Consider the following 57,384-nt stretch of genomic DNA (forward strand, 5'->3'; position numbering starts at 1 on the left):
CCCCGGGCTGGACACCCCGCCCCGGCTGGCCTCGGACACTCCCGCCGCCGCCCTGGTGCGCGGCCTGCGCCCCTTCATCAACCACCTGGAGAAGCCGGAGTCACCGCTCGCCCTCACCCGGCCCTTGTCCCAGGTGCTGGCGGCGCCCTCCTACTTCACCGGCGGCCACGACGGCCTGCGCGAGATGCTCACCCGGCGGCTGGCGGAGCTGGGCGGCGACGTGCTCGGGCGCGACAGCCCCACGGGCTTCATCGTCGAGGAGCTGTCCTTCGATGGAAGCAAGTTCGCGGGCGTGAAGCTGGTGCGCTCGGACACGCTCTACCGCGCGGCGTGCATGGTGGCCGCCACCGACTCCGGCGCGCTGCGGCGGCTGGTGACGGACAAGAAGCACCACCGGGGCCTGCTGGAGCACCTGGACCAGTCCAACACCAAGTCCATCCTCTTCACCGTCAACTGGGTGGTGCCGGAGGCGGCGCTCCCTCGGGGCCTGGGCGAGCTGACGCTCGTGGACACGCAGGACGCGGAGCTGGGCGCCATGCTGCTCCAGATCCACCCCGCGCGACCCTCGGCCACCAGTGGCAAGGAGCCCAAGGACGCGGAGGGCCTGCGCGTCGTGTGCGCCGGCGTCTTCATCCCCGCCTCCGCCCGGGAGCTGGGCGAGGAGCACCTGCAGGCCCTGGCCACGCGCATCGACGCGCAGTTGGACGCGGTGATGCCCTTCACCGCGCAGCACCGGCTCCTGCGCTCGGTGCCCTATCTCGACGCCAGCGGCTCGCGCGGCACGCGGCTGATGCCGCACCCGCTCTACAGCTTCGAGTCGGAGGCCGTGCTGGGCGTCACCGGTTTGAGTCAGCGAACCCCGGTGAAGAACCTGCTGCTCGCGGGCCGCGAGGTGCTTCCCGGCCTCGGATTGGAGGGCGAGCTGCTCGCCGGAGTGCGCGCCGCACGCCTGGTTCAAGACATGTTGAAGAAGAAGGATCCGCTGAAGGGCTGATCCAAACGGCTGAAAGGCTGGATTTCCAAGCGGCTTTCTGGCAGGTTCCGCCGCTCTTTATCGGCAGGCGTCCAACGCCCCAGTTTTCAAGGAGTTAGAGGTCATGGCGTGGAAGTGTGACATCTGTGGCAAGCGTCCGCTCGTCGGCAACAACGTCAGCCACGCGAACAACAAGACCAAGAAGCGAACCCTCCCGAACCTGCAGAAGGTCCGGGCCAGCGTCGAGGGCCGCACGGAGCGCGTTCTCGCCTGCACCCGCTGCATCAAAGCGGGCAAGGTGACGAAGGCGGCTTGAAGTAATGCGCTCGGGGGCGGGGTCCTCACGCGCTTCATCAACGAAACTCCCTCCCACCGAGCGGCTTCACCCCCGCGCGGACGACCTTGATCTACGCTCCATCGGGTCGGTCGTCCGCCAGTTACATGACGAGGACGTCGTCGCCGTCCGTGCGGTTCGCTCCGCGTTGCCCGCTGTCACCCAGGCAGCGACGGCCGTGGCGAACGCGTTGCGGGCGGGCGGCAGGTTTCTCTACATCGGTGCCGGCACCAGTGGACGCTTGGGCGTGCTCGACGCCAGCGAGTGTCCTCCTACGTTCGGCAGCTCCCCTTCCCAGGTCCAGGCTCGCATCGCCGGTGGACGCCGGGCGCTGACGCACGCCGTGGAAGGCGCCGAGGACGACGCCGACGCCGGCGCCTCCGACGTGCGCGCCTTCGACGCGGGGCCTCTCGACGTCGTGTGCGGCATCTCCGCCAGCGCCTCCACGCCCTACGTCCGGGGCGCGCTGCGCGAGGCGAAGCGGCGGGGCGCTCATACGGTGCTGGTGTGCTGCAACCGGCCCGGGACTCGCGCGGACGTGGACACACTGGTGCTGGCGCGCACGGGGCCGGAGCTGGTGGCCGGATCCACACGGCTGAAGGCCGGCACTGCGACGAAGCTGATCCTCAACGCCATCACCACCGCGGCCTTCGTGGCACTGGGCAAGGTGTACCGGGGCCGCATGGTGGACGTGCGTCCCGTCAACGCGAAGCTGCGGGCCCGCGCCGCGCGCATGGTGGCTGAACTGACGGAGCTGCCCGCCTCGGAGGCCTCGCTCCTCCTGGAAGCGGCCGGTGGTGAGGTGAAGGTCGCCGTGGCCATGCACTTCACGGGGCTGACGGCTCGGGACGCCCGGAAGCGTCTTCAGGAGAACGGCTTGCGCGCGCTTGGCGCCTCGGGACGTAAGGGTCCGCACGCACGGAGCCCTCGCTCGACCGGCCGCTGACGGCGGAGTGTGGGGGGCGAGCCTTAAACTAGGAGGCATGCGCCTCCAACCTCCCCTCTCCGACTCCCAGCGCCCGCGACTGTGCGTCGGGCTGCTGTCCGGCACCAGCGCGGACGCGGTGGAGGCCGCCCTCTGCGAGGTGACGGGCACCGGCGGCGGCGCCCGCCTGCGCTTGCTGTCCCATGTCTCCACGCCCTTCCCTCCGGAGCTGGTGATCCGGATGCTCGGGCCCCAGGACGCCCGCTCGCTGAGCCAGCTCGACTTCGAGCTCGCGGAGCACTTCGCCCGCGCCGCCCTCCAGGCGATTGAGCGGGCGGGGCTCACGCCTTCGGACGTGGCAGCCATCGGCTCGCACGGGCAGACGATGGCGCACCTGCCTCCCGGCACCACGGACTTCCCCTCCACCCTCCAGATTGGAGAGCCCTCCGTCATCGCCGAGCGCACGGGCCTGCCCGTCGTCAGCGACTTCCGCACCCGGGACATGGCCGCTGGAGGCCATGGCGCGCCGCTGGTTCCCTACTTCGACTGGGTGGCCTTCCGGAGCGCCGACGCGCCTCGCGCCCTGCAGAACATTGGCGGCATCGCCAACGTGTCCGTCGTCAGCTCCCGCCTGGATGACACCCTCGCCTTCGACACCGGGCCCGGCAACATGGTGTTGGATGGGCTGGCGCGTCGCGTCACCCAGGGCCGCCTCGCTTGTGACTGGGAGGGGAGCTTGTCGCGACAGGGGGAGGTGATTCCCGCGTTGCTGACGGAGCTGCTCGCGGACACGTTCCTCGCACAGCCTCCGCCGAAGAGCACCGGGCGCGAGCGCTATGGCGACGTCCTGGTGGACCGGCTGTGGGCCGGCTACTCGGCGCGCCCCCATGACTTGATGGCCACCGCGCTGGAGTTCACCGTGGAGAGCACGGCACGAGCGTACGAGACGTGGGTCCTGCCACGCACTCCAGGTCTGGAGGCGATGTACGCCTCGGGGGGCGGCACCCGGAATCCCCGGTTGATGGAGCGGCTGGAGGCGAGGCTGGCCCCCCTTCCCGTCCGCCGGCTTGATACCCTGGGATTCCCGGAAGGGGCGAAGGAAGCGGCCCTGTTCGCGTTGCTGGCGGCCGAATACCTCGTGGGAACCCCAGCGAATGTCCCGTCCGCAACTGGCGCGAAGCGTCGAGTCGTTCTAGGAAAGCTGACACCGTGAGCAGCGTGAACCTGATGGCCCGCGAGGTGGCCGCCAAAATCGTCTTTTACGGACCAGGCTTGTCCGGAAAGACGACCTCGCTGCGGAAGATCTACGAAACCGTCCGGCCCGCGCACCGGGGCGAGATGATGTCCATCGCCACCGAAGGCGACCGGACGCTCTTCTTCGACTTCCTCCCCGTGAAGGTGGAGCGCGTTGGCGACTGCTCGGTGCGGCTGGCGCTGTACACCGTGCCGGGCCAGGTCTTCTACAACGCGACGCGGAAGCTGGTGCTCCAGGGCGCCGACGGCGTCGTCTTCGTGGCGGACTCGCAGCCGGACGCCATGGACGCCAACCGCGAGTCGCTGGCGAACCTGGAGGAGAACCTCTACGAGCACGGCATCCGCCTGGACCGCTTCCCACTGGTGATGCAGTGGAACAAGAGGGACTTGGAGAACGTGCTGCCCGTGGAGCAGCTGCGCCAGGAGCTCAACCCGCGCCTCGTGCCGGACTTCGAGACCGCGGCCACCAATGGGCGCGGGGTGCTCGACACGCTCAAGGCCATCACCCGGCTGGTCATCAAGGACCTGCGCGCCAAGCGCATCGTCCCGCCGCCGCGTCCGGTGGCCCCCGTCGGTGGCACGCAGCCCGCGGGCCTGGAGGCGCAGCTCGCCCAGCATCTCCAGCACCGTCAGCCGCCTTCGCAGCATGTGGCCGCGCCCTCGGGCCATGGCCCCGCCGTGGCGATGATGCCGACGCCAGTGCCTCACCGTCCTTCGGGCTCGTTCCCCGCGATCGCTCCCCCGCCTCGGGTGGAACCCGTCGTGGCTGCACCGCCTCCGCCCATCGCCCCTGTCTCGCAGGCAGCGTCCACCAAGCTGCTGGGCGCGGTGAGCGCGCTGGCGCCGGGAGACATGTTCGACCACGCGCGCGCCGCCGAAGCCGCGTTCATGGCGGGCAACTACTCCACCTGCGTCACCGCCTGCACCGACGCCATCCGGCGCTCGCTGGCCTTCGCGGGTGAGGGCACGCTGGCGCAGCAGGCGTTCCTGCTCCGCGTGGATGGGGCGGATCTGCTGCGCATCCAGGGCCTGGCCACCCAGCAACACCTGCGCGTGGATGACGCGGCCTTCGCCCTCTACGTGCTGATGCAGACCTTCGTCCGCCTCAACGCGGTGGGCCTGCCCGCCTCGGAGTAGGCCGGCCACAGAGGGCACCGTGACCCTCTCACGGGCGCGCTGCAATAGCGGGCATGCCCCTAGCATGAACGATGAGGACTTCGGGTGCCTTTGGCCTCGTCAAGTTCCCTCTGACCAGCGCAGGGAGCATCGACCAATCAAGACTGCGACACCGAACTAGCCTGCGTCAGTACGCAAGGCATCTCACCGCCAATAAAGCATCAATAGCCACAAACCATATTGGACGTGCCTCCCACAACCACCTGCGACCACTCCAACAATTCCACCCAGACGGGTATTTGAACGATACCATTATGGCCGAACAGCTTCGTAGACACGGAGAGGGTCCATGAGTGTTGAGGCTCAGAAGCGCAGAGTCCTCGCTAAATGCGATGCACTTCAACGGGCAGGGCTTTGGCCAGAAGCAACCCGCGTCCGCCCTCGAGCATGGATGAGCAACTTTAGCGGAGACACAGAGGTCGCCATTGCGACCGCACTGCTTGACCGGTTCGTTGTCTTTTCCGATCGAGCGGTCAATTCGCTATTAAAGGGAGCCTTTAGGAACCTCGTCGAAGGGTATCGGCCATTCGCCTTCAACAGAGCACAAAACACACACACAACAAGCACAACCACATCCACACTTTACTTCACGCGACTCGAAGGCGAACGACCCAATCCAACAGACTCTGGGAATCTGTTCTGCCGGAAAGCCCGCCAAGAGATTGGCATCCCAGAAGATCGAATCGTGGAGCCACACGTAGCACTAGACTTGGCAATTGCGGGATACCCAGTAGTTCTACTCGATGATTTCCTTGGCTCCGGGCAGCAACTACTTAAAACCTGGGACAGAGCATATCGACGAACCGCTCCTCTGACCTTCAGAGACGCTCACAAGGCCAATCCGACCACAGTCTTCTATCTCTGTCTTACGGCAACAGCTCAGGGCCTCTCGACCGTATCTGCGATTCCCATCAAAACGTACCACTGTCACGAAATAACAAACAAACACTCAATCTCCAGCATTGGCTCCATTCCCGGACTCCCCCAGGGACATGACGCACAGGCTGAACTCACTAAGTTTCTGCAAGACCATGCTTCGCACCTGATTCTCAAGCCATACATGAAGCAATCCACGTTTGATTCTTTGGGGTTCTACAATCTAGGCCACACCATCGCCTTCGAACACTCAGTTCCCGATGCCTCGCTTCCCATTCTCTGGGCAAAATCGAACAGAACCAATTGGATTCCGCTAATGGAGCGAACCTAGTGAGCACCCCGAACGACATTCTCCTAGATCTTTTCGGCGACTATCGAGCCGAATGGCGAAGCAACCTGTTTGGGTCTCTTTTCATCCAACCACCCTACTTCTCGGAACTTGAGTCGATTCGGCCTTGCGTACTCTTTGGCGGAAGAGGGACAGGAAAAACAACGGCCCTACGTTCATTGCGTTTCGATGCAGCATACGAGCGAATGGTCCGTACGGGAACACATGGGAAAATCCCATATCTCGGCATCTACGTTCGCATCAACAAAAACAGAGTAAATGGCTTCAAGGATTCCCACCAACCTCCAGATGTCTGGTCAAAAGTATTCGCACACTACATCAACCTTCTTATCGCCCTTGAATTCGCACGCCTAATCGAATGGCTCGAAACAGGAGAACAATGGATAGCATTCACCTCTGAGGAACTCAGCGAGACCTCCAGAAGCCTCGGCTTGGCTGCTCCTAAAAATATCAAAACCCTCAAGCAGCTAATTTCCCAGGCGATCATCGATCTTGAGATGTTTATCAACAACCCTCACCGCACAGACATCCCACTACTCTCCATGGCAGAGGCGCCAATACGTCACTTCGCGACCGCCATCGCCTCACGACCCGAATGCGATCATAGGAACATCTTCTGCTGCATTGACGAGTACGAAAATCTATCACCCGATCAGCAGGCCATAGTAAATACATACATAAAGCACTCAGAACCGCCGTTATCCTATAAGATCGGGGTGCGCAGGAATGGCCTAAAGACACGCCAAACCATCGACCAGCATGATCTCCTTCGCGCCCCCGATGATTACAATGAAATCGACATTTCCGCAGAACTTGCGCGACACTTTGCCATTGAAGTAGTTGAGCAACGCCTCCGCCTCGCCGCGCAAAAAGATGCAACCATCCCCACATCGATGGCCGAACTTCTGCCAGAGCTGTCCAGAAAGGAAGAGGCTAAACGACTGGGCGCTGGGGCGATAGCTGCTTCAGTCGTCTCCGAACTTGAGCATCAGAACCCATCCCTAGGTAAGTGGGCACGCAATCTCGGAGTAGACGCATACTTCATTCGATATTGCGCCGAAATGGACGACGAGACGGCCATCGACGTCGCTCACAAATGGATTAACGACCCAACCTACGGCGAGAACCGTCTCAACAACTACGGATACTCAAGCCTATTCTGGCTTTCAAAGGGGCGCAAAGGGGCTCGCATACGGAAGTACTACTGCGGCTCAGATACCTTCATCACGCTAGCATCAGGCAACATTCGCTACCTTCTCCACCTGATCGACGAAAGCGTATCCACCCACTTCGCCTCGGCAGGAACAAAGGCGGCCAAACGAGTCACTCTCGATCCAATCAACCAAACAGAGGCAGCCAAGGCAGTCGGAAAGAAGCGTCTCGACCAGCTAGAGGGACTTACAGAGAAAGGCATCGAACTCAAGAGACTCGTTCTAGCAATCGGAAAAGTATTCTTCGAATATGCCCGCTCCCCCATTGGCCATGCACCGGAAATCGCCAGTTTTGTACTTACCGGCACCCCAGATGCCCGGGCCAGCATGTCACAACTTCTCAACGATGGCGTCGCGCACTTGGCGTTTGAGGTAAGTCCTCGCACAAAAGCAACAACAGAAAGCGAGATGAAGGATGATGAGTATCGACTCCACCCTATTTTCTCGCCATTCTTCGAATTCAGCCATCGGAGAAAGCGGCGAGCAACCTTCTCCGCCGACACACTTCTTTCGATTCAAACCAAGCCACAATGGGCAATCCAGCAACTAATGGCAGGGCGCAGCCAAGTTGCCCCCGACGAACTACCTGAACAACTCGCATTGTTTGAGCAGTTTTTCTCGGGGGGTCACAATGAAATCTGAACTACTTCAGGCATTCTCACAATCATCCACTTTCGCTACATTCGATGACCGCTCGTTACCCGACGACATCACTGTAATCTTCGCCTCGACCGGCCTCGACGATCGCGGCGTTCTCCCAGCCTGGGAACAACGCAGACAGCGATTGCCCGAGCAATGCGTATCGCTCTCAAAGGACCCCACCAATCCGACAATGGCGCACGCATCAATCTCAAGCCGCTCACAGACAATCAGCCTTCATGAGCCACAACAACTCTGGAGCTTTGCAAATCACCCCACCTCGGTCTGCATCGACATCACCAGCTTAACGCCCGACGTATGGGCCCCTCTCATCGAAAGCGCACTGACTTACGTCCCGCAACTCATAGCAACCTACGTCGAACCTAAAGACTATCGTCTCCATCCAAACCCAACCGAAGCAACCATGTTTGACTTGAGCAGCAGCTTTCATGGAATCGCCCCATTGCCGGGCTTCGCCAAGCTTCTCGGCCCCGAAGACGAATTCGACACCGTGTTCGTTGCTTTTCTCGGCTTCGAAGGCTCGCGTGCGCGCGTGTTGGCTAACTCTCTCGACCCGCTTCCACCAACCACGGCTGTAATTGGTATTCCAGGCATGCGTCCCGAGTACCCTGCTCTCGCCGTAAGCAGCAACCGCGACTTTTTAGATGAATGCAGGCCTCACCTGTCTGTTCGCTTTGCCGCAGCCAGTTGTCCATTCGAAGCAGAACAGGTACTAACAGAAATCTCCCTTGAGTATCCGACGTCATACATGTATGTCGCACCCATCGGCACTACCCCCCATTCGCTCGGAGCAGTCCTATTTGCGGCGAAACACAAGCGGCGCGTCGAATTAATGTACGACCATCCAATACACAGCCCTAGTCGAACTTCTGGAATCGGCCCCACGCACGTTTTCGTACTTAAATAGCATGCCCTCCCCGGTGTCACATTTAGACAAATACTATACTCCCCCCGCAACGGCACTTGAACTCGTGCGTGCATTCGAGAGCCACACAATCCATTCGGTGGCGGATGGGGCATGCGGAGATGGGAGTCTCCTGCTCGCAGCAGAGTCGCACTTTACCAATATCACCTGCAGGGGTGTCGACATCGACATCTCGACGGTAAGGCAATTGCGAAACAAGCATCCGCACTGGCTTGTATCTACTGCGGACATGCTGAATCCACGATCGCGGAACGCCATCCCTGCATCCAAGTTGACACATGATGCAGTCTTACTCAATCCGCCGTTCAGCCTGCACACAAGAAAATTCGTCACCGAAACATTAAATCACGAACCCATCAAATGCAGCATCGCAATGGCTCATATATTGGCCAACATTTCAACCTTCAAGCCACGCCATGGACTCTCGGCCATCGTTCCTGAGTCTTTAATGTACTCAGAGACAGACCATGCAGCTAGGCAAGCGCTGTCACATAGCCACACGATTAGAATTACCAAGGAACTACGAAACACAACCTTCAGCGGTGCGCGTGCGAACTCCCTCATCCTACATGTAACCCCGAAATCTGAACTACATCCTCCAGAACCCCATCTCCCCCTAATTTGGCCAAACATGCCAACCTGCATAGTAACGCGCGGTGGGCTACCACTACACGAGGCTCAATATTCCAGGGGAGGCATCCCATTAATCCACAGTACAGACATATCCCTTCTTGGCCTTGGTCGACTTCCTAAGCGAAATGTCCGCCCCATACGACGGGGACAAGTAACAGGAATCGTCGTCTTACTACCGCGAGTTGGTCTGCCAACGGATTCGGCGATTCGAGTTCATTGTTTATCGCGCAACGCACAGCTTTCTGACTGCGTAATTGCCCTGGCATTCAGCTCAAAGCAAGCCGCTAGCACACTTGTGCGGGCACTCAGGACGGACCACAAGATTCTCCAGCGCCTCTACCGAGGAACAGGCGCTCGATATGTTACGATCTCTCGTTTAGTGCAAACTCTCGTCGAATTGGGCGCACGCCCCCAAGTTGACGATGCCTCGTCATAGGTATTGGCCGTAACCGACCGACGGCGGGCGTCCTGAACTGGGGTGGACCTGCCGGTTCACTCTGGCATGCGACGACCCAATCCGGATGAGTGGAAGCAGTTGGTGGAAGAGTTCAAGGCGAGCGGGCTGACGCAGAAGGAGTTCGCGGACAGGCACGAGGTCTCGCTCAGCGCCTTCCAGTACAAGCTGTACAAGAAGTCGAGGTCCACGCTGGGACAGAGGTCCGAATCGACAGAGAGGTCACGGGCGAGATTCCTTCCCGTGGAGGTGGTCGCGTCCCCCGTGCCGCGGACGCGAGAAGGGCTGATGCTCGAGGTGGCGCTGCCGCGAGGAGTGCTCCTGCGTTTCCCGGAGGGCACGCAGGCGGAGTACCTCGCGCACCTCGTGGCGGTGCTCGGCTGATGCTGCTGTTGCCCCGAGCAGTGCGAATCCTTCTGGCACGTGAGCCGGTGGACATGCGTAACAGCATCGATGGGTTGGCGGCGATAGTGCGCGCGGAGTGGAAGGAGAGTCTCTACGCCGGCCACCTCTTCGTCTTCGTCTCGCGGCGCGGGGACAAGGTGAAGATTCTCTCCTGGGACGCGGGAGGCTTTGTCCTCACCTACAAGCGCTTGGAGCAGGGCCGCTTTCGCCTGCCTGCCTTCGGCGAGGACGCCTTGGGAGCGCAGCTGGATGCCACGCAGCTGTCCATGCTGCTCGACGGAATCGACGTCACGCACGTCCGCAGACCAGGCAAGTGGGCACCGCCCCCAGTCGCCGAGGCAATGCCCGCCAGCGGCGGGTTGGTTTTCCCAGAGAGATGGCAGCGTTCGATGCGACGCACCAGTGCGAGTGGCGTGAGCGAGCCGAAGGGCTCGAGCGGGAGAACCTCACCCTCAAAGAGCGCGTGGGCAGCATCGAATCCCAGCTCGCGCTCCTCCAGCGGACTGTCTTCGGAAAGAAGAGCGAGAAGCTCCCCCGTGTCGAGGACGAGCTGCGCAAAGCCGCGGGCGACATGCCCAGGCCGCGCGAAGCGACGCTGAAGGAGCGGCGGCTGAAGCGCGAGGCGCGCGCGACGTTGCCCGAGCGGCTGATTCAACACCGCGTTCCCGAGGAAGCGCGGAGGTGTCCGTCCTGCGGCGGCACGGCGTTGAAGCCGCTGGGCCCCGGCAAGCGCACGGACCTCATCGAGTATGTGCCCGCACACGTGGAGCGGCAGGTCCATCTGCGGGAGACGCTCGTCTGCCCCTGCGGCGCGGGCATCGTCACCGCTCCCGCGCCCAAGGCCATTGAGCAAGGCCAGTATGGCCCAGGCTTCCTGGCCCACGTGGTGACGGCGAAATGCTGCGACTCGATTCCGCTGTATCGCCAGGCCAAGGCCCTCGCCCGCGCGGGCATGCCCGTCGCGCGCACCACGCTCTGCGACGTCTTCCACGAGGTGGGCCGGGCCACGGCGCCACTCGCCGCGCGACTGCTGGCCCTGGTGCGTGAAGCCGCCCTGGTGCACGCCGACGAGACACCCCAACGCGTGTTGGACGAGGGCAAGACGCGCCGGGCCTACGTCTGGACATTCCGCACCGATGAGCTCATCGCCTACGTCCACAGCGCCAGTCGCTCCGGCGTGACGCCCCTAGAAGTGCTCGGGGGAACCCAGGGCTTCCTACTGGTGGATGGCTACACGGGCTACAACCGCGTGACGCTGCCGGAGGGGCGCGTGCGAGTGGGGTGCTGGGCCCACGTACGCCGCAAATTCTTCGACGCCCTCACCACCGCGCCCGAGTCCAGGACGGCGCTCGACCTCATCCTCGCGTTGTACAGCGTCGAGCGTGCCGCCCAAGACTCCGGGACGCTCGGCTCTCCGGAACACCTCCGCGCTCGCAGCACCACCAGTGCACGCATCCTCGAGCGTCTGGCCGCGTGGGGGGATGAACAGCTTCCGCTCCATCCTCCCAAGAGTCCCCTGGGCATGGCCCTTCGCTACACGAAGGGACAATGGAGTGCACTGACGCGCTTCTTGGAGGACCCCTCGCTGCCCCTCGACAACAACGCCGCGGAGCGTGCGTTGCGCGCCATGGCTCTGGGCAGGAAGAACTATCTCTTCGTCGGCAATGACGAGGCAGGTCGGAATCTGGCGGGGCTGAGTTCCCTGGTCGCCACGTGCGAGGCGAACGGCGTCAATCCCGAGGCCTACCTCGCCGACGTGCTGATGCGACTTGGCAGCCACCCCGCATCACGTCTGGACGAGTTGCTACCGCACCGCTGGCAACCGTCCTCCGCCTCCGCGCCTGACTCCTCCTGAAGCCACCCAAGCCTTGGCGACCAGGACCTCCGTGCGCGGCTACCATGCGGCGCGAGCGGAAGGGTGCATCCGGCGGACGCCACCCGTCGGTCGGTTACTATTGGCCTCCTTCACCGTCCACATCCCAGGTAAATGGAAGAGGCAAGCCCCTCAAGCTTTAGGTGGTCCAAAAATTTCAGGGCACATCAGTGGAACGAACGCTGACCAGGGGAAATCATCTGCGGCGACGTTGAGTCCGCGATGAACTGGGAGACGACGTCCACGCCGGCGCCCTCGCCAACCACGTTATGCCCCAATGTAGTCCCCATTCTGACAGTCGTGACGGTCAGCGCGGCGCGGTCAACTGTAACAACCCCATGCGGTGCAGCTTCGCGAGCGTCTTGAGCGTCTCCAACTCGCGCGCGGGACTCGCCAGGACGATGGTGGACACGTCCCACGTCCCGCTCACGAGGCCCGCGATCTGCCGCTCCTCCGGCTTGAGCAGCGACATCCCCTGCGGGTCGTGAATCACGAGCGGAATCAGCAACGGCGGCATGTCCGAATAGAGCGCCGCGACGTGCTCACGCTGTACCAGTCGGGCGAATTCGCGCACGCGTCGGTCCGCGGGGTCGCTCGCCAGCAGGGACGCGCAGACGATGCCCGCCGCGTCGAACTGGCCCTCGCGCATCAGCACCGCGCCCTTCTCCAGCATCTCCGCCACCGGGTCCGCCTCCACCTGCGGCGCGCCCTCCACCTCCACCAGCTTCGCCCGGAGCAGCTCGTACACCCGCCGCGTCACCGACGAGCGGGACACGCCCATCGACAGCCGCAGACGTCCCAGGTTCTGCGGCGTCGCGCACAACCCCAGGATGATCCGGTGCATCAGCGGCTGGCTCGGGCTGGGCGGCGACAACGCGCGGACACTGAGCGCGTCGATGGGCAGCGCCTTCTCCACGTCCGGCTGCTCATCCACCCAGCGCAGCGACTCGAACAGCAGCTCGCGGATGCTCATGTCGGACGGCACCCAGTCCTCGCCCGAGCGGTCCGCGTCCTCCGTCCAGTGGAACGTGCCTCGCTCGGCAATCGTCAGGTCCGTCATCGCCGCGAACAGCTCCTCGCGGCCCAAATCCCGAATCCACCGCGACTGGAGCCCGTGCACATCGAAGGCGGCATCGACATCCGGCGTGCGGGACAGCTCGTCGAAGGCGGCGAGCACCTTGGCCCCCGAGGCGAGCTTCGCCAGCGCCAGGAGCCGGGCCACCCTCCCGCGCAGGCCCTCGGAGGCCGTGGCCCCGACCTGGCCGGAGAGGAGGAAGAGCTTCCGCTCCCCGGCCTCCCAGGAGAGCTGGAGCGTCCCCGTCTTGCGGGAGCTGTCCAGCCATTGAAGGAACTCGGGAAGCGGATAGCTGAAGAGGTCGCCGTGGAGGGCCATGCGTTCTGTTTCGAGGATACAGTCGCGAGCCGTGCGCGTCGCGCTCCTCTTCATCGATGGTGTGGGGATTGGCCGGAAGGACCCGGCCATCAACCCGCTCGCCCATCGAGAACACCTGCTTTCCTTCTTCCAGGACGCCCCAGGCCCCACCCTGCCGGACGGAGGACGCTGTATCCCCGTGGACACGACGTTCGGCGTGTCCGGAAGGCCCCAGTCCGCATCGAACCAGACGGCCATCCTCACCGGAGACCCGGCCCCCGCCCTCATCGGCCAGCACGTGCTGGGCTACCCCAACGCCCCCTTGCGCGAGTTGCTCGCGAACCGCTCCATCGTCAAGCGCCTCCTCGAGGCCGGCCGCACCGCCACCTTCGCCAACGCCTACCCCGCGCCCTACCTGGACGCGCTCGGCGTCCCCCGGCGCCCCACCACCCTGCCCCCGGAGTTCACCCCGACGCCCGAGGCCCGGCGCCGCATGAAGCCCTCCGCGTCCAAGCTGGCCTTCGCCGCGGGCCCCGTCCCCCTGCGCACGCTGGAGGACGCCCGGGCGGGAGACGGCCTCACCCCGGACATCACCGGCTCCAACGCGCGCGCCTACGGCCTGCCCGCCCCCGAGCGCACGCCCGAGGAGGCCGCCAATATCTTCTGGCGCGTGGCCTCCGGCTCGGACTTCACCTTCTTCGAGCACTACCTCGCGGACGAGGCCGGACACGCGCAGGACTTCGCCGCGGCCCACGCCGCGCTGGACACCTTCGACGCCTTCCTGCGCGCCGTGGTGGCCCTCCGTCCCGCCGACGCCCGCGTGCTGGTGTGCAGCGACCACGGCAATGTCGAGGACCTGTCCACGCGAGGACACACCCTGCACCCCGTCCCCGTGCTCTACTTCGGTCCACCCGCGCCGGACGTCGACGGCTTCACCACCGTCGCGGACGTGGGGCGCGCGGTGGTGCGTTGGCTCGGGGTGGAGTGAGGCTCGTGACGAAGGGATGGATGCGAAGTCAGGGGAGCCTCGGCCACGCCCTGGTCCTGCTGCTGCTGGGGTTCTTGGCCGGCTGCTCCGCGCCGCGACGGACCACCCTGGCCGTCCCCACCGAGGGCATGCAGAAGCCCGGCACGCCCACCGCCAGCGGAGCGCGAATCACCTTGGAGTTCCAGGCCCGGGACTCCGACTCCGCGACGCAGGTCCGCCTCGCCGTCGAGCGCGCCCTGCCGCGCATGGCCCGCTGGGGCACCTTCGATGACTCCGTCGCCATCATCATCCACCCCAACCACGCCGCCCTGGAGCGCGCCGCCAACCGCCCGGACCATGACTTCCTGCGCGCCTGGGCCCGCTACGAGCAGATTGAGCTCCAGAGCCCCCGCACGTGGACGCTCCTGGGCGCAGGCCAGGCCCAGGTAGACGAGCTGCTGCTGCACGAGCTCACCCACAGCTTGATGTACCAGGTGGCCTCGGACCGACTGGGCTGGACGCGCAAGGGCATCCCCCTCTGGTTCCGCGAGGGCATGGCCTCGTACACCGCCGAGCAGGGCTACCGCGTCTCGTCCCTGGAGGACCTGGCCCGCTACTGGAGCACCCATCCCCGCGCGGACCCATTGGCGCAGGCCGACGCGCTCTACCGACGCGAGAGCGACATCGTCTATGGCGCCGCCCACCACGCCTTCACCTTCCTGGCCCGGCGCTACGGCGAGCCCGTGGTGCGGGGCATCCTCCACGCCATGAGCCAGGGGCCAGACTTCGCCCAGGCCTTCACCCAGGCCGTGGGCCTCTCTCCCGACGTCTTCCTCCAGGACTTCCGCCGCTACATCCAGTGGCGCGGCTTCAAGGGCGGCCGGCAACTTCGCCTCGCGCCCCCTCCTGAGTCCCTGGACACTCATCCCCCCACTTCACCCTGAGTCATCGCCACCACCTGTTGCCCGGTTGCATTATTCAAAAATGCACACTGGATGCAGGGAACAAACCGGTGGCAGAATTTCGGCCGAGCTGAAATCCACGCCACGGGTTGGGGAAAGCCGTGCGGGGACGGGAGGGGGTATTCGATGGCCGAGCAGCAGCGGAACAGCCCAGGGCTGTCCGCCGAGGCAACGGACTCGCTGACACTGTTGGAGCGACTCCAGCAGTCCGCCGAGGTCCTGGATCAACTCAGCACGACACCAGCACCGGGGCTGCCCGAGGGCACGCTCGCGACCTTGCGCCAGGAAGCCTCCGCGCTGCGGGCGATGCGGGGGGAGCTGGGGCTCTTGCTGAAGAGCTGGTCGCTGCTCACGGACACCTCGCAGAAGCTGCTCAACCTTCCTCCGGACGAGCTGGGCTCTGGCGTGCGGGCCGCACTGGAAGTCCTGGGTCGGCAGATCGACGCCCAGCGTGGCTACGTCAACCTGCTCTCCGACGACGGTGAGCACCTGTCGGACTCCTACGAGTGGTGCGCGCAGGGCATGCGGCCCCACGGACTGGCGAGCCACAGTGGGCGCTCCGTGGTCGGCTTCCGCTGGTCGCTGGACGAGCTGCGCGCGGGCCGGATGGTGACGGTGACGGACGCGGCCCAGCTCCCCTTGGAGGCGACCGAAGAGCGCCGCATCTGCACGCTGCTGAGCATTCGTTCGTTCATCAACGCGCCGCTGCTCCTGGCCGGAAGGTTGATCGGCTGGATGGGCTTCGACACCGTGGACCAGCCGCGCGAGTGGAAGCCGGAGGAGCGGCACCTGATGCGCCTGACGGGCCACGTGCTGGTCAACGCGGTGGAGCGCAAGCGCCGGGACGCGCAGTACCTCCAGGACAAGGAGCGGGAGCAGCGCGCGCAGTCCCTGGGCATCCTCGCGGCGGGCCTGGCGCACGAAATCAACAACCCGCTCGCGTACACGACGGGCAACCTCGAGTACCTGCGCGAGCGACTGCCGGACCCCAGCGAGGCCTCGGACGCGGAATGTCGTCAGGTCCTCGACGAGGCCCTGGAGGGCACGCTGCGAATCCAGCGCATCGTCGCGGACCTGAAGTCGCTCTCCGCCCCCAATACGGAGGCCCGGGAGCCGGTGGACCTCAAGGCCGTCACGGAGAGCACGCTCCGGATGGCGGCGAACCAGCTGCGCCATCGGGCACAAGTCGTCCGGGACTACGAGACGGAGGTGCCTCGGGTCCACGGCACCGTGACGAAGCTGGGCCAGGTGTTGCTCAACCTGGTGCTCAACGCGGCCCACGCGATTCCGGAGGGACACGCGTCCGAGCACCGCATCACCGTCGCCTTGCGCGCCGAGGCCGATGACGTGCTGCTCTCCGTCACCGACACCGGCTGCGGAATCGCTCCGGACGTCATGCCGCGCATCTTCGACCCGCTCTTCACCACGCGCCGCTCGGGCGAGGGCATGGGCATGGGGCTGGCCATCTGCCGCGACATCATCACCGCGCTGGGCGGGCGCATTGGCGTGAGCAGCACGGTGGGCCGTGGCACCACCGTGGAGGTCATCCTGCCTCGCGCGGAGAACGAGATCTTCGTCCCGCCGCTCCCTCGCGTGGGTCCCCCTTCCCTGGGCCGACGCGTGCTGGTGGTGGACGACGAGCCCCGCGTGCTGGACTTGATGCGCAGGCTCTTGCGAGGCCACGAGCTGGTCACCCTCGCCAACGGCCGCGAGGCGTTGGCGCACCTGGGCCAGGACAGGGCCTTCGATGTCATCCTCTGTGACTTGATGATGCCGGAGCTGACGGGCATGGACGTGTACCACTCCGTGCGTGACACCTGGCCGGGGCTGCATGACCGCATCGTCTTCATCAGCGGCGGCGCCTTCACTCCGGAGACCAAGCGCTTCCTCCAGGAGGTCCGCAACCCGGTGCTCGCCAAGCCGTTCGAGGCACAGCACCTGCGCGACATGGTGATGACGGTGGGCTCCGCGCGGCTCGAGGGAGGTTCGTGACGCAGGGAAGCAATCGCGCCGCGCGGCTCGAGTGAAGCTCGCGCCTCAGGGAGGCGACGGCTCCGCGATGAGTTCGACACGGCGGCTGCGGGCGAAGCATCCCGGGGTGCCGTCGTCACATGGCGGCTGGTCCGCGCCCTGGGTCTCCAGAATCAGCCGGGCGCCCTCGACACCGAGCGCCTCGAGCCTCGCCGCCACGGACTGGGCCCGCCCCAGGCCCAGGGATGCATTGATGGACTCGGGCCCCAGGACATCCGCGTGGCCGCGCAGTCGGACGCGCAGGCTCGGACGCTGACGGAGGCAGTCGGCCGCGAGCATCAGCGAGGTGTCTCCCTCCACGGAGAGCCGGGTGTCGAAGAAGGCGAAGTAGACGGGCTCCAGCTCGCAGGTACCGGGAGGCTCGGCGGCGGGCACGGAGACCGTGGCCTCGTGCCGAATCGGGGAGAGGCGATGCGCTTCCGCGAGCACCTCGTCGACGACCCGCGCCGCCACGTCCTCTGGGAGCGGCCTGTTCGCCGCGGACCCGTACTCGATTCCCACCACCGCTTCCTGGGGCTGGCCCAGCAGCAGGAAGACAGGGCGTTGCTGCCACTGCACGGTGACGCCATCGCGCTCATACGCCGTGGAGGTGATGCGCACCGTATCGCCAGGCCGAGCATCGAGTGTGACGCGCCCTCGCATCACGAAGCGATAGCCCTCCACGTACGAGAAGACGTCCGAGCGCCCCTCGTACACCGTCGTCACGTCGAGCCAATGCAAGCCGAGCGGCAGTACATGGCGAAGAGTGCCCTGTTCCCTGGAGTCCGAAGCCGTCGGCAGGGGGCGGCCATCCAGCGTCGCCTCCACGGAGATGAGTTCCCAGTTACCCCCAGGTCCGAGCCGGTCGTCATGCACCAGTTCCAGCCATGCATCAGCCGAGGGCACGGGCTCCGCGATTGCGACGCCGGCCACGAGGAACACACCGCACGCCGACAGCATGCACCGTGTGACGCGGACTCCGGCCACAAGGAGGACACCGCACATGGACAGCATGCACCGTGTGACGCGGACTCCGGCCGCAAGGAGGACACCGCACATGGACAGCACGCCCCACGCGACGCGGGCTCCGTACTGGAGCACCGCACCGCTCGACGCCCAGCCACCCGGCACCGCCGGACGGTCCATGTGCCATGCTCCCCGCATCGTCGAAGGACTACGGCTTCTCGCGAGCCGGCGACGCCTGGAGCGTCGTGGGGCTGGGGAGGATGGGCGGACGGTCCTTGCCCTCCACCGCGCGCTGGAGCTCGATTTCCTGGAGCAGCGCCGCGGGCGCCACCGTGGACACGGGCACGTTGCCGCTCTCCGCGCCGCAGAAGCCGTTGAAGATGCCCCGCTTCTCACCCGTGGCCATGATGCGGTTCACCGCCGACAGCGGCGTGCCGACAATCTCCACACCGCGCACCAGCGTCTCCTTCCCCGTCTTCACATCCACCCGGTACACCATGCGCGGCACCCCCTTGAAGGCCTGGTAGCCGTAGCTGGACGTGTTCGTGTTGCCACCGGTGATGTCGCGGATGATGAGGCCGTAGGGCTTGTCCTGCCGCTTCGCCTCGTCGATGAGCATCTGCTTCAGCTTCGCGTCGCTCACCTGCCGGGTGCTCTCCACCATGAGGTTCGCCATGCGCGCCACCGGCTTCAGGGTGCCCTGGCTGCGTCCGTGCCCGTTGGAGTTCAGGAACCCGTCCACCGGACGCCGGCCCAGCAGGTAGTTTCGCAGCACGCCCTTCTCCACCAGCGTCACCTTCTGCCCCTTCACGCCCTCTTCGTCATAGAGGTAGTACCCGTTGAGAGGCTCCCCAGCCAGTGCACGTTGGGACGGGTCATCGTGGATGGACAGGAACGCCGGCAGCACCAGCTTCCCAATCTGCCCCTTGAACGTCTTCCCTTCGTTGTCCCCATCCTGCCTGTCACCCTCCAACCGGTGCCCCACCGTCTCGTGGAAGAGCACTCCAGAAGCCTCTGGCGCGAGGATGGCCGGCCCCGAGTACGGGTCAATCGCGGGAGCCTGCCGCAGCGCGAGCAGCTCCTCGATGACCTTCTCCGCCGCGGCGCGCACGCGAGCATCATCCGGCAGCCCCGCCTCCGTGGGCGCGTAGAAGTCACGCGAGTCATCCAGCAGCTGGCCATCCGGCGCCCGAGTCACCGCCGTGACATGGAGCCCGTACAGCGTCTCCTCCGTCACCAGCTTCGTGCCCTCGGTGGACACGAACAATCGCGTCACCTTGTCCGACGTGACGCGGACCTCGGAGTCGAAGATTTCAGGATGCGCGTTGAACTGCGCGGAGACCTCGCGCGACAGCTTCACCCAGCGCTCGCGGTTGAACGGGTTCGCCACCGGCGGCTGGACGTAGTTGCTCGCCTTCTCCTTCGTGAAGGAGGCCGGACGCTTCGGGTCCTCCACCGAATAGACGTCCTCGCCCTTCTTCTTCAGGAACTGGAAGAGCGCCGACTTGTACTTCTCGTCGGTGATGAGCCACAGCGCGGTGCGCAGCGCCAGCGGCGAGTCATCCAGCGGGCCTTCCTTGCGCGACGTGTAGCTGGTGCCCTTGGTGGAGAAGGAGAACTCCAGCCCCTCCTCGACCGAGCTGTCGAAGGCATAGTCGCCCACCCGCGTGTCGACATAGAGCCGACGCTCGCGGTAGCCGTCGTCCATGAAGACGGCGCCATAGCGCGCGGCCACGACCTCCTGCGCGTAGTCCTTGAGCTGGTAGCTCATGAAGTACGGCGGCTCGTGGCTCTGCAGCTTGAGCTGTTGTTGATTGCGCGTCAGTTCGCTCGACATGGCGTCGAGCAGCAGCAGTCGCGAGTCCTGCACGGGCGTCGCCGCCAGCAACACGGCCGCGGCCGCCAGCAGGGGGAGAACAGGTCGAGTGAGGGAATTCACGTCCCCCACTGTACCCAAACCACCCCACAAGACGAGCAGGTCCGCCGACCCCAGGTGCCCCTCCCGACACCTGGAGCCGTGAACCCCTGCCCGGAGGGTCGGCCTCCGGGCCCTTGCTTGTCGCCGACTACGCCTTCGTCACCTTCTCGCGGCCCTGGGTCACACCCTTGGTCGCGTTGCGCGTGTCAATCACGCACGAGGAGTTCGCCACCACCGCCGCGTAGTCGATGTTGGTGTGGTCCGTGAGGATGATGACCACGTCGTAGTCGCCCAGCTTCTCCGGCTCCAGGGGGACGGACTTCATCTCCATGTTGAAGCCGTGGCCCTTGTGCAGCTCCGGCACGTAGGGGTCGTGGTAGTTGATCTCCGCGCCCTTCTCCGCCAGCAGCGTCATGATGCGGAGCGAAGGACTCTCGCGCATGTCGTCGATGTCCTTCTTGTACGCGGCGCCCAGGCAGAGCACGCGCGCGCCATTGAGCGTCTTGCGGCTCTTGTTGAGCGCTTCCATGGTGCGCTGCACCACGTAGTACGGCATCTGCCAGTTCACCTCGCCGGCCAGCTCGATGAACTTGGTGTGGAACTCGTACTCGCGCGCCTTCCACGTCAGGTAGAACGGGTCGATGGGGATGCAGTGCCCACCGAGGCCCGGGCCCGGGTAGAACGGCTGGAAGCCGAAGGGCTTGGTGCTGGCGGCCTGGATGACCTCCCACACGTCCACGTTCATCCGGTCGCAGAGCATCTTCATCTCGTTGACCATGGCGATGTTCACGCAGCGGTAGATGTTCTCCAGCAGCTTGGCGAGCTCCGCCACGCGGGTGGAGGACACCGGCACCACTTCCTTCAGCGCGCTGCCGTACAGCGCGGCCGCCACCTCGGAGCACTCCGGGGTGTAGCCACCGACGATCTTGGGAATCGTCTTGGTGTTGAAGTTCTTGTTGCCCGGGTCCTCGCGCTCGGGGCTGAAGGCCAGGTGGAAGTCCACGCCCGCCTTGAGACCGTTCTTCTCGAGCAGCGGCTTGAGCACCTCCTCGGTGGTACCGGGGTAGGTGGTGGACTCCAGGATGAAGAGCTGACCGCGGCGCACGTACGGCGCGAGCGACTCACCCGTCTGGATGATGTAGCTCATGTCCGGTTCACGCGAAGCCGTGAGCGGCGTGGGCACGCAGATGATGACGCAGTCCAGGTCCTTCGACTTCGCGAAGTCGCTGGTCGCCTTCAGCTTGCCCGACTTGGTGAGCTCCGCCAGCGGCCCGCTGGGGATGTGCTTGATGTAGCTCTCGCCCTTCTCAATCTTGTCGAGTTTGCGCTTGTCGACGTCGAGCCCCAGCACCGGGAAGCCCGCCTCCGCGAACGCCATACCCAAAGGAAGACCGACGTACCCCAACCCCACCACACCGACCTTCGCGTCCCGCCGACGAATACGCTCCAACAGCGGGCTGCCGACCATCACCCTCATCGTCCTCACCTCTCCTGATGCGACGTGCCGCCAAGACGGTCACGCCCCGACCAAAAACTCACCTGAAGACAACCACCCACCGCAAACTCGTCGGAGGCTTCACCTGCCCCCGGAACTCCACTGTCATCGCCGGCACCACCCGCCCGTAGCCGGGTGAATACCGGGACTCCACCAATCCAGACTCCAGCCCTCGCTCCAGCAGAATCCATGCGAGCGGCGCGCCAGCGGGGCCCAACTCCACCGCGACAGGCTCGAACTCCAGCGGCTCCTCCGCCGCGCGCTGCGCCCTCGCGAGCACCTGCGCGTCCGGCGTCATGCGCCGCGCCTGCTCGTCGGGAAGATGAAACCGTCCAATGACTTCGTGCCGCCCGGTGCCGATGAAGCTGTCTCGTCCCGCCAGCGCGCGCTCGTGCCGGTCCAACCGGAACGTGCGCTCGATGCCCATCGGCGCGGGGAGCATGCGGTAACCATCATGACGGACACGCAATCTGTCCACGGTCGCGCCAGGAAGGAAGGCCACCACGCGCGCCTTCGCACCCTCGGTCAGCGCGAAGAGTCGCGCGGGGTCCAACGGCGCCTGCTCCACGCCATCCACCTGCACGGTGTTGTGCGCGGCCGTGCCACGGAACGCATTCCGCATCGCCGGGTCTCTCGTATACGAGCCCGTGCCCGGGTCGACGATGAGCGGACGGCCACCCAGGTGCAGCTCGAAGGAGAGCTTGTCGTTGTGGCTGTGTCCGCCCACTCCGCGCTGGCCCTGCTTGCCCGCGATCACCGTGACGACGGCGCCCGCGCCGCGCAGCACGTGGAAGCCACCCTCCGGAAAGCTCACCGACAGCGGCGCCGGCGCGGGTGCCAGCTTCCGGTGGCGCTCCAATCCCTGGCGTCCCAAGAGCCACGCCGCTTCATCCGGCAGCTCGCCTCCGCCCAGGCCAGCGTCTCCGAAGAGGGCCGCGCCCAGTCCCACCAGATATCCCTGCTCCAGGTCATCCCGCTCACGCAGCGGGAAGACGCGGCCGGAGTCGTTGTCGCCCACCTGCGGGGCCAGGCCCGTCTCCGAGCACCACGCGCGCACGGCGTGGAACATGCGACGCAGCCGCGTCTCGTAGGCCGTGCCCAGCGGCACGCCCGCGCCCCGCGCCACCAGCAGCGCCAGGGTGAACAACTCCACCGACAGCCGGTGGTAGGGAATGGAGCCCTCGAAGGACGTGCCCTCGACGTGCACCTGCGCGGCCATCTGCGCGCACAGGCCCGACACCGACAGCGCCACCTGATGCGCGGCGCGTGGCAGGTCCGGGAAGAGCAACCCCACCACGAGCAAGCCGACGTAGTTGGAGACCAGGTGGTTGTTGGGCACCGTGCCCCGGTCCTCGAGGTGGGCCTCCACCCAGGACTGGTGGTCCGCCAGCGCGCCCAGCACCGGGACGACGAACTCCGGCCGACGCACCTCGGCCGCGTCGGAGAACATGACGAGCGCCTGCGCGAGATTGGCCGCGCGCAGCGCCACCTCCATGGCGCACGTCCAGTGGACGCCCTGCCCCACGGGATTGGCCTGGAGGAAATCCAGCACCTGATTGACGAAGGCGGAGGCCAGCCGGACGCGCTCGCCCTGGGACTCCTCCACCCAGTAGCCCTGCGCGAGCGCGACGACGCTGTCGAGCCGGCCCATCACCCAGGGGTACTTCGGGTCATTCCCCTTCGAGGTGAGCGGCATCCGCTCCACGGGTGCCAGCGGATAGCGGTGGCCACTGAGCGCATCCAGCGACCAGTCCACCGGACGTCCCTCGCCAAAAGCGATGCGCGTTCCAAAGACATCCCACTCCTGTCGGAGCGCGGCCTGCGCACGGGCACGAGCGCGCTCCCGCGCTCCAGGAATGGCCGCGAGCGCGTCCAGCACGGAGGCTCGCTGCGACAGCTCACACCAGATTCGCGACGCTCGACTGTCGAGGGCTCGCTCCGTCAGCTCCTCCGCGCGGGCCGCGCCAAAGGCCTGGAGCAACACCACCTCATCGGTGCGCTCGCGCCTTCGATATCGTGCCTGCCGCGCCACGCCCTGCACCCGCCGCATCGCACTGAGGGCCAGGGCCCCCGGAGCGAGTCTTGCGATTGCCGCGTAGTAATCGAGAGTCCCCATTCGTCCCTTCCGCCGCCCGTCGCAGTGGCCGTTAGCAAGGGTCCGGCCAAGGGGTCCTCACGAGGAGTTGAGCGGGTTTGGGCGATCATCCAGCCCCGCGGGACAGTAAAAAGTCGGGGGCCTGGCGGCGGCCGTGGGTAAAGGATTGCCGATACGCGTCCCTTTCTTTGCCCTCCCTGGGCAGTGTTGCGCCCAGACCGCGCCGTGCTCATACCTCTGCGCGTGCAAGTGGGTGCTTGGAGTGGGCGGAGCGTCGACCTCAAAGTCGACGCGGGGGTGGAGCAGACGCTCGCGGCGGTGGCCGAGCGCGCGCTGCGCTGTGGCGCGCTGGCGGGGATGGAGCTGCTGCTGCGGGAGACGCTCCGGCTGACGGAGGCGTCCGGCGCGGCCCTCTTCGATGGACGCACCTGCGTGGCCAGGGCGGGCACGGGCGTCGCCGGCTCCACCTCAAGAGGTGGACGACTCCTGAAGGTCTGGCCCGAGCGGACCGGACGCGCGGATGGACAGGTGCTCGCACGGCTGTCCGCCCTGGGAAGCGCGCTGCTCGCCGCCCATGCCCGCGAGTCCGCCGCCGAGGCCCGACACGCGCGATTGTTGGCTTCACGACGCGAGCAGGAGCGCGACGCGGTCCGCTGGGAGCAGCGCCGCTCGCTCGCGGCCCATGACTTGCGAACGCCCCTGATGGTCATCAAGGGCTACCTGGACATGATGTTGAAGGGCACCGCGGGCCCGCTGAATGCGACGGTGCAGCGCTACCTGGACCGGATGATGCGCGCCGCCCAGGACCAGAAGACCCTCATCGACTTCCGCCTGGGGCGGGGCAGCGCCACGGACCTGCGGCCCCTGCTCCACGCGGCCTTCGGCCCCGACACGCGGCTGGCCTCGCGCTGGCGTGTGACGATGACGGTACCGGAGCGGACGTTGCTGGTGAAGGCGAGCCCCGCGCAGCTGAAGGCGTGGGTGCGCGCCCTCGTCCGAGGGCTTGCGTCCACACGCGCCACCTCCGTGACGCTTCAAGTGGAGATGCTTGAGGCGACGGGCTGCTGGCGACTTGTCGCCACGACGCAAGATGGAGGTGCGCCCGGAGAGCGCGCGCTCGCGTTGGTGGGAGAACTCACGCGGCGACTCGGTGGCACGCTGCGCTCCCCCACTCCGGGCGAGCAACCGTGGGTCGTCCAGCTCCCCGCGGAGCTGGGGCCGCCAGGAGCTTCCAGCCCCTGAGCGGCGTCAGCGCGTCGGAAGCAGCTGCCGCACCAGTTCCAGCAGCTTGCCGCGCTCCACCTCACGCTTGACGAGGTAGCCATCCGCGCCCGCCTCGAGTCCCGCGGCCCTGTCCTCCGGGCTGTCGAGCGAGGTGACGAGGATGATGGGCGTGGAGTGCAGCGTCGGGTGGGACTTGATGCGTCGCGCGAGCCCCACGCCATCCAACCGAGGCATCTGCCAGTCGCTCACGACGAGTTGGACCGACGTGCGCTCCAGCACGCCCCAGGCCTCCTCGCCGTCCGCCGCCGTCACCACCGGGAAGCCGGCGATTTCGAGCAGCGACTTCATGGCGAAGCGCGTGGTGAGCGCGTCGTCACACACGAGGATGCGCGGGCGCCGCGCCTCCGTCCCCGTGGAGCGAGTCTCCGGCCGGGCCGCGCGCACCAGCTCCGGCGCGTTGAGCACCGGCACCACGCGCCCGTCATCCAGCACCGCCGCGCCAGCGAGGTGCCGCACGCTCTGCAGATGCTTGCCCAGGGAGCGCACGACAATCTCCTGCTGCCCCACCACCTCGTCGATGGCGTACAGCACCTTGTCGCCGCCGACCACGACGAGCGCCGCCGTCTGCACCTGCCCGGACTCAATCGCCAGGGGCAGCCGAGGCAGGCCGATGGCCTCCGCCAGGGGCAGGAAGGTGAGCTGCCCACCGTCCACGCGGGCCACCACGCGGCCCGCCACCGTGCCCACGTCCGCGGGGGTCAAGCGAAGCACGCGCTCCACGCTGTCGGAGGGAATCGCGGACACCGTCGTGCCGGTGCGCACCAGCAGCCCCAGCGCGGACGCCAGCGACAGCGGCAGGTCCACGGTGAAGCGGGTGCCTCGTCCGGCCCAGAACTCCACGTCGACGGAGCCCTGGAGTCGGGCCGCGGTGGCCTGCACCACGTCCAGTCCCACGCCACGTCCCGACGTCGCCGTCACCTGCTCGCGCGTGGAGAAGCCCGGCTGGAACACCAGTCGCGCGGCCTGCGCGTCGGTGAGCTTGCCGGCCTCCTCTTCGGACAACAGCCCCCGGCGCACCGCCGTGGCGCGCACGCGCTCCGGTGACAGGCCGTAGCCATCGTCTTCCACAATCATCCCGATGCGCGCGCCCCGAGGCTCCACGCGCACCGTCAGGCGCCCCGTCTCCGACTTGCCCGCCGCGCGTCGCTCCTCCGGGGACTCCAGCCCGTGGTCGATGGCGTTGCGCACCAGGTGGAGCAACGGGTCCTTCAGCGCGTCGAGGATGCGCCGGTCCAACCGCACGTCGCCGCCGTTCAACTCCAGCGCCACGTCCTTGCCCAGCCGCGTGGACACCTCGCGCACGGTGCGGCGCAGCGGCTCCAGGAGCTGGGACGCGGGCACCATGCGCAGGTCGCGCAGGTCATCGCGCGCCACCTGGGCCACCAGCGCCAGCTGCTCGCCGTCGCGGTGCGCCTCGCGTGACACCTCCAGCAGACGCTTCTGCATCGTCCGCATCATCGCCACGCCGGAGCGCAGCGACTCCAGCGCCGGCCCACCGCCCGCCAGCGTGAGCTGCGACGACGCGCGCTCCAGGTGCCGCAGCACCTCGTGCGTCCCGTCCGACAACGCACGGTAGCCCTCTGAGCGCCGCGCCTGCTGCGCACGCCCCGCCACGAGCAGCTCCACCTGGAGCGCCAGCGACTCGAGCGTCTTCACCGCCACGCGCACCGTGTGGTCCGCCGTGGTGCCGCGCGTCTCCTCCCGCGGCGCTTGAGCCTGCGCGCTCGGAGAGGCCGAGTCCGCGGGCGTGGGCGCCGGCACGGCCCTCAGCGCGTCCACCGTGCGCGCCATGTTCCGCGCGCCGCCTTCTTCCAACTGGGCCCGCAGCTCCACCAGCGTGCCGGCCACGTCGGATGCGGCCAGGCTGGCCTCGTCGCCACCGGGCTCCATGCGCGCGAAGCCCAGCGCCGCGGACTCGGACAACGTCGCCAGCCGCGTGGCCCCGGACTCCTGCGCCGAAACCCGCAGCGCGCGCGCCCGCTCCATCGCCTTGCGCACGACGGCGGCCCGGTCTGGAACGTCCGGAGAGCAGAGCGCACCGAGCGACGCCTCCAGGAACTCCAGCGCCTCCAACCCCTTCGAGGACAGGCCGGAGGCCGTCGCCGTGGACTCGGGCACGGAGACCTCGCGCCCCAGGAGCTTCAGGAGCGCGCTCAGGCCATCCACTTGCGGCGCCTCGCCCGCGTCGCCCCGGGCCATGGCGGCTTCGATGCCGGACAGGCCGCGCAGCATGGACTCCACCGAGGCGCGAGGCAGGCCGGTGTCCGGCTCGATGTGGGCCAGCCCATCCTCGATGGCGTGCACCACCTGTTCGATGTCATCCAGCCCCAGGCTCGCCGCGGAGCCCTTCAGGCTGTGCACCAGTCGCTTGAGCGAGGGCAGGAGGTCCGCCTCACGCTCGCGCGAAGGGCCCTCCAATCCGAGCACCTTCGCTCCAATGGCTTGGATCTGCTCACGCGTCTCCGCGGAGAACACCGGCCAGATGCTGCGCAAGAGCTGCGGATCCATGTCGCGCCTCTATTCCCGCGCCTGGCCGGCCGGGCCTCCGAGCTGCTCCAGCTCCAGCACCGTCAGCCGGTCCGGAGTCAGGTACAGGAAGGGTCCCGGTGGGGGCTGTGACAGCTCCGACTTCGGCAACTCCTTGCGTCCCTCCACCGTCTCCGCCGCCAGGCCGAAGCTCTCCTCCCCCACCTCCACCACCACGATTTTTCCAAGGTCCGACATCCCGCCGCCCTCCAGCCCCAGCAACTGCCGGAGGTCCAACACCGGAATCACCCGGGAGCGGCTGGCCAGCGCGCCCAGCACATGCGGCGGCGCGCCGGGCAGAGAGGAGATGCCGCGCGCTTCCAGCACATGGTCCACGTGCTCGATGCGCACCGCGTAGCGCTCGCCTCCCACCTGGAAGGCGAGCACCGACAACACTTCGTGGTGCTCCTCGTGACGAGACTCGGCCAGGGCGCGAGCGCGCGCGCCGAGCACCTCGCGGCGCTTCTCCGCGCTCACCCCGGGCGCATGGGAAACGTCGAGCTGGGGCTTGGAGCCCAGGGAGTCGTTGTTCACCTTGACCTCGTCACTCGGCATTCGGGCATCACCGGGTCTTCGCGGGCAGCTTCAACATGTCGCTCACCTTCGAGCGCAGGTCATCCACCGACACCGGCTTGTTGAGGAAGGCGTTGGCGCCCACCAGCTTGCCCTTCTGGCGACTCGCGTCGTCCTTCAGGGAGGTGAGCATCATGAAGGGGATGTTGTGCAGGTTGCTGTCCGCGCGCACCGCCGCGCACAGGGCGAACCCGTCCATCAGCGGCATCTGCACGTCGGAGATGATGAGGTCTGGCTTGAGCTCCCGCGCCTTGCTCAAACCCTCCACGCCATTGGGCGCGTCGATGAACTCCAATCCCCATCCCATCAGGTAGACCTGGAGCAAGTTGGTGATGGTCTTCGTGTCCTCGACGATGAGGACCTTCAAGGCCTGTCGTGTCGTCGCCACGTTTGCGTTCATAGCTGGTACCTACCCACCAGGTCCGAGAAGCGCTTCGAGAGATTGGTCAGGTTTCCAGCCACCTGTTCGATGCGTCGCGTCCCTACGACGGAGTCTCCCATGGCCGACGTCAGCTCGCCCATCGCCGCGGCGATTTGCTCCACGCCAATCGTCTGCTGCCGGGTGTTGCCGGCGATCTGCCGGGCCGCGCCGGAGGACTCGCGAATGACTTCGGACAGTCCGAGGATGGCCGAGCCCGCGCCGCGCGCCAGCTCCATCGCCGCCTGCGCGCGCCGGCTGCCTTCCTCCGTCGCGCTGACCGCCGCCCGCGTTCCCTTCTGCACTTCGTTGAGCAGGCCACGCACCTGCTCCGCCGCCAGCCGCGACTGCTCGGCCAGGGTGCGCATCTCCGTGGCAACCACCGCGAAGCCGCGCCCGTGCTCCCCCGCCTTGGCCGCTTCGATGGAGGCATTGAGCGCCAGTAGATTCGACTGCTCGGCCACGTCCTTCACCGTGCTGATGATGTCGCCAATCTGGAGGGTGCGCTCGCTCAGGTCGGTGATGGACAATGCAATCGCCTTCACCTGCTCACCCAGCTTCTCCATGCCGGCCACGCTCTCCGAGACGACCTTCTGGCCCTCGGAGCTGAGCGTCTCCGACTTCTGCGTCTGGGAGATGACCGCGTCCGCGTAGGCGGTCGCCTGCTTGGAGGTCTGTGCAATCTCCGCCACGGTGGTGCTCGTCTCGCTGATGGCGGACGCCTGCTGGTGCGCCATGGCGGACTGCTGCGAGGACGTGGTCAACACGCCCACCGCTTCCTTCTCCATCTCCGCCGCCGCGCCGCGCAGGTCCTCCAGGAGGTGCGCCAGGCCCTCGGACATGGCGGCGAAGCTGCGGGACACCTCGCCAATCTCATCCGAGGCCACGGTGTCGAACTGCTGACGCAGGTTGCCGCCCGCGATGCCCGACGCCGCGCGCGCCAGCCGCTCCAGCGGGACGACGAGCAGCCCCGACATGAACCAGGACGCCAACAGGCACGCGGCCAGGATGAAGATGCCGAGCACCACGGTGAAGCGGGTGGTGCCCTTCAGCGCGTTGGTGAGCGCCTCCTCATGGAGCGCCACCTGCACGGTGCCCACGCGGCGATTGGCGGCCCCCGGCGACAGCACCGGCACCGTGGACTCCAGCACCGACTCGTCGTTGATGACCAGCCGGCGCTCCACCGCGTCCTCGCCGTCGGCGGATGGCTGGTCCGCGCCCGCGAAGCGCTCCGCGGCGACCTCCGCCAGCAGCTCGCCCTTCGCATCGCGCACCAGCACATAGGCCACGTCCGGCACGTGCCTCAGCACGCCGTGCGCGGTGGACTGGATGCGGCTGGCGTCCTGGTTGGCCACCAACATGGGCGCCAGCGTCCGGGACAGCTCCGAGCTGACCGAGCGAGAGCGCCGCGACAGGTCCTCCCGTTGCGCGCCGCTCATCTGCACCCAGAAGGCGAGGATGAGGATGCCCGCCACGAGCACGCCCGTCACACCCGTGACGGCGACAATCTTGAATCGCAGACTGAGGCGTCCCACCGCGAGTCGTGCCGGCAGTGTCAGCTTCGTCTCTTTGACGTCCACTTTGCCTCCCACCGGTGAGGATTCCGCGTCATCAGCGCGCACCCTGCCATCCGGCCTGCGTTCTTGGAGCCAGGGCCTGCCTCAGGCCTCCGGCGGTCATCGTCTCTACTCCGCGCAACGGCTGCTCGTCGTCCAGCCCGTCGAGCGCGCGCAGCGCATTCTGCCGTGCGCGCTCCGCATCCTCGGGCCGGTCCATGCGCCCATAGAGCGCCACCAGCGTCGCGTGCCCCAGCGCCAGTCGCGGCTCCAGGTACAGCGCCTTGCGCACCGCCTCCACCGCTCCGTTCAACTCGCCGCGCTCCTCCGCCACCATCGCCAGCAGCAGATACGCCTCCGGCACCAGCGCCTTCGCGGCCTCGCGCGCCAGCGCCTCCGCCTCCTCGAACTGCCCGGCCCTCGCCGCGTCCACCGCCCGCGCCATCGGGTCCTTGAGGGTGGGAACCGGAGGCGTCACCGTCCGCTCCGCGACGACGGGCTTCGGAGGAGGCTCCGGCGCGGGAGGCGGTCGGGGAGGAAGCGCCCTGGCCGCGGCACGCAGCGCCGTGGCCGCGTCGCGAACGGCGCGCGGAGTCGGCGGCGCGGGGCGAGTCCACCCCGGAGGTGGAACCCGCAGGGCCACGCTTCCCTCCGCGTCCACCGCCTCCAGGCCCAGCCCGTTGGTGAGCGGCACCTCCGCGGGCGAGACGAAGAGCAGGCCGCCCGGCGCGAGCACGGAGACGAAGCTCTCCAGCACCTGCCGCACCAGGTCCGGCGGAAAGTAGATGAGGACGTTGCGGCAGAAGATGGCGCTCGGCGCGCTCACGGGGGGCGGCTCCATGGCCAGGTTGTGGCGGCGGAACTCCACCATGCGCCGCACCTGGGCCACCACCGACAACTGCTCGCCTCGAGGCTCCAGGAAGCGCTTCTCCAGCTCCGGCTCGATGTGCCGCAGGGACCAGGGGCCGTAGATTCCGTCCCGCGCGCGCTCCAGCGCCCGGCCCGACACGTCCGTGGCGAGCACTCGGAAGTGGCCCTCCGGCACGCCCGCGGCGAGCAGGGCCATGGCGATGCTGTAGGGCTCCTCGCCGCTGGCGCAGCCCGCGCTCCACACCTGGAAGAAGGGCCCGGCCTGAGGCGGCGCCAGCCTGGCGAGCGAGCGCAGGTGCTCGGGGTGGCGGAAGAAGTACGTCTCGCCGATGACGGCGTGCTCGATGAAAGTCTCCACCGCCTGCGCGTCCCGCCGCAGCAGCGCGTTCAGGAACGCGGCGGGCGACAGGTTCCGCGTCTCGGCGGAGCGCGCCAGCGCAGTCTCCAGCGAGCGTCGCAGGCTGTGCGCGAGCGTCAGGCCGCAGGCGGCCCGGAGGACCTCCTCGACCTTCACGAGCGTCGCGTCATCGAGGACGGCGTCGCTCACGTCTCCTCCGACCCCACCAGCACCGCGGAGATGCGCAGCAGCGGGCGAATCCCCTCGGGCGTCCGGCACAGGCCCGCCATCAGTCCCGTGCCATCCCACGGCAAGGCCACGTCGCCGTCCGGAGTGCCTTCCACCAGCACCGGCGCCTCGACGAGGTCTCTCACCCTGTCCACCAGCACGGCCACCGGCCGAGCGCCCTTGCAGATGACCAGGTGCGCATCCAGCGCCGGCTCGCGCTTGACGCCCAGGAGCGCGGCCAGGTCCACGGCGACGGCGGGACTCCCTCTGTAGATGAAGGTCCCCGCGACATGCGGCGGGGCTCCGGGCAGTGGCTCCAGCTCCACCAGCCGCACCACCTCCTGGACGGCGTCCGCCACCAGCAGCGCGCTGGTGCCCGCGGCGTCCAGGGTGAGATAGAGGCCCGGCAGTCGCAACTCTCCCGACAGGGAGACCAGTTCCTGGCGCAGCCGCGCCTGCTCGACCTCCAGCGCGCCAAGACGCTCCTGTACGGAGGTTCGACGAAGCTGGGCTTCCACGACGGGGGAGTTGGAGGGGGTGTCTGCCATGGGGGGCGGCCCCGCCCGCTTCTGCCCTGGCGCGCGGGTGGACTCACGCTAATCCGGGCAGTGAAGGAGCGTCAATGCGGGGTGAAATGGACCGTCCCGCATCCGACGACCCCGGTGTGTGCTGTCAGCCACCCTGGTGAGTCATGGATCATCCAGGCCGGGAGTGCGTCCGGAACTGGAGATATGGTTTGATGCGTACCCGGCACACTCCTGGAGAATCCATGTTGCTTGTAGTCAGGGGGTACGAATGATCAAGGGCGACTCGCCGAACCCCGAGACGCCTGCCGCGACGGGCGCGGATCCGCTCATCGGCCGCACCCTGAACGGTCGCTTCAGCATCCTGGACCCCCTGGGTGTTGGCGGCATGGGCAAGGTCTACCGAGCGGTGCAGGCCCCCCTGGAGCGAGTCGTCGCGCTCAAGGTCCTCAACCCCAGCTACTCCAGCACCCGGGACCCCGGCTTCCAGAAGCGCTTCCTGCGCGAGGCCTCCCTCACCTCGAAGCTGCGCCATCCCAACACCGTCACCGTCATCGACTACGGGCAGACGGACGATGGCATCTTCTACATCGCCATGGAGTACCTGGACGGCCGCACGCTGGCCCAGGTGCTCGGGCAGGTGGGGCCGCTGTCGTGGTCCCGCGCCATCGCAATCACCCAGCAGATCTGCCGCTCGCTGCGCGAGGCGCACAGCCTGGGCATCATCCACCGGGACCTCAAGCCCGCGAACATCATGTTGCTCAACGAGCAGGACCAGGACCTGGTGAAGGTCCTGGACTTCGGGCTCGTGAAGTCGGTGGCCGCGCCGCAAGAGGGGCAGATCTCCCCGGAGATCACCCAGAACGGAACATTCCTCGGCTCGCCGCAGTACATGGCGCCGGAGCAGGCGCGCAACGCGACGGACGCGCGCAGCGACGTGTACTCGCTGGGCATCGTCCTCTTCCAGATGCTGATGGGGCGCCCGCCGTTCATCGCGCGGGACCACATCGAGCTCATCTTCGCCCATTACAAGGAAGCGCCGCCCACCTTCCAGCAGCTCCGCCCGGACATCGCGGTGCCGCCGGAAATCGAGGCGGTGGTGCGCCGCTGTCTGGAGAAGGACCCGGCGCGGCGATTCCAGACGATGGACGAGCTGCTGGAGGGCCTGCGCGAGGCGAGCATGTCCGCGGGCGGCAACAGCGGCATCTTCAAGCGCCCGGGTGGCGCGACGACGACGGGCCCCTACCCGTCCCCGCTGTTCTCCAGCGCCGGCAGCTCGGGCACGGACTCCGGTGACACGCTCGCGGTGGACATCAGCGTGGAAGTGCCTGTCGCCGTCCAGCGCGCCCGTCAGCGCACGCTGGCCATCGGCGGACTGGGCGGCCTCGCGGTGGCGGGACTCGTCGCCGCGGGCACCATCTTCTTCATGAGCAACAAGGACCCCGCGAAGGCTCCGGAGACGAAGCCGGAAGCGGTGGCGCAGGCTCCGGTGCAGGCTCCGCCCACGGCGCCCGCGCAGGAGGCGGTCATCCCCGCCGGCGCGCAGAAGGTCCGCTTCAAGCTGATGAGCCAGCCCAGCGGCGCGCGCGTCTTCTATCGGGGAAAGGAGCGCGGCACGACGCCCTTCACCCTGGAGCTGCCGTCGGGCCAGGACGGCTCCATCACCGTGGAGCTGACCTTCGCGATGGAGGGCTACCAGATGGAGACCGTCGTCACGGGCGGCTCCGGCGAGGTGGTGCTGTCGCAGAAGCTCCAGAAGCGCCGGGGTGGCTCGCGCGGCGGTGGTGGCATCGAGGTGGCGTCCGCTGCCTCTTCCACGGACGAGGTCGAGGTGGCCGAGCCCGTGGCGACGCCGGGCGGAATGTCCGCGCCGGTGATGCTCTCGCCCACGCAGGCGATTGCCGCGGAGCCGGTGGTTCCGCCGACGGCGGGCGCGGTGGGCGCGGCGGCGGCGACGCAGGCCAAGGGCGTGTCCGGTGGGCTGGCGGTGCCGGTGCTCCCCACCGCGGCGCTCGCGTCCGCGCGCGGCGACGTGCTGCCCTACAACGAGGACATGTCCCGCCCGGAGATGATCGACCAGAGCAAGGACCTCGTCTACACGCGCGAGGCGATGGCGGCGAAGGCCGAGGGCGTGATGATTGTCCGCTGCACCATCACCACCAAGGGCCGCGTGGAGAAGTGCCGCGTCATCAAGTCCGTCACGTACATGGAGAAGCCGGTGCTGGATTCGCTCCAGTCGCGCACCTACAAGCCCATCATGTACCAGGGCCATCCGGTGAACGTGGACTACACCTTCAGCATGCGGCTGGTCGCGCCGCGCCGCTGACGTCACACCTCTTCCGCCGGGCCCGTGGGCGTCTTTCGCTCAGGGCCCGGTGGAAGGCACCACCGGAGGCGCGGGCGGCACGGACAGCACGCCCCCTCCGGACGGAACACCCCAGCTCACCACCGGCCAGCCTCGCTTGCGCGCCTCGCGCTTGAGCCGATGGTCGGGATGCACGGCCACCGGCCGCCCCACCGCCTCCATCACCGACAGGTCCGAGTACGAGTCCGTGTAGAAGGCGCACGCCGACAAGGGCACGCCCACCTCGCGCGCGTAGCCCTGGGCGTACGTGAGCTTGCCCTCGCCGAAGCAGATGGGCCCCAGCGGGCGGCCCGTGTGCAGGCCTTCGGCGTCCACCTCGAAGCGGTTGCACAACACGGCGTCCAGGCGCAGCTCGCGCGCCACCCAGTCCGACAGGTAGCCCGACGACGACGTCAGGAGCGCCAGCCTGTCACCGGCGCGGCGGTGCTCCTCCACGGCGAAGAGCGCGCCCGGCCGATAGAGCGAGCGCACCGTCTGCTCGTAGAAGTCCGCGGTGCGTTGCTGGATGGGGCTTGCCCGGGAGCCCGCGAGCAGCGCGACGGCGCGCTCCAGCGCGTCCTGCATGGACACGAAGCCCAGGTGGTAGCGGGCAATCCACAGGCTCGCGCGCAGGGCCTGCCACCGGTTGATATGCCCCAGCTCCAGCTCGCGGCGGACCCACAGCGAGCCGGAGTTGGCGGCGATCAACGTCTTGTCGAGGTCGAAGAAGGCGACAGCCACGTTCTTCGTTCTAAGTCCGCTCACGGTGGGACGCAGTGCCATCCCGACGTCCGCCCGTCCGCTTTCTCCCTCGCAGCAGGGCCAGCACGGCGAGCCAGGCCCCCGTGACACCGGCGCCAGGAGCCACGGTGCAGCCGGTTCCCCGCCCGTCCGCCAGGAGCACGATGCCCGCCTCCGCTCGCATCAGGCACTGATTGGGCGGAAGGTTCTTGGGGTAGATGGAGCAGAAGCCAGCGGCGGAGCCTGGGTCGATGATGCGCTTGCGCGTCTCACCCGCCGGCGCGGTGGGCTCCATGGTGGCACCCGAGATGGGCACATGGTCCAACCCCACGACGTGGCCAATCTCATGCGTCATGGTGTTCTGCAGGTCTATGGCCACGCAGTTCGTGGCGGGAGTCCCGGTGCAGGGCGGCGAGTCCACCGTGGTGAAGAGGAAGCCCACGCTGCCTCCGGGCTGGGACGCGTTCAGCTCGATGTCCGAGTCCAGCACCCGGCCGTCGGTGAAGCTGAACGTGGAGGTGGTGAGGCCGATGGTGCCGTCGCCGTGCTCCCAGCAGGTGTACTGGTTGCCGCACGTCTCCGCGTCCCAGCACGGGTCGTCCGCCGCGACGATGTCGTTACATGACGTCTCGCGGAACGTGACGATGTTGTAGTTGGCGTAGCGGTTCTCCTGGTCGAAGCCCACGACCACCGGGAGGCGCCAGTCCTCGCCCCGCGTGAAGACGTAGTCGCTGCACGTCTTCGACACCTGCCGCCAGGACTCGAACGACGCTTCAATCGCGGCGACCTCCGTGTCGCCCGGCGTGCGCGCGCTGCCGGCCGCGTCCAGGTGATAGACGTACTCGCGCACCGGCCACAGCAGACACAGGGGCCTGCCCGGCACGACGGTGCGGCGGTAGGAGAACTCCTGCGCCAGGACAGGCGAGGAGACGAGGAGCGCGAGGCCGAGCATCCACCGCGCTTTCATGAGCGGGCCTCCCGCGCGCGACGCCGCCGCCACAGCACCCAGGCCATCAGCGCGGGACCGAGCGACGAAGCGCCCGTCGCGGAGCAGCCCCCACCCTTCGGTCCCAGCTCCTCGTTCACCACCGGATGCAGGCACGCCTGGCTGGGAGCGCCCTTGGCGTAGACGGAGCACACGAAGTCGCGCGAGCCGGAGTCGATGATGCGCTTGGACACCTCACCGGTCTGGGCGCTCGGGTTCATGGTGGAGCCCGCGGCGCGCGTGTGGTCCAGCCCGACGAAGTGGCCAATCTCGTGCGTGGCGGTGTTCTGCACGTCGGTGGAGACGCAGTTCGTCGTCACGGGCGGGAAGCACGTGGGCCCGTTCGACGTGGTGAAGGCGTACTGGCTCGCGTTGAAGGAGATATCCGAGTCGTAGATGATGCCCGAGCGCTTGTCGTACGTCGTCAGGGTGATGGCGAGGGTGCTCTGGTCGTCATCCCAGCAGTCGTATTGATTGGCGCACGTCTCGGCGTCCCAGCACGCGTCCGTGGCCGCCACCACCGCGCTGCAGACCTTCGTGCGGAAGAGCACCACGTTGTGGTTTTCCCCGTCGCGCAGGTAGCCCACGTTCCGCTCGGCGATGCGGGGACCCTCTTGGAGGTTGAGGTTGCCGCAGGCGGCGAAGATGTCCTCCCAGTTCTGGAAGGAGACGCGGACGGCGTCGAACTCCGTGTCGCCCTGCGTGTCCGGATTGCCGAGCGTGCTCTGGTTCCAGGTGATGCTCGGCACCGTCCAGTACAGGCACTGGGTGGCGTCATCGCCCGGCGTCACGCGGCTGCGGACATACGGGTCGAACTGTCCCAGCGCGAGGACCGCGAGCAGGGTCGCCGCGGGCGTCACGGTGTCGGCTCCGTGAGCGCGGCGCGGATGGCCGCCTTGAGCTCCGCGAGGGTCCTCGGCTTCTCCACCACGGTGGTCGGCTGGCGCGTGACGGGGTCCAGCAGCAGCGCCTCGGAGGGCTCGGGCACGGCCATGGCGGGCTTGCCCGCCGCGTCACGCTGGACCTGGTATTTGCCCTGGGCCTCGCCGGAGAGACGGAAGGCCTGCGTGCCGCGCTTGCGCAGGAAGATGACGACCTCCTCGCCCGTCTTGAACGACGCGAGCCCGTGCACCACCTGTCCGATATCGCCCACCTGGCCACCCGGCTGCGTCACGAGCACCGTGTTGCCCGGTTGTCCCTTGAGCGGCTCCTTCACCTCGACTTCGACGTCGGTGACGATGCGCCGGCCATCACCGCTCCACCGGCTCTCCACGCGACGCACGACGCCGTGAATGACGGTGTCCGAGTCCCGGGAGAGCTGCGACAGGTCCACCCGGAGCTGCGTGGTGGCGGCCGCGGGCAAGGCGCCCAGCAGGGCCACCGTCACCATCCCCATGCGAAATAGCTGACGAATCGACATACGATTTCTCTCCTCGGCGCGCACCATACCTCAGCGTGCCCATCCGCGTTGACCCCCTACCCCCGCCCTGCTAATCCGCGCGCCCGTATGCCCACTGCCCCACGCGTCCGCTTCGCTCCCTCGCCCACCGGCTACCTCCACATTGGCGGTGCCCGTACGGCGCTGATGAACTACCTCCAGGCGCGGAGGTTCGGCGGCACGTTCATTGTTCGCATGGAGGACACCGACCGCGTGCGTTCCACCGCCGAGTCGGTGCAGGCCATCCTCGACGGGTTGGTGTGGCTGGGCATCGACTGGACCGAGGGCCCCGGCAAGGAGGGCCCGCACGCGCCCTACTTCCAGACCCAGCGCCTGGACACCTATCGCGAGCACTCGCAGCGGCTGCTCTCCGAGGGCAAGGCCTACCGCTGCTATTGCACGAAGCAGGACCTGGAGGCCCAGCGCGAGTCGGCGGAGAAGTCCGGCGCCTTCTACAAGTACCCGGGCACGTGCCGGGAGTTGAAGGGCCCGCCCGCGGGTCGTCGCGAGGAGGAGGCGGTCATCCGCTTCAAGATGCCCTCCACCGACGGCACCGTGTCGTTCGACGACAAGGCGCTGGGGGTCATCACCAAGCCGTACTCGGACCTGGACGACTGGGTCATGCTGCGCGCGGACGGCATCCCCCTCTACAACTTCGGCTGCGTCATCGATGACCACCTGATGGAGATCACCCTGGTGGCGCGCGGGCAGGAGCACGTCAACTCCACCTTCCCGCAGCTGATGCTCTACCAGGCGCTGGGGTGGCAGCCGCCCGACTTCGCGCACCTGCCGCTCATCCTGGGGCCGGACCGCGAGAAGCTCTCCAAGCGCAAGCACCCGGAGGCGGACGTGATGCTGCACAAGCGCACCGGCATCATGCCGGAGGCGCTGAGCAACTTCGTCATCCGCCTGGGCTGGAGCCACGGCAACGACGAGGTCATCACCCGCGAGCAGATGGAGGAGTGGTTCGACTTCTCCAACGTCGGCACCACGTCCGGCGTGTGGAATCCGGAGAAGCTGCTGTGGCTCAACCAGCAGTGGATGAAGCTCTTGCCGGAGGCCACCGTCGCCGAGCGGCTGGTGCCCTTCCTGGAGGCCAAGGGCTTCCAGGCGAAGGGGGACTCCCGGCTGGTGCCGCTGGTGCATGCGCTCAAGGAGCGCGCTCGCACGCTGGAGGAGATGGCGACGACGGCGGCGCTCTACTTCGGCTCGGGCGTCACGCTCGACGAGAAGGCGGCGGGCAAGCACCTCGTCGGTGACTCGCTCGTGTTGCTGCGCAAGGTGCGCGACGCGGCCGCCGCGCTGCCCGAGTGGACGGTGGAGGCGCTGGACGGGGTGGTGAAGTCCGTCAGCGAGGCCTCGAGCGTGGGCATGGGCAAGGTGGCGCAGCCGGTGCGGGTCGCCATCACCGGCAACACCACGAGCCCCGGCATCGGCGAGACGCTGCTGCTCGCGGGGCGGGACGAGGCCCTGCGTCGCATCGACGCCGCGCTCGCGCGAGGCGGGTGACGTCAGCCTGACGAAGCGGTGGACGTCCGCCGCTTCGGCACCTATCTTCACGCCCCATGATGCGTGCGCTTGACACCATGAAACGGCATTTCTATAAGGCGCGCCCGCTCGGTGCGGCGCTGTGTGCGCTCTGGGCGGTGGGGGCAGGTGCAGAGGTGGTCAGCGGCGCGCAGTTGCCGGACGGTTCCCAGAAGGTGGGGGAGAACCGTTACAAGGTGCCGAAGGACTTCGAGGCGACGCTGGACTACTACCGCTCGGTCTACTCGACGAGCAACTATCCACGACGGCAGATCGTCAACCAGCCGGGCGTGAAAGCGGTCCACATCACCAACCCCTCGGGGAAGAACTTCGCGGGGCTGAATATTTACGAGGCGAACGAGGAAGTTCGCATCTACATCGTCCCCACGCAGCAGGCGGTCAAACCGGCGAAAAAGCCGGAGACGAAACCGGGGAAGAAGAAGTAGAAGTCGCAGCAGCAGCCGCCCACCGAAGTTGTTGCAGTCGTTGGGCGGTGTTGGTAGTAGAGGCAGCCGCAGTGATTGGGGAATCGTCTAACGGCAGGACAGCAGACTCTGACTCTGCTTATCTAGGTTCGAATCCTAGTTCCCCAGCTCGCAGCACCGCAGTCGCAGCACCTCGGAACGCTCGAAATCAGATGGTTGACGCGAGCCAGACGAGAATGTAGGAAGCAGCAGCAGAAACACGGTGGTTGCAGCGAAATGTCGGCCCTGTCGTCTAGCGGTTAGGACGGAGCCCTCTCACGGCTCAAACTCGGGTTCGAATCCCGGCAGGGTCACTCCGACGCCGCCTTCTGAAAAGAAGGCGGCGTTTTGTTTTTCCGGAGCACGGTGGCGGCATGCGGACGCTGAAGGAGTTGCTCGACACCACCTCGCCCGCCTGGCCGTTGGTGCAGGAGTGGCTCGCCTCCGCGAGCAACCCCGTCGAAGTCCTTCCTCGGGACGAAGTCTCCGCGGGACAGGTCCTCCACCAGCTTCAAGTGACGACCCGCTCACCCTTGGGTGCGGTGGCCCATGAAACAGGAGGCCTGCTCGTCGACCGGGGCTGGCTCCGAATCCTGGGCAGCGGGGGTGCGCGCATGCGCGGCAGCCTGTCGTCCTGGAATGCCCTGGGCCCGCATCAGGCTGTGGCTTCGACGCAGGGGATGCTGCTCGTGGCGCACGACGTTCTCGGCGGCTTCTTCGCGCTCGACGGCGGGGCGCTCGGTGAGGGACGTGGCGGAGCGTTCTACTTCGCACCCGACTCGCTCAAGTGGGAAGACCTGGGCCGTGGCTACTCGGACCTGCTGGCGTTCTTTCTTGGAGGAGACCTCTCCGGATTCTACGGCGACTCCCGTGGGGCCGGATGGAGCGAGGACGTCTCACGACTCTCTCCGGATGAAGGATTCTCCATGCACCCACCGCTCTGGACAGCGGAGGGCAAGGACCTCGCCCGCGTGTCCAAGCGCCCGGTTCCCATGACGGAGCTCTTGAACATCCAGCTTGAGTTCGCGCGTCAGCTCGACGGCACCGAGCCCTGAAGCAGGACTCGGTCCCCTTCCCTCCCGAGCTGCCTCAGGCCTTCGACGTGGGGATGCTCTGCCGGAAGGCGGAGAGCGCGGCGGTGAGTCGGTCCTGTGCCCGCTGCACGCCTCGGCGCAAGAGCAGCATCCGCACCTTCTCCGGCAGCGCGCTCGCGCCCTGCGTGCTGCCAAAACCCACCAGGTCCATGCGCAGCGTGATGGCCTCCAGCAGGTCACCCAGGTCCGCCTGGGGACTGGCCAACAGGAGCACGTCCGGGGGCCTGCGCTGGAGCCGCTCCGCGAGCGTGCGCCACTGCGGGTCTCCCGTCTCCACCACCACCACGTCCACGCTCTCCAGCTCCGGCGCGTACGGTGGAAGCTCCCGCACCTCGAAGCCCGCCTCCTTCAACACGGCGAGCGCCTCCTCGCTGCCCACCACCGCCACCCGCCCGTCCAGCACCGTGCGCGAGGACTCCTCGTAGGCCCGCAGCTCCACCTCCAGCGCCTCGTGCGCCGGCTCCGGAGCGTCATGCCCCGCCGCCAGCAACGTCGCCGCCTCGCGGGCCACTTCACGCGCCTGCTCCCGCACCTGTGTCCCCGCGCTGCGCCGCTCCAGCGCCGCCCGCACCTTGGCGCGCAACACCCTCAAGTCGTCGAAGGGCTTGAGGATGTAGTCGCTGGCGCCCGCGGCGAAGGCGGCGATGACGGACTCGCTGCTCGCGTAGGCCGTAATCATCAGCGCCTCCAGCGTCGGCTGGAGATTGCGCGCCTCGGAGACCAGCTCCACCCCGCCCATGCCAGGCAGGTTCTTGTCCGTCACCAGCACGTCGACCCGTTGCTCGCTGAGGATCGGCAGCGCTTCCTCCGCGCTCGCCGCCACCAGCACCACCAGGTCCGACTCGCGCTCCAACAACCGAGCGCAGATGTCCAGGACGACGGGCTCGTCGTCCACCACCAACACCGTCGAGGCGAGCGTTCCCCCCTCCCCACCGCCGCCCTCACCGGTCTCGAACGGGAGATCCATGACTTGGGAGATTCGCACAGCTTCACGCGGACTTCGAGGCTCGCATGCGGGGGCCGCTATGCTGCTGTCCGTGGCGAGCTTCGAAGACGCGTTGCTGGAGAACCGGGTGCCCCCACTCCTGGGAGACGTGCGCCTGCGTTACGACGGCGGACGCCTGCTGGGCGAATCCCTCCCCCCGCGCTGGGAGCGGAGAATGCTGCCGGGATTGTGTGTCGGTGTCGCCGTGGGCTGCGCCGTGGGCGCAGCCGTCATGGTGGGCCACGAGAAAGGCGCCTTCCCCACCGCGTCGGGAGTCCTGGCCCTCGTCGCCGCGGCGCTGGTGGGACTCGCCCTGCGAATCGAGTCCCGGTTGGGACGCCGTCGCTTCGTGATGCACTTCCGCTCGGAGAGCCTGCGCCTGGAGCGCCTGGCCTGGACTCCCGGCGCCACCCGCGCGGAGCTGGTGCCCTTCGACGCGGTGCGCGCGGTGCACCTCGTCGAGCGCCCCGGCCCTCGCTACGCGCTCATCGTGGAGTACGCCCCGGAGGGCGCTCAGCCCCAGCGCGCCGTGCTGGTGGAGGACGTGCGCCCCTCGGAGGGCGAGTCACTCCACCGCGTGTGGCGCATGCTCAGCAACGCCTTCGGCCTCAGGGGAGCGGGGCTCGCCGGAGGGTGATTTCGATGTCCGTGCCCTCGCCCGGCGTCGACGACAGCCGCAGGTTGCCGCCCGCTTGCGTCACCAGTTCGCGGCAGATGGACAACCCCAGACCCGTGCCGATGCCCACCGGCTTCGTGGTGAACAGCGGCTGGAAGACGCGCTCCTGGAGGTCCATCGGGATGCCGCAGCCGTTGTCCGCCACCGTGAGCACCACGTCCTCGGTGCGCACGGACCAGCGCACTTCGATGCGCCCCTGCCGCCCGGTGCCACTCATGGCCTGCGCCGCGTTGACCACGAGGTTGAGCAGCACCTGGCACAACTTCACCGGACCGAAGGCCACGCGCACCGGCTCGCCGTTGCTCGTCAACCGAGCCCTGTCGCGCACCTCGGCGCGCGCCAGCTTCACCGCGAAGGAGACCACTTCGGCCACGTCCGCCGTGCCCTCCATGTCCTCGCCTCGCGCCTGCGCGCGCAGCCCCAACGCCACCTGGCGCAGGTGCTCGGCGCCGTCCGCCAGGTCCTTGATGAGCGCCGGCAGGTCCTCCACCGTCTCCGCGACTTCGGGACTCGGGTCTCCCGGCAGGTGCTTGGACACGTACTGGATGACGCTCGTCAAATCCCGCTGCAGCGACGCCACGTTCTGCGAGAGGTAGCCCACCGGGCCCATCAGCTCGTGGGCGATTCCCGCCGTCACCTGCCCCAGCGTGGCCAGACGCTCCGACTTCATCATCCGCCCTTCCACCTCGCGGATGCGCAGCTCCAACCGCGCAATCTTCAGCGCGTCGTCCAGTGCCGCCTGCAGCTCCGAGCGGTCCCACGGCTTGACGAAGTAGCGCGTCACCTGTCCGCGGTTCACCGCGTCGATGACGGCCTGCATGTCCGCGTATGCCGTGACGAGCATGCGCTTGGCGTCGGGCGCAATCGAGCGGGCGCGCTCCAACAGCTCCACGCCCGTCATCCCTGGCATGCGCTGGTCGGAGAGGATGACGCCAATCTCACCCTTGCGCTGCTCGAGCAGCGTCAGCGCCTCGCTGGGGGACGCGCTGCGGAAGATGCGGAAGCGTTGGCCGAAGTTCGCGTCGAAGACCCGCAGGTTGAGGGCGTCGTCGTCGACGTACAGCACCGCGGGTAGTTCAGACGGGTTCATGACGCTCCTCCTGGCCGGCTATCCCACGACGAGGCCAGGCTGGTGACGCCTAGGATAGCGCCTCCTCCGACTCCCTTTCTTCTGGGTGCCGACGGAACCGTCCCCCCGGGACGCAATGCCTCCCCAACTCTAGAGCAACCAGACAGGTTTGACCCCCAGGAAAATCCAGACGACGGCACGGTTCCCCGGCAGGGGCACGGACGTGCCGCCGGCGTCACGAGCGCGTCGGGTGAGGGCCCGACGCGCCGCGAGGATGGAGGGTTCAGCGGGAGGATGTGAGGGTGGAGGCGCGAGGCTCCGGGAGCGGCTCCGCGCGCTCGGCATCCTGCTCCAGGGCCACGGCCACCGCGTCCACGGAGGGGAAGCTGCCCCTGGGCAGCACGCCCAGCAGCGACAGCACCGTGGGCGAGGCCTCGTTCTCCCGGGCCACCCAGGTGAGCTCTTCAGCGGTGAGGGGGAAAACCGCGCCGAGCAGGGCCTGGTGCAGCGACTGCGCGAGTGGCAGCGGCTGACCGACCCGTGACTCCAACTCCGACACACCCTCGACAAGCCGTTCGCGTGTCATGTCGTCGTTCATTGGGACCAAGTTAAGCAGCGAACCGATGCGGCTGCCGGCCTTTTTTTCGTGCTCGCTCAGCAAGCGAGGGAACGGGCCTTGCCGAGGAGCCACGGGGTGGACGCCTATCGCCACGCGTCACACCGTTGACTGAGGGACTCCCCCCGAGTCTCCAGCTCCAGGAGGGCAGCGCCATGGCGCACCAGGACAAGCCGGACGACGTGCCGCGCAACGCGGCCAGCGACAGTGATTACAAGGAACACATTGAGCACGTGGAGGCCACCCGCCCCGAGCCCTGGCCCGGCATGAGGGGACGCTCGGTGGACGAGGAGCACGACCTGCCGACGGGTACGAGCCGCGAGCAGCAGGCGAGCGTGACGTGCGAGCAGCGGCGTTTGGAAGAGGAATCGCGCCGCGACGAGCCGACGCGCAAGTGACAGCGCGGCCCGCTCCCGTGCGCCCCGGATGACGGAGCACGACGAGGAGCGGGCCACGAGAACGGCCTAGAACAGCAGCCGCGTCGGGTGCTCCAGCAGGCCACGCAGCTCCCGCAGGAACTCCGCGCCAATGGCACCGTCGATGATGCGGTGGTCGCACGACAACGTCGCCGTCATCATCTTGCGAATCACCATCTGCCCGTCCCGCGCCACCACCTTGTCCGCCACCGCGCCCACCGCGAGGATGGATGCCTGCGGCGGGTTGATGATGGCGACGAACTGGTCGATGCCGTACATGCCCAGGTTGCTCACGGTGATGGAGCCGCCCGTGTACTCCTCGGGCTTGAGGGCCCGCTTGCGAGCGCGCTCCGCCAGCTCACGCACCTCCGTGGAGATGGCCTGGAGCCCCTTCGTGTCCGCGTCGCGGATGACGGGGGTGATGAGTCCCTGCTCCAGCGCCACGGCGATACCCACGTCCACCGAGCCGTGGTGGACCACCTGGTCCCCCTGGAGCGAGACGTTGATCTTCGGGTAGCGGCGCACGGCCATCGCCACGGCCTTCACGATGAGGTCGTTGACGGAGACCTTGAGCTCCATCGCCTTCGCCTCCTCGCGCACCTTCACCGCGGCATCCATCTCCACATCGAGGGTGAGATAGAAGTGCGGCACGCCGGGCTTCACCTCCGTCATCCGCTGCGCGATGACCTTGCGCATGGAGGACAGCGGCTCGGTGCGGGCCTCGGGACGGGCCACCGTCGCGGCGGACGGTGCCTTGCGCGCAACGGGCGCCGTGGGAGCGGCGACAGGAGCCTTCACTCCACGGGCCAGGGCCTCCTCGATGTCGCGCTTCACCACGCGACCCGACGGACCCGAGCCCTGCACCTGGGCGATGTCCAGCCCCTTGTCCTTGGCGATCTTCTTCGCCAGCGGGCTGGCGCGAACACGTCGTCCCCCGGACGCCACCGGTGCCGCCGCGACAGGCGCGGCCTGGGCCGGAGGCGTGGGCGCGGCGGCGGGAGCAGCCCCCACCGGCTTCGACGCGGCGACGGGAGCAGGCGCGGCGGCCTTGCCACCCTTCGGCGTGAGGTACGCGATGGGCGAGCCGACGGGGGCCGACTGGTTCTCCCCGACGACGATCTCCGCCAACGTCCCGTCGTCGTAGGCCTCGATTTCGAGGTTGGACTTGTCCGTCTCCAGCTCGGCGAGCGCCTCACCGGAGGAGACCTTGTCCCCCACCTTCTTCAGCCACTTGACGATCTTCCCCTCCGTCATCGTCGGGGACAGGCTCGGCAACTGGATGGCGATGCGGTCCCCGCCTCCGCTCGACGCGGGAGCGGCGGCCGGAGCAGGCGCGGCGGCGGGGGCCTTGGGGGCCTCGACCTTCGCGGCGGGAGCAGCAGGAGCGGGCGCGGCGGCCTTGGGCGCCGGAGCCCCCCCCGCCGCCACCTTCTCGCCCTGCGCGCCGATGTAGGCGATGGGAGCGCCGACGGGAGCCGACTGGTTCTCGTCGACGAGAATCTGAAGAAGGTAGCCGTCGTCGTAGGCCTCGATTTCGAGGTTGGACTTGTCCGTCTCCAGTTCGGCGATGGCCTCACCGGAGGTGACCTTGTCCCCCACCTTCTTCAGCCACTTGACGATCTTCCCCTCCGTCATCGTCGGGGACAGGCTCGGCATCTGAATGGGCGTGGCCATACGGGTCAGGCTCCCTGGCGGTACAACACCTTCTTCACGGCCGCGATGATCTTGGGCGCGTCCGGCTGGGTCGCGTTCTCCAGGTTCGCCGCATAGGACATGTTCACATCGAGCCCCGTCACGCGCTCCACTGGCGCGTCCAGCTCGTCGAACGCCTTGGACTGGATGATGTCCACCACGGAGGCGCCGATACCCGCCAGCGCCCAGCCCTCCTCGACGATGACGGCGCGGTTCGTCTTGCGCACGCTCGCCAGGATGGCCTCTTCATCCAGGGGCCGCAGCGTGCGCAGGTCCAGGACCTCCACGCTGATGCCCTCCTTCGCCAACTCCTCGGCCGCCTGCATGCAGAAGTAGTACATGCGGCTCCAGGTGATGACGGTGACGTCCGTCCCCTCGCGCTTCACGTCCGCCTTGCCCAGCGGAACGACGTGCTCGCCCTCGGGCACCTCGCCCTTGAGCGCGTAGAGCCGCTCGCCCTCGAACATGATGACGGGGTTCTCGTCGCGGATGGCCGACTTGAGCATCCCCTTGGCGTCCGCGGGCGTCGCGGGCGCAATCACCTTCAGGCCCGGGAAGTGCGCGTAGTTGGCCTCCAGCGACTGGCTGTGCTGGCTGGACAGACGGCCACCGGCGCCGCCCGGTCCACGGAAGACGATGGGGCAGCGCAGCTGACCGCCGGACATGTGGCGCAGCTTGGCCGCGTTGTTGACGATCTGATCCATCGCCAGAATCGCGAAGTTCCAGGTCATCATCTCCACCACGGGACGCAGGCCCACCATGGCCGCGCCCACGCTCATGCCGCCGAAGCCCAGCTCGGAGATGGGCGCGTCGATGATGCGCGCGCTCCCGAACTTGTCCAAAAGCCCCTGCGACACCTTGAAGGCGCCGTTGTAGCGACCCACTTCCTCGCCAATCAGGAAGACGTTGGCGTCGCGCTCCATCTCCTCGGCGAGCGCCTGGTTCAGGGCCTCGCGGTACATCAACTCGGGCATCGTCGGCTCCGACTCGAAATCAAAAAGGTTGGTTGGTCAGGGGGGCCTTGCGACTCAGTTCGTCAGGCCCGCCTTCTTGTCCGCCGCCTCGGCCTGCGCGCGCGGCTCCAGGTCCCACGTCACCTTCAGCTCCTGGCCGCTCGGGTACGACGGCCAGTTCTCCACCTTCACGCCCAGCACCCGCTCACGGGGACGCACGTCCGGCTCGCCCGGCTCGACGATGGTGTCGCGCCACAGCTCTTCCAGGCTCGGCTCCGGGGACTCGTCCGCGAACTTCACCGCGGCGTCCACCTGGGCCTTCACCTCTTCTTCGATCCGCTCGAAGTCCGCGTCCGCGCCCAGGCCGTTCTTGAGGGCGTAGTCGCGCAGCTTGGGGATGGGGTCGCCCTTACGCTCCTCCTCCACCTCCTGCTTGGAGCGGTAGGTCGCCGGGTCCGCCATGGAGTGGCCACGGAAGCGGTACGTGTTCGCCTCCAGCAGCACGGGGCCCTTGCCCGCGCGGCACCACGCGGCCGCGTCCTTCACGGCCTCGTACATCTTCAGCACGTCCATGCCGTCCACCGGCTCGCCGCGCATGTCGTAGGCGGCGGCGCGCTTGTAGATCTCCGGCACCGCCGAGGTGCGGGAGATGGCCGTGCCCATGCCGTAGCGGTTGTTCTCGCAGATGTATATGACCGGCAGCTTCCACTTCGACGCCATGTTGAACGTCTCGTGGAGCGCGCCCTGGTTGGCCGCCGCGTCGCCGAAGTAGCAGACCGTCACCCGGTCCTCGTTGCGATAGCGGCTGGCGAAGGCCATGCCGGCCGCCAGCGGAATCTGCCCGCCGACGATGCCGTAGCCCCCGTAGAACTGGTGCTCGATGTCGAAGATGTGCATCGAGCCGCCCTTGCCCTTGCTGTAGCCGGTGCCCCGGCCGAACAGCTCCGCCATCACCATGCCCGCGTCGCTGCCGCGCGCCAGGGGCTGGCCGTGGTCGCGGTACGCGCTGAGCATGTAGTCATCCTTGCGCATGGCCTCGATGGGGCCCACCGCCACCGCTTCCTGGCCAATGTACAGATGGCAGAAGCCGGCGATCTTCCCCAGCGTGTACTGCTGGCCCGCGCGCTCCTCGAAACGGCGGATGAGGTACATCTTCCGGTACATCGTCAACAGCAGGTCTTTCGAGTACGGGCTGGCCACCGCGGGTGCCTCCATGCTGTCCGCCCCTCCTCACCCGGGGCGGTAAACGCCGTGCGCCTCATAGCGCGCGGCAGGGGGACTTCAAAGCCTTTCAAACCCCTCGGGGCCGCTCCTGTCTTCCAGGCGCGGTGCGTCAGGAAACGAGGGTGAAATGAGGGACGCTGATGATGCCGTCCAACAGCGTCACCGGTCGACCGGAATGATCCGTGGCCAGGTGAATGACGGTGGCCTCGGGGAAGCGCACCCGGTAGTCGTTGGCGTGGGTGGGCTCGTTGTCGAAGGCGGCCACCACGGTGCCCAGCCGACCCAGCCTCGCGTGCGCCTCGCGCTTGAACGCGTCGTCGTCCTCGCGCGGCGTGGGCTTCATCACGAGCAGCACCCGTTCGTCATCCGGCAGCGCCATGCCGTGGCGCCGCATGCAGGCGACGGAGCCCTCGCGCATGCCCTCGTGGCGCCCCGTCACGTAGACGAGCCTCGCCCCGGTGGCCACCACGGCGTGGGTGAAGGCCGCCGCGCCGTCGATGGCCTCGTCCACCTCGCAGTACTCGCTGGTGAAGAAGCGCTCGCCCCAGAAGCGGCGGGCCTCCGGGAAGTGGGCCTGCACCTGGGCCTCCTCCAGGCCGCAGGCACGCATCGCGTCACGCATGTCCCAGCCGGAAGTCCAATGGTCGGGTCCACAGGCGGCGAGGCTCGGCACGCCCTGGGCCTCGCCGTATTCCCTCAGGATGCGAGCCTGCCGGTGCCGGTTGTCGAGCAGGGTGGAGTCCAGGTCGAACGCCAGCACCGCCCGCTCACCGAGGGAGCGGGCCCGGGCCAGAATGGCGTTCAGGCTGTCGCGCCAGTCGTCGCGGATGCGCTTCTTGAAGTCTTCGTGGGCCATGGGCGCGGCGAAGACTACCCGCGCCCGGGCTCCAGCGCCGCCGAAACCGCCCGGGTCAGGCGGCCGACTGCCAGGGCATGGGGCCAGTGGGCGCGCCCGGAGTCGTGTCCGCGAAGCGCAGCATGCGCTGGATGCCGTTGCGGTCCAGCACCAGCCGCACCAGCTGCGTGCTCTCCTGGCGCCGGTCCGTCTCCTCCTCCTCCACCGTGAAGCGGAACACCACGTCCACCGGGTAGCGCTTGGCGCCTCGGATGTGCCCCACCGACAGGTCCGCCAGGTCCACGTACTCCAGCGCCAGCTCCGGCTCGTCCATGTCCCGCAGGAAGCGCTCCACGTTGAGCCGCAGGATGTCCGTGACGCCCGACAGCCCCCGGTCCGAGCGCGGCAACAGGCGCGCGTCCAGGACGATGTGCTTGCGGTAGCGGATGACCGTCTCCGTCAGCTCGCCCTGGGACACGGTGAGGAAGTCGTCCTGGTGCCGCAGCGCCAGCACCGAGTCCGGCACCTTGGGCCCGTAGTCCACCCGCTCCTCGCACGTGCCGATGGTGCGCCCCGTCACCGGGTCCACCAGGTCCGCGGTGCGGTCCGACAGGTGCGTGGCGGCCACCCGGCTCGACAGCCTCCGCAGGCCCTCCTTGATGCGGTCCTTCATCATGTAGCCGACCACGGCGATGAGGAAGAAGTTGAGGCTCACCTGCGTGAAGCGGATCTGCGCCCACAGCGCCACCGCCGTGGCGAACGCCATCGCGATGCCCGCCGCCAGCGCGAACAGCACCTCTTCCCACCCCTGCCGCTTCTGCCGACGACGCGAGGACAGGAAGAGCACGTTCATGCAGAACTTCTTCAGCATGCCCAGCCGCTGGATGTACTCCTCGTTGTCGCCCGTGGGGCTCAGCACGCTGCGCAGCCGGTGCTCCTTGCGGTAGGACTCCTCGCGCAGCACCGCCTCCATCAACCCCTTGCGCAGCCCCAGCCACGGCTCTCCGCGCGGCAGCGACTTCATGTCCGCCACCGAGCGCCGGAAGCCGTTCTCCACCAGCAGGCTGACGTACTCGTCCACCAGCCGCAGCGACGCGCGCGAGCGCTCCTGCAGGCGCAGCTCCCCCACCGAGCGCAGCCACTGGCGGAAGCGCGCCATCACCTGCGTCACCCCCGCCTGCATCGCCACCACCTCGGACTCCAGCGTCGCGCACGCGTCGGTGGGCAGCGCCACCGGCCCCTCGCAGCGGGACTCCACCCCCGTGGCGAAGCGGCGCAGCGCACCGCGCAGCACGCACGACAGGAGCTTGGCCTGGTAGACGACGTCCCGCTCCGAGCCCAGCCCCGTGCGCAGCCACGCCTCCAGCCGCACCAGCGGCGAGGTGTCCGACGAGAGCAGCTCCTGCACCGCCATCACCGGCGTCTTGAAGCGCACGTAGTTGTGGATGTCCGCGTAGAAGTCCGCGCGGGGGTACGTCTCCTGGTCGATGTTCAGACTGCCGGGGAGGAACAGATGCGCCTCCACGAGGTAGCGCGTCTCGTCCACGCCCGAGGGCTGGTACTCGAGCTTGATCTCGAACTGCTTCCGGTCGTGAACCTCGAAGCGGCTATGGAGCGGTGCGGGTGCCTGGGACACACCAGCACTCTACGTTACAACCCTGTCACGGGGGAGTGACGCCCCCGTGACGTCCAGCGGTCCACAGGGAACTCAGCCCCCGGTACCAGTCTTGGGAGCTGAAACTGCCTGGGTGACGGCGGAAGCGCCCGACACGGGGGCCGCCTTCGGCTGGGGCCGGGCATTCCAGACCTTGGTGGCCAAAAGGAGGCCCGCGAAGGACAGGGGCAGCATGGCCAGGGGCCAGTTGCCCCAGTTATGGGGGTCCTTGGCCACCTCCCCCGCCGGGAGGATGCGCCCGAGCAGCAGCGACTGGAGCGCAGTGCCCGCATAGACCGCGCCGTCGATGATGCCCACCGCCAGGCCCGCGTTCTTCTTGCCGCCGAAGTCCATGCTGGCCGTGCCGGACAGCATGCCGTGCACGCCGATGACACACAGGGACATGAAGATGACCGTCCACCCCAGCGCGGGGCTGCCCAGGAGGAACAGCGTGGCCACCGCGCCCACGCTCATGCCCGCGTAGAGCACCGCGGAGACAGGGCCCCGGCGCGAGTCGAACACGCGGTCGCTGATGACGCCCGCGAACATGCCGCCGGTGATGCCCGCCACGCACAGCAGCATGCCCCAGTTGGCCGCGACGAAACCGTCGGCGATGCCCGTCGCCTTCGCGAACTTGGGGTACCACTGCATGATGGCGTTGCGCATGAAGCCGCTGCAGAACTCCACCATCAGGATGATGATGATGGTGCGGTTGGTGATCATCTTCTTGAAGACGGGCCACACGCCCAGGCCCGCGTGGGCCTCGCCGCTGGACGCATCCGCCGTGTCGAAGTCCGGATGGCCCGTGTGGCCAGGCGTGTCGCGGATGACGAAGAAGTCCAGCACCACGAAGGCGGCGAGGATGGCCGCGGGCACGAAGAACACCCAGTACGTGGGCGCCGCCTTGGCGATGAAGCGGCTCCAGTCGTAGGCGAAGTACACGCCCAGGGAGATGAGGATGCCGAAGACGCCGCCCAGCTGGCCGCGCTCGCGCACGTGGAACCAGGACGCGTTCACCTTGACGATGGAGACCGCGCCGAAGCTCTGGAAGTACATGTTCACGGCGTAGAGGAACGACAGCGTCCCCACGATTCCGCCCGGCGGCTGCCAGCCCTCCGTGAGCACCTTGTAGACGACGATGCCCATCAACACGTTCGCCACGGACGAGCCCGCGGCGGACAGGAGAATCGTCTTCCGTCCGCCGAGCCGGTCCGTCAGCGGACCGTTGAGCAGGAAGGCGAAGCCGTAGACGAGCGTGCCCCAGAAGAAGATGGTGCCGAAGTCCGCGTTGGACGTGTGGCCCTTCATCGCGCTGGTGGCTTCGTTGAGGTTGTAGCGCCCCATGTAGAGGAACGCGTACGTCATCCCCAGCGGGAACCAGTTGAAGAAGCGGCGTCGGCGGAACGCATCCGTGTGGCCCAGCTCCACCTTGGGCAGGCGGGCCAGCACGAGCGAGACGGCCCCCAGCAGGATGAGAATGGGCAACAGGTTGGCCAGCCACGGGGGCAGCGACGACATGCAGCGACCTCGTCAGTGGAGTGCGGAAACGCCGCGCACCCTACCCTGGCGCGCGGCCCGCGAGAAACCCCACCGACACCGCTCAGCCCAATCGGGCGAGCAACCGCGTCAGCGACACCTCCGTCTTCGCATCCGGGATGTCACCGCGTCGGCACGCGTCGAGGACCTCGGACAACGGTCTCCAATGCAGGAGTGTCCCCTCCTCTAGAGGCGACCCGTCTCCCTCCGGCTCCTCCTGTTTCACGTCGGTGACGTCCACCGCCGAGGGAAACACCTTCTCGGAGAGGATGCCCGGCGCCAGGAAGAACGAGCCGCCCAGAAGCTGGATGTCCTCGGGGCGCACCGGATAACCCGCTTCTTCGCGAACCTCTTCGGCCGCGCGCCGTCGCAGGCCTTCCTCGCCCTTGTCCTCGGGCTCCAGCAGCCCCGCGACAATCTCTTCCACCCTCAAGTAGCCCGCACCGGGATCAGGCACCGTCATCGCGTCGCGCTGATCCTTCCTGAAATATGCCGCGGGCCTCAGGTTCATCCGCGTCAATATCTCAAGGAGTCCCGCCGCACCGCGTCGGTAGACGAGCACCGACACCGCGTCCAGCCGGGGCCTGTCCACCACGTCCACTCGGTAGACAGACGAGGAAGAGCCGTCCGCGCGCCGGTTACGGCAGCGCAGCCTCTTCACTCGGAGAAAACCCTCGTCGCAGCGCGCCGTGGCCGAGAAATCCTCGATGATCTCGATGTCAGTCACACTGGAATGGCTCTGACGCATGTCTGCCTGCTCTCCTGGAGTTCGCTCGTCAAGGTGTGCGAGTAGGAATGCCATGGCGGCGTTGCTTGCCCGCCCGTGTCCGATACCGTACCTTGCCCGCGCTTTACTCCCGACGTTCTACCGAAACACGGATTCTTCCTGATGCGTCGCCTCCTGCTCGGCCTTTCCTGTGCCCTGGCCACCGCTTCGTGCATGCCAGTGGTGGAGGGCCAGGACTACCACCTCGAGGGGCAGGAGGTGCGACTGACGCTCCTTCATACCTCGGACATCCACTCCCGGCTCATCCCCTACGACTTCGCTCCGTTGAAGACGGACCAGGACCTGGGCCTCGTGCCCGAGGCGGGCCCTTTCGGTGGCGCCACCCGCGTGGCCGCCGTGCTCAAGCGCGAGCGCGCGAGGGGTGAGAGGGTGATGCACCTGGACTCGGGCGACTGCTTCCAGGGCGCGCCCATCTTCAACATCAACACCGGCGAAGCGGAGTTCCGCTTCCTGTCGCAGGCCCGACTGGATGCCGCGGTGGTGGGCAACCACGAGTTCGACGCGGGCGCGCTGAACTTCACGCAGCAGGCCAAGCAGAACGCCACCTTCCCGCTGCTCGCCGCCAACTACCAGTGGAACGACTGGCGGCAGAACGGCAGCAACGAGACGGCGCTGGAGACCTCGCCGTACACCATCCGCAACATCAAGGGCCTGCGGGTGGGCATCATCGGCATGGCCAACATCTCCTCGCTCAACTCCATCGTCGAGGGCGGCAACAGCCTGCAGGCCACGCCGCTGGAGCAGAACGAGGTCGTCCGCGCCTATGTGTCGCTCTTGCGGCCGGTGACGGACCTCATCGTCATCGTCAGCCACCTGGGCCTCACCGAGGACCAGGACGTCGTCCAGGGCTACGAGGCCTATTACGAGTACGGCCGCGCCCGCAGCTTCATCCGCCGCCAGGACAACCCCTGGCAGGTGCTGGAGTGGTTCGGTCCGGAGGGCGAGGAGAAGTCGGTCGTCCGCGTGATGATCCCCGGCGTCTCCGGCGTCGACGTCATCATGGGCGGCCACCTGCACGTGGTGCTCAACCCGCCGCAGCTCTTGTCGGACCCGAGTGGCCGCAAGGTGGTGCTCGCGCACTCCGGCGCCTTCGCCAAGTTCGTGGGCCGGCTGGAGCTGGTCGTGAAGATGCCGGACGTGCTCGGCACGGGTGAAGGCGGCGAGGTCGTCAGCCAGGACTACCGCGTGTTCCCCATCGACGGGCTCTGGTGCGACGACGCCATGCGCCGCTACCGCTACGACTCCAACATCTTCTGGGAGGACGGCCAGTTCATCCAGAACCCCGCGGTGCGCGCGGCCCTCGATGCCTGCTCCGAGCAGGAGGACCGGCAGACGACGCACCTGCTCCAGCCCTACATCATCGGGATGGACATGAAGCTGCAGCTCACCAACATCTTCGCGTACGCGCCCACCGACGTGACGCGCCGGAACAACTCGACGGGTGGCGACTCGCCGCTGGGCAACATCGCCGCGGACTCGATGCGCAAGCGCCGCCGCGTGGACGCGCAGATGGCGCTCACCAACTCGCTGGGCATCCGCGACAACCTCTACGCCGGCGTCGTGTCCCAGGAGTCGATGTTCAACGTGTTCCCGTTCGAGAACACCATCAACATCATGTACCTGTCGGGCAAGGAGATGCAGGAGATGTTCGACTTCGTGGCCGAGCGCTCCTCCGAGCGTGGCTGCGTGAGTCAGGCGCAGATCTCCGGCGCCAGCTTCACCATGGATTGCGCCCAGGTGCAGATCAACGACCTGCGCATCGCGTGTGACCTCTCGTTGGCCGGCGCGGACTGCCCCCAGGACAACCGCGAGGGCCACGCTCCCTGGCAGTGCCTCCAGGACACGAGCACCTCGTCCACGGCGGGCCGCTGCTACGCCCACCCCGGCACGAACATCGTCGTGGGGCCCGCGCCGCTCAACCCGTTCGGCACCTACCGCGTGGCGGTGAACGACTACATCGCCAAGGGTGGCTCGGGCTTCAACGTCCTCAAGCGCAACACCACGCGCCAGGAGACGGGCATCTCGCTGCGCGACTCGCTCATCGGCTACATGCAGGACTTCTGCACCTGCGACGATATCAACGCGGGCTACGAGACGCGCGGCAACCGCGCGGATGGCCAGCGCTGTGGCTCCCTCGTCAATGGCAGGTGGGTCCTCAACGAGCGCCTGGTGGCTTCGTGCCGGGAGATGCAGGACTACGAGAACGAGCTGGCCGCGAAGGTGGGGAGCTGCTCGTGCGAGGACCTGCTGCGCAATGGCTACGACCCGTCGAGCTGCGGCGTCGCCACCGTCACCAACCCCGACCAGGCGCGCGCGGCCTGCATCGCCGCCAAGCAGGTGGGCTCGTGCACCTGCGGAGAGCTCGCGGGGCGCGGCTACAACCCGGCGGGCTGCAACGTCCCCGAAATCGACAATGCCGCGAAGGCCCAGGCCGCCTGCACGGTCTCCCCGGGCCCGTTCACCGGCCGGTGTGATTGCCGCGAAGTCATGAGTGGAACCAACCCCGTGTGCGGAACGGTGACGCAGCAGCTGCGCAACTTCTGCACGAACCCGACGGCGATGCCCATCGCCGACGCCGTGGAAGACGGCCGCATTGGCCGGAGGGTGAAGTAATGAAGAAGCTCATGCTGCTGTCGGCGCTGACCCTGGCCGGCTGTTACACCAAGGAGTCGCCCCAGCCAACGGGCCTCGCTTCCTTCGAAGTCACCGTGAAGGGCTTCTACGTCGCGGACTCCAATCCGCGCGCGTCGCTGCCCGTGGTGGCCAGCTGCGTCGCCCAGCACGGTGGCAGCCAGGCCGCGGTGCCCATGGAGATCCGCGGCACCCCGGACTGCCGCCTGTCCATGCCCCGGAGCGCGGTGGATATCGACTTCGACATCCAGGCGGTGGATGTGCAGGGCCAGCCGATGGATTCGTTCAACGGCCCCGTCTCCTTCCGCACCGTCCCGGGCAACCTCACCGGCCCCTATCGCTACCGGTGGGTGCAGCTCACCAACGGCAAGGGGACGGGCACCGTGCGCAGCGCGCAGCTCTACGGTGAGGCCCATGTGTGGGTGGAGGACGAGCCCGTCCAGGTCGACTACGCCGAGGGTCAGGTCGTCGCCGGAGAGCTCCCGCAGGAGCCCGCCACGCGCACCTTCGCCACCGGCCTGTCGCGCGCCATGCACTTCGAGGAGCCCACCATCTCCACGGTGCAGGTGCCGCAGAACGGCGACCAGCTCACCGCCTACAACGGCACGTTCATGCGCATCGGCCGCGCGCCCGAGGCGGGCTCTCCGCTCATCCAGAACTGCGAGCCGGACGACCCGAACTACAACCAGCCGGTGACGCTGCTGGTGACGGGCACGGACCCGGGCGGCTTCTTCGTGACGGACCTGACGGCGTGCCGCATCCGCGAGGGGAGCATCCCTGGCGGCAACACGCAGACGGCGGAGCCCTCGGGCTTCTACCCCGGCCGCTTCAACGCCCTGTACATCTACAACTACTCCTTCCCGGAAGGCCTGGACCCGGGCGACCTGCTGTGGTCCATCGCGGGCTCGGTGCAGGAGTTCACCGCGACGACGCAGCTGACGTTCCCCTCGTGGAGCATCCGCGAGAGCGTCCGCCTGCTGCCCCAGTCCGAGTGGAACAAGTACCTGGACCTGGCGCCGCCGACGGAGATCAACGGCCGGCTGTGCGGCTTCAGCGGCTCGCCCTACATCACGGACGTGATGTGCGGCTACAGCTACGGCAACTACAAGATGGAGGGCCTGGAGTCCTCGCTGGTGAAGATCCGCCGCGTGAAGTTCCCGCAGGTGTTCAGGAACTGCGACGCCAACGGCAACAACACCGTGCCCTTCTTCTGCCCGGACACGCGCACCAACACCTTCGGGGCCTGCGGCACGGACAACCCCAATGACCCGGACGTCCCGGAGCGCGCGTGCAACGTGGACTGCACGCTGGGCCTGGGCCAGTACAAGGGGAAGATCTGCGCCGAGAAGACGACGTACGACGGCTTCGGCCAGTTCGTGGTGGAGATGAACCCGATGGGCGCCGCCGAGGCGGGCCTGGACTCCTCCGTGAGTGGCCGGCTGCATGCGCTCAACGCGCCGCCGCCCGTGTTGCCCGCCACCGAGGCCTGGACGCGCTCCACCGCCTCCTACCCCGCGGGCGTGACACTGAACCTCTGGTGTGACAAGGCGGTGAACGTGCGGTTCGGC

The 57,384-nt window shown here is 67.5% G+C and carries 47 protein-coding genes, 2 tRNA genes and 1 pseudogene (1 of these 50 only partly in view); 25 read left to right on the forward strand and 25 right to left on the reverse strand.

What is annotated here, in order from left to right:
- From HUW62_RS03875 to HUW62_RS03920, 11 genes and pseudogenes are all read left to right on the forward strand, one after another.
- The coding region (locus HUW62_RS03875; RefSeq protein ID WP_176433588.1) for a desaturase at positions 1 to 994 on the forward strand (994 nt) is incomplete at its 5' end.
- A gap of 103 nt (positions 995 to 1,097) precedes the next feature.
- A complete protein-coding gene (gene rpmB, locus HUW62_RS03880; protein WP_015348676.1) occupies positions 1,098 to 1,289 on the forward strand; it encodes a 50S ribosomal protein L28 in 192 nt (63 codons plus the stop codon).
- 4 nt (positions 1,290 to 1,293) lie between these two features.
- Complete coding sequence (locus tag HUW62_RS03885) at positions 1,294 to 2,253, forward strand: N-acetylmuramic acid 6-phosphate etherase (RefSeq protein WP_176433589.1); 960 nt, start codon at positions 1,294 to 1,296, stop codon at positions 2,251 to 2,253.
- Between the two features lie 37 nt (positions 2,254 to 2,290).
- Positions 2,291 to 3,445, forward strand: a complete 1,155-nt coding sequence (locus HUW62_RS03890) for an anhydro-N-acetylmuramic acid kinase (protein WP_176433590.1) — start codon at positions 2,291 to 2,293, stop codon at positions 3,443 to 3,445.
- Positions 3,442 to 4,623, forward strand: coding sequence for an ATP/GTP-binding protein (locus tag HUW62_RS03895; protein WP_163868438.1), 1,182 nt, complete (start codon positions 3,442 to 3,444; stop codon positions 4,621 to 4,623). The genes HUW62_RS03890 and HUW62_RS03895 overlap by 4 nt, the downstream gene beginning before the upstream one ends.
- A gap of 1,245 nt (positions 4,624 to 5,868) precedes the next feature.
- On the forward strand, positions 5,869 to 7,740 hold the full coding sequence (locus HUW62_RS03900; RefSeq protein WP_176433591.1) for a hypothetical protein: 1,872 nt from the start codon (positions 5,869 to 5,871) through the stop codon (positions 7,738 to 7,740).
- Entirely contained in the window at positions 7,730 to 8,665 is a 936-nt protein-coding gene (locus tag HUW62_RS03905; protein WP_176433592.1) for a hypothetical protein, read from the forward strand. The genes HUW62_RS03900 and HUW62_RS03905 overlap by 11 nt, the downstream gene beginning before the upstream one ends.
- Before the next feature lies 1 nt (position 8,666).
- Entirely contained in the window at positions 8,667 to 9,752 is a 1,086-nt protein-coding gene (locus tag HUW62_RS49840; protein ID WP_368670334.1) for an N-6 DNA methylase, read from the forward strand.
- A 66-nt stretch (positions 9,753 to 9,818) separates the two neighbouring features.
- Positions 9,819 to 10,154: an IS66 family insertion sequence element accessory protein TnpB gene (locus HUW62_RS03915; protein ID WP_176433594.1), complete on the forward strand. Its 336-nt coding sequence runs from the start codon at positions 9,819 to 9,821 to the stop codon at positions 10,152 to 10,154.
- Positions 10,154 to 10,465: pseudogene (gene tnpB / locus HUW62_RS49845) on the forward strand (IS66 family insertion sequence element accessory protein TnpB); the annotation flags it as partial. The gene HUW62_RS03915 and the pseudogene tnpB, both read left to right, overlap by 1 nt.
- An 86-nt stretch (positions 10,466 to 10,551) precedes the next feature.
- Entirely contained in the window at positions 10,552 to 12,030 is a 1,479-nt protein-coding gene (locus HUW62_RS03920) for an IS66 family transposase (RefSeq protein WP_176433595.1), read from the forward strand.
- A gap of 325 nt (positions 12,031 to 12,355) precedes the next feature.
- Here HUW62_RS03920 and HUW62_RS03925 read toward each other — a convergent pair whose 3' ends face one another.
- Entirely contained in the window at positions 12,356 to 13,441 is a 1,086-nt protein-coding gene (locus tag HUW62_RS03925; RefSeq protein ID WP_163868437.1) for a DUF4388 domain-containing protein, read from the reverse strand.
- 31 nt (positions 13,442 to 13,472) lie between these two features.
- Between HUW62_RS03925 and HUW62_RS03930 the strand changes: the two genes are divergently transcribed.
- From HUW62_RS03930 to HUW62_RS03940, 3 genes are all read left to right on the forward strand, one after another.
- Positions 13,473 to 14,408 (forward strand): metalloenzyme, encoded by a 936-nt coding sequence (locus HUW62_RS03930; RefSeq protein ID WP_176433596.1) that lies wholly within the window; start codon positions 13,473 to 13,475, stop codon positions 14,406 to 14,408.
- A gap of 5 nt (positions 14,409 to 14,413) precedes the next feature.
- Complete coding sequence (locus tag HUW62_RS03935; RefSeq protein ID WP_368670335.1) at positions 14,414 to 15,331, forward strand: hypothetical protein; 918 nt, start codon at positions 14,414 to 14,416, stop codon at positions 15,329 to 15,331.
- Positions 15,332 to 15,475: 144 nt separating this feature from the next.
- Positions 15,476 to 17,341, forward strand: coding sequence for an ATP-binding protein (locus HUW62_RS03940; RefSeq protein WP_163868435.1), 1,866 nt, complete (start codon positions 15,476 to 15,478; stop codon positions 17,339 to 17,341).
- Positions 17,342 to 17,386: 45 nt separating this feature from the next.
- On the opposite strand, the gene HUW62_RS03945 is transcribed toward HUW62_RS03940, so the two are convergent.
- The 4 genes from HUW62_RS03945 to HUW62_RS03960 form a co-directional block, all read right to left on the reverse strand.
- On the reverse strand, positions 17,387 to 18,505 hold the full coding sequence (locus HUW62_RS03945) for an OmpA family protein (RefSeq protein WP_176433597.1): 1,119 nt from the start codon (positions 18,503 to 18,505) through the stop codon (positions 17,387 to 17,389).
- A gap of 28 nt (positions 18,506 to 18,533) precedes the next feature.
- Positions 18,534 to 20,264, reverse strand: a complete 1,731-nt coding sequence (locus tag HUW62_RS03950; RefSeq protein ID WP_240356765.1) for a TldD/PmbA family protein — start codon at positions 20,262 to 20,264, stop codon at positions 18,534 to 18,536.
- Between the two features lie 127 nt (positions 20,265 to 20,391).
- A complete protein-coding gene (locus tag HUW62_RS03955; RefSeq protein ID WP_163868506.1) occupies positions 20,392 to 21,711 on the reverse strand; it encodes a nucleotide sugar dehydrogenase in 1,320 nt (439 codons plus the stop codon).
- A gap of 67 nt (positions 21,712 to 21,778) precedes the next feature.
- Positions 21,779 to 23,854 carry an alginate lyase family protein gene (locus HUW62_RS03960; protein WP_176433598.1) on the reverse strand — a complete coding sequence of 692 codons (2,076 nt, stop codon included), beginning with the start codon at positions 23,852 to 23,854 and terminating at the stop codon, positions 21,779 to 21,781.
- A gap of 276 nt (positions 23,855 to 24,130) precedes the next feature.
- Between HUW62_RS03960 and HUW62_RS03965 the strand changes: the two genes are divergently transcribed.
- Complete coding sequence (locus tag HUW62_RS03965; protein WP_163868433.1) at positions 24,131 to 25,075, forward strand: histidine kinase dimerization/phospho-acceptor domain-containing protein; 945 nt, start codon at positions 24,131 to 24,133, stop codon at positions 25,073 to 25,075.
- 6 nt (positions 25,076 to 25,081) lie between these two features.
- Here the strand turns inward: HUW62_RS03965 and HUW62_RS03970 are convergent, their stop codons facing one another.
- The 6 genes from HUW62_RS03970 to HUW62_RS03995 are packed head-to-tail and all read right to left on the reverse strand — an operon-like array spanning position 25,082 to position 32,173.
- Positions 25,082 to 27,625 (reverse strand): response regulator, encoded by a 2,544-nt coding sequence (locus tag HUW62_RS03970; protein WP_176433599.1) that lies wholly within the window; start codon positions 27,623 to 27,625, stop codon positions 25,082 to 25,084.
- Positions 27,626 to 27,634: 9 nt separating this feature from the next.
- On the reverse strand, positions 27,635 to 28,198 hold the full coding sequence (locus tag HUW62_RS03975) for a chemotaxis protein CheW (RefSeq protein ID WP_163868431.1): 564 nt from the start codon (positions 28,196 to 28,198) through the stop codon (positions 27,635 to 27,637).
- 7 nt (positions 28,199 to 28,205) lie between these two features.
- A complete protein-coding gene (locus HUW62_RS03980; protein WP_163868430.1) occupies positions 28,206 to 28,616 on the reverse strand; it encodes a two-component system response regulator in 411 nt (136 codons plus the stop codon).
- Positions 28,613 to 30,214 carry a methyl-accepting chemotaxis protein gene (locus HUW62_RS03985; protein ID WP_176433600.1) on the reverse strand — a complete coding sequence of 534 codons (1,602 nt, stop codon included), beginning with the start codon at positions 30,212 to 30,214 and terminating at the stop codon, positions 28,613 to 28,615. The genes HUW62_RS03980 and HUW62_RS03985 overlap by 4 nt, the downstream gene beginning before the upstream one ends.
- Positions 30,215 to 30,245: 31 nt before the next feature.
- On the reverse strand, positions 30,246 to 31,607 hold the full coding sequence (locus HUW62_RS03990; protein ID WP_163868428.1) for a protein-glutamate O-methyltransferase CheR: 1,362 nt from the start codon (positions 31,605 to 31,607) through the stop codon (positions 30,246 to 30,248).
- Positions 31,604 to 32,173: a chemotaxis protein CheW gene (locus tag HUW62_RS03995; RefSeq protein WP_176433601.1), complete on the reverse strand. Its 570-nt coding sequence runs from the start codon at positions 32,171 to 32,173 to the stop codon at positions 31,604 to 31,606. Before HUW62_RS03995 ends, HUW62_RS03990 begins: the two co-directional genes overlap by 4 nt.
- A 247-nt stretch (positions 32,174 to 32,420) precedes the next feature.
- Here HUW62_RS03995 and HUW62_RS04000 point away from each other — a divergent pair, with 247 nt between their 5' ends.
- A complete protein-coding gene (locus tag HUW62_RS04000) occupies positions 32,421 to 34,475 on the forward strand; it encodes a TonB family protein (protein WP_176433602.1) in 2,055 nt (684 codons plus the stop codon).
- Between the two features lie 39 nt (positions 34,476 to 34,514).
- Here the strand turns inward: HUW62_RS04000 and HUW62_RS04005 are convergent, their stop codons facing one another.
- Genes HUW62_RS04005 through HUW62_RS04020 form a run of 4 tightly spaced genes read right to left on the reverse strand, consistent with a single transcriptional unit; the run spans position 34,515 to position 37,639 of the window.
- Complete coding sequence (locus HUW62_RS04005) at positions 34,515 to 35,234, reverse strand: HAD family phosphatase (protein ID WP_176433616.1); 720 nt, start codon at positions 35,232 to 35,234, stop codon at positions 34,515 to 34,517.
- Between the two features lie 10 nt (positions 35,235 to 35,244).
- Positions 35,245 to 36,201 carry a myxosortase-dependent metalloprotease, MXAN_2677/MXAN_2678 family gene (locus tag HUW62_RS04010; protein ID WP_176433603.1) on the reverse strand — a complete coding sequence of 319 codons (957 nt, stop codon included), beginning with the start codon at positions 36,199 to 36,201 and terminating at the stop codon, positions 35,245 to 35,247.
- Positions 36,198 to 37,079 (reverse strand): myxosortase-dependent metalloprotease, MXAN_2677/MXAN_2678 family, encoded by an 882-nt coding sequence (locus tag HUW62_RS04015; RefSeq protein ID WP_163868424.1) that lies wholly within the window; start codon positions 37,077 to 37,079, stop codon positions 36,198 to 36,200. The genes HUW62_RS04010 and HUW62_RS04015 overlap by 4 nt, the downstream gene beginning before the upstream one ends.
- Positions 37,076 to 37,639, reverse strand: a complete 564-nt coding sequence (locus tag HUW62_RS04020; RefSeq protein WP_163868423.1) for a hypothetical protein — start codon at positions 37,637 to 37,639, stop codon at positions 37,076 to 37,078. The genes HUW62_RS04015 and HUW62_RS04020 overlap by 4 nt, the downstream gene beginning before the upstream one ends.
- Before the next feature lie 87 nt (positions 37,640 to 37,726).
- Between HUW62_RS04020 and gltX the strand changes: the two genes are divergently transcribed.
- From gltX to HUW62_RS04045, 5 genes are all read left to right on the forward strand, one after another.
- Entirely contained in the window at positions 37,727 to 39,166 is a 1,440-nt protein-coding gene (gene gltX / locus HUW62_RS04025; protein ID WP_163868422.1) for a glutamate--tRNA ligase, read from the forward strand.
- 56 nt (positions 39,167 to 39,222) lie between these two features.
- Positions 39,223 to 39,630: a hypothetical protein gene (locus HUW62_RS04030; RefSeq protein WP_163868421.1), complete on the forward strand. Its 408-nt coding sequence runs from the start codon at positions 39,223 to 39,225 to the stop codon at positions 39,628 to 39,630.
- A 76-nt stretch (positions 39,631 to 39,706) separates the two neighbouring features.
- Positions 39,707 to 39,777: transfer RNA gene (locus HUW62_RS04035), tRNA-Gln, on the forward strand.
- Positions 39,778 to 39,890: 113 nt separating this feature from the next.
- Positions 39,891 to 39,962: transfer RNA gene (locus tag HUW62_RS04040), tRNA-Glu, on the forward strand.
- Positions 39,963 to 40,022: 60 nt separating this feature from the next.
- Entirely contained in the window at positions 40,023 to 40,703 is a 681-nt protein-coding gene (locus HUW62_RS04045; RefSeq protein ID WP_163868420.1) for a DUF2625 family protein, read from the forward strand.
- Positions 40,704 to 40,737: 34 nt separating this feature from the next.
- Here HUW62_RS04045 and HUW62_RS04050 read toward each other — a convergent pair whose 3' ends face one another.
- Entirely contained in the window at positions 40,738 to 41,709 is a 972-nt protein-coding gene (locus HUW62_RS04050) for a response regulator (RefSeq protein ID WP_176433604.1), read from the reverse strand.
- Between the two features lie 58 nt (positions 41,710 to 41,767).
- Between HUW62_RS04050 and HUW62_RS04055 the strand changes: the two genes are divergently transcribed.
- A complete protein-coding gene (locus tag HUW62_RS04055) occupies positions 41,768 to 42,364 on the forward strand; it encodes a hypothetical protein (RefSeq protein ID WP_163868418.1) in 597 nt (198 codons plus the stop codon).
- Here HUW62_RS04055 and HUW62_RS04060 read toward each other — a convergent pair.
- On the reverse strand, positions 42,336 to 43,493 hold the full coding sequence (locus tag HUW62_RS04060) for a sensor histidine kinase (protein WP_163868417.1): 1,158 nt from the start codon (positions 43,491 to 43,493) through the stop codon (positions 42,336 to 42,338). The genes HUW62_RS04055 and HUW62_RS04060 overlap by 29 nt on opposite strands.
- Positions 43,494 to 43,755: 262 nt before the next feature.
- Positions 43,756 to 44,058: a DUF2795 domain-containing protein gene (locus HUW62_RS04065; RefSeq protein ID WP_163868416.1), complete on the reverse strand. Its 303-nt coding sequence runs from the start codon at positions 44,056 to 44,058 to the stop codon at positions 43,756 to 43,758.
- A 185-nt stretch (positions 44,059 to 44,243) separates the two neighbouring features.
- Here HUW62_RS04065 and HUW62_RS04070 point away from each other — a divergent pair, with 185 nt between their 5' ends.
- On the forward strand, positions 44,244 to 44,486 hold the full coding sequence (locus tag HUW62_RS04070; protein WP_163868415.1) for a hypothetical protein: 243 nt from the start codon (positions 44,244 to 44,246) through the stop codon (positions 44,484 to 44,486).
- A gap of 66 nt (positions 44,487 to 44,552) precedes the next feature.
- Here HUW62_RS04070 and HUW62_RS04075 read toward each other — a convergent pair whose 3' ends face one another.
- The 7 genes from HUW62_RS04075 to HUW62_RS04105 all read right to left on the reverse strand — a co-directional run bounded on the left by HUW62_RS04075 (position 44,553) and on the right by HUW62_RS04105 (position 53,146).
- On the reverse strand, positions 44,553 to 46,178 hold the full coding sequence (locus tag HUW62_RS04075; RefSeq protein ID WP_176433606.1) for a pyruvate dehydrogenase complex dihydrolipoamide acetyltransferase: 1,626 nt from the start codon (positions 46,176 to 46,178) through the stop codon (positions 44,553 to 44,555).
- 5 nt (positions 46,179 to 46,183) lie between these two features.
- Positions 46,184 to 47,170: a pyruvate dehydrogenase complex E1 component subunit beta gene (locus tag HUW62_RS04080; protein WP_163868413.1), complete on the reverse strand. Its 987-nt coding sequence runs from the start codon at positions 47,168 to 47,170 to the stop codon at positions 46,184 to 46,186.
- 54 nt (positions 47,171 to 47,224) lie between these two features.
- Complete coding sequence (gene pdhA / locus HUW62_RS04085) at positions 47,225 to 48,349, reverse strand: pyruvate dehydrogenase (acetyl-transferring) E1 component subunit alpha (protein ID WP_163868503.1); 1,125 nt, start codon at positions 48,347 to 48,349, stop codon at positions 47,225 to 47,227.
- A gap of 133 nt (positions 48,350 to 48,482) precedes the next feature.
- Positions 48,483 to 49,229, reverse strand: a complete 747-nt coding sequence (locus HUW62_RS04090; RefSeq protein WP_163868412.1) for a hypothetical protein — start codon at positions 49,227 to 49,229, stop codon at positions 48,483 to 48,485.
- Positions 49,230 to 49,284: 55 nt separating this feature from the next.
- Positions 49,285 to 50,844, reverse strand: coding sequence for a hypothetical protein (locus HUW62_RS04095; RefSeq protein ID WP_163868411.1), 1,560 nt, complete (start codon positions 50,842 to 50,844; stop codon positions 49,285 to 49,287).
- Between the two features lie 72 nt (positions 50,845 to 50,916).
- Positions 50,917 to 52,380, reverse strand: coding sequence for an MFS transporter (locus HUW62_RS04100; protein WP_163868410.1), 1,464 nt, complete (start codon positions 52,378 to 52,380; stop codon positions 50,917 to 50,919).
- A gap of 82 nt (positions 52,381 to 52,462) precedes the next feature.
- On the reverse strand, positions 52,463 to 53,146 hold the full coding sequence (locus HUW62_RS04105; protein ID WP_176433607.1) for an NUDIX hydrolase: 684 nt from the start codon (positions 53,144 to 53,146) through the stop codon (positions 52,463 to 52,465).
- Between the two features lie 141 nt (positions 53,147 to 53,287).
- Here HUW62_RS04105 and HUW62_RS04110 point away from each other — a divergent pair, with 141 nt between their 5' ends.
- Positions 53,288 to 55,798, forward strand: a complete 2,511-nt coding sequence (locus HUW62_RS04110) for a bifunctional UDP-sugar hydrolase/5'-nucleotidase (RefSeq protein WP_176433608.1) — start codon at positions 53,288 to 53,290, stop codon at positions 55,796 to 55,798.
- Positions 55,798 to 57,384: the 5' portion of a hypothetical protein gene (locus tag HUW62_RS04115; protein WP_176433609.1), read on the forward strand. It continues 411 nt past the right edge of the window; 1,587 of the gene's 1,998 nt are visible here — the first part of the coding sequence; it begins with the start codon at positions 55,798 to 55,800; its stop codon lies beyond the right edge, outside the window. The genes HUW62_RS04110 and HUW62_RS04115 overlap by 1 nt, the downstream gene beginning before the upstream one ends.

Source organism: Myxococcus sp. AM011 (genome assembly GCF_013372595.1).
In the GTDB taxonomy this organism is placed as follows: domain Bacteria; phylum Myxococcota; class Myxococcia; order Myxococcales; family Myxococcaceae; genus Myxococcus; species Myxococcus eversor.

What these genes read in the sequence shown, in the direction of transcription:
- rpmB (WP_015348676.1), top strand. Translation starts at nt 1,098, where the DNA reads ATGGCGTGGAAGTGTGACATCTGTGGCAAGCGTCCGCTCGTCGGCAAC.
- HUW62_RS03885 (WP_176433589.1), top strand. Translation starts at nt 1,294, where the DNA reads ATGCGCTCGGGGGCGGGGTCCTCACGCGCTTCATCAACGAAACTCCCT.
- HUW62_RS03890 (WP_176433590.1), top strand. Translation starts at nt 2,291, where the DNA reads ATGCGCCTCCAACCTCCCCTCTCCGACTCCCAGCGCCCGCGACTGTGC.
- HUW62_RS03905 (WP_176433592.1), top strand. Translation starts at nt 7,730, where the DNA reads ATGAAATCTGAACTACTTCAGGCATTCTCACAATCATCCACTTTCGCT.
- HUW62_RS49840 (WP_368670334.1), top strand. Translation starts at nt 8,667, where the DNA reads ATGCCCTCCCCGGTGTCACATTTAGACAAATACTATACTCCCCCCGCA.
- HUW62_RS03915 (WP_176433594.1), top strand. Translation starts at nt 9,819, where the DNA reads ATGCGACGACCCAATCCGGATGAGTGGAAGCAGTTGGTGGAAGAGTTC.
- HUW62_RS03920 (WP_176433595.1), top strand. Translation starts at nt 10,552, where the DNA reads ATGGCAGCGTTCGATGCGACGCACCAGTGCGAGTGGCGTGAGCGAGCC.
- HUW62_RS03925 (WP_163868437.1), bottom strand. Translation starts at nt 13,441, where the DNA reads ATGGCCCTCCACGGCGACCTCTTCAGCTATCCGCTTCCCGAGTTCCTT.
- HUW62_RS03940 (WP_163868435.1), top strand. Translation starts at nt 15,476, where the DNA reads ATGGCCGAGCAGCAGCGGAACAGCCCAGGGCTGTCCGCCGAGGCAACG.
- HUW62_RS03945 (WP_176433597.1), bottom strand. Translation starts at nt 18,505, where the DNA reads ATGGACCGTCCGGCGGTGCCGGGTGGCTGGGCGTCGAGCGGTGCGGTG.
- HUW62_RS03955 (WP_163868506.1), bottom strand. Translation starts at nt 21,711, where the DNA reads ATGGTCGGCAGCCCGCTGTTGGAGCGTATTCGTCGGCGGGACGCGAAG.
- HUW62_RS03960 (WP_176433598.1), bottom strand. Translation starts at nt 23,854, where the DNA reads ATGGGGACTCTCGATTACTACGCGGCAATCGCAAGACTCGCTCCGGGG.
- HUW62_RS03970 (WP_176433599.1), bottom strand. Translation starts at nt 27,625, where the DNA reads ATGGATCCGCAGCTCTTGCGCAGCATCTGGCCGGTGTTCTCCGCGGAG.
- HUW62_RS03975 (WP_163868431.1), bottom strand. Translation starts at nt 28,198, where the DNA reads ATGCCGAGTGACGAGGTCAAGGTGAACAACGACTCCCTGGGCTCCAAG.
- HUW62_RS03980 (WP_163868430.1), bottom strand. Translation starts at nt 28,616, where the DNA reads ATGAACGCAAACGTGGCGACGACACGACAGGCCTTGAAGGTCCTCATC.
- HUW62_RS03995 (WP_176433601.1), bottom strand. Translation starts at nt 32,173, where the DNA reads ATGGCAGACACCCCCTCCAACTCCCCCGTCGTGGAAGCCCAGCTTCGT.
- HUW62_RS04000 (WP_176433602.1), top strand. Translation starts at nt 32,421, where the DNA reads ATGATCAAGGGCGACTCGCCGAACCCCGAGACGCCTGCCGCGACGGGC.
- HUW62_RS04010 (WP_176433603.1), bottom strand. Translation starts at nt 36,201, where the DNA reads ATGAAAGCGCGGTGGATGCTCGGCCTCGCGCTCCTCGTCTCCTCGCCT.
- HUW62_RS04020 (WP_163868423.1), bottom strand. Translation starts at nt 37,639, where the DNA reads ATGTCGATTCGTCAGCTATTTCGCATGGGGATGGTGACGGTGGCCCTG.
- gltX (WP_163868422.1), top strand. Translation starts at nt 37,727, where the DNA reads ATGCCCACTGCCCCACGCGTCCGCTTCGCTCCCTCGCCCACCGGCTAC.
- HUW62_RS04030 (WP_163868421.1), top strand. Translation starts at nt 39,223, where the DNA reads ATGATGCGTGCGCTTGACACCATGAAACGGCATTTCTATAAGGCGCGC.
- HUW62_RS04045 (WP_163868420.1), top strand. Translation starts at nt 40,023, where the DNA reads ATGCGGACGCTGAAGGAGTTGCTCGACACCACCTCGCCCGCCTGGCCG.
- HUW62_RS04050 (WP_176433604.1), bottom strand. Translation starts at nt 41,709, where the DNA reads ATGGATCTCCCGTTCGAGACCGGTGAGGGCGGCGGTGGGGAGGGGGGA.
- HUW62_RS04055 (WP_163868418.1), top strand. Translation starts at nt 41,768, where the DNA reads ATGCTGCTGTCCGTGGCGAGCTTCGAAGACGCGTTGCTGGAGAACCGG.
- HUW62_RS04060 (WP_163868417.1), bottom strand. Translation starts at nt 43,493, where the DNA reads ATGAACCCGTCTGAACTACCCGCGGTGCTGTACGTCGACGACGACGCC.
- HUW62_RS04065 (WP_163868416.1), bottom strand. Translation starts at nt 44,058, where the DNA reads ATGACACGCGAACGGCTTGTCGAGGGTGTGTCGGAGTTGGAGTCACGG.
- HUW62_RS04070 (WP_163868415.1), top strand. Translation starts at nt 44,244, where the DNA reads ATGGCGCACCAGGACAAGCCGGACGACGTGCCGCGCAACGCGGCCAGC.
- HUW62_RS04075 (WP_176433606.1), bottom strand. Translation starts at nt 46,178, where the DNA reads ATGGCCACGCCCATTCAGATGCCGAGCCTGTCCCCGACGATGACGGAG.
- HUW62_RS04080 (WP_163868413.1), bottom strand. Translation starts at nt 47,170, where the DNA reads ATGCCCGAGTTGATGTACCGCGAGGCCCTGAACCAGGCGCTCGCCGAG.
- HUW62_RS04090 (WP_163868412.1), bottom strand. Translation starts at nt 49,229, where the DNA reads ATGGCCCACGAAGACTTCAAGAAGCGCATCCGCGACGACTGGCGCGAC.
- HUW62_RS04100 (WP_163868410.1), bottom strand. Translation starts at nt 52,380, where the DNA reads ATGTCGTCGCTGCCCCCGTGGCTGGCCAACCTGTTGCCCATTCTCATC.
- HUW62_RS04105 (WP_176433607.1), bottom strand. Translation starts at nt 53,146, where the DNA reads ATGCGTCAGAGCCATTCCAGTGTGACTGACATCGAGATCATCGAGGAT.
- HUW62_RS04110 (WP_176433608.1), top strand. Translation starts at nt 53,288, where the DNA reads ATGCGTCGCCTCCTGCTCGGCCTTTCCTGTGCCCTGGCCACCGCTTCG.